The sequence below is a fragment of the Nonomuraea salmonea genome (assembly GCF_042428605.1).
Classification (GTDB): Bacteria; Actinomycetota; Actinomycetes; order Streptosporangiales; family Streptosporangiaceae; genus Nonomuraea; species Nonomuraea salmonea.
Window position 1 is genome coordinate 1 of sequence record NZ_JBHMCF010000058.1, and the last position, 55,680, is coordinate 55,680.

General features: G+C 70.5%; 55 protein-coding genes and 1 tRNA gene (1 of these 56 only partly in view). 15 read left to right on the plus strand and 41 right to left on the minus strand.

Translation table 11 applies throughout. The features are described from left to right. Positions 1-1,126 (plus strand): tyrosine-type recombinase/integrase (locus tag ACFFR3_RS46480; protein ID WP_379485260.1); only part of this gene is annotated, 1,126 nt, incomplete at its 5' end. Positions 1,127-1,375: 249 nt separating this feature from the next. Here the strand turns inward: ACFFR3_RS46480 and ACFFR3_RS46485 are convergent. Further along, positions 1,376-1,457 (minus strand) — tRNA-Tyr (locus ACFFR3_RS46485). 281 nt (positions 1,458-1,738) lie between these two features. Here ACFFR3_RS46485 and ACFFR3_RS46490 point away from each other — a divergent pair. Both ACFFR3_RS46490 and ACFFR3_RS46495 read left to right on the plus strand, forming a co-directional pair. Continuing rightward, positions 1,739-2,239, plus strand: a complete 501-nt coding sequence (locus ACFFR3_RS46490) for a YajQ family cyclic di-GMP-binding protein (RefSeq protein ID WP_364375838.1) — start codon at positions 1,739-1,741, stop codon at positions 2,237-2,239. 253 nt (positions 2,240-2,492) lie between these two features. Continuing rightward, on the plus strand, positions 2,493-2,957 hold the full coding sequence (locus ACFFR3_RS46495) for an NUDIX hydrolase (protein ID WP_379485261.1): 465 nt from the start codon (positions 2,493-2,495) through the stop codon (positions 2,955-2,957). Between the two features lie 3 nt (positions 2,958-2,960). On the opposite strand, the gene htpX is transcribed toward ACFFR3_RS46495, so the two are convergent. The 7 genes from htpX to ACFFR3_RS46530 all read right to left on the minus strand — a co-directional run bounded on the left by htpX (position 2,961) and on the right by ACFFR3_RS46530 (position 11,455). Further along, entirely contained in the window at positions 2,961-3,812 is an 852-nt protein-coding gene (gene htpX / locus ACFFR3_RS46500; RefSeq protein ID WP_345394587.1) for a zinc metalloprotease HtpX, read from the minus strand. A gap of 102 nt (positions 3,813-3,914) precedes the next feature. Continuing rightward, positions 3,915-5,390, minus strand: a complete 1,476-nt coding sequence (locus ACFFR3_RS46505) for an NADH-quinone oxidoreductase subunit N (RefSeq protein WP_379485262.1) — start codon at positions 5,388-5,390, stop codon at positions 3,915-3,917. Beyond that, complete coding sequence (locus ACFFR3_RS46510) at positions 5,387-7,033, minus strand: complex I subunit 4 family protein (RefSeq protein ID WP_379485263.1); 1,647 nt, start codon at positions 7,031-7,033, stop codon at positions 5,387-5,389. The genes ACFFR3_RS46505 and ACFFR3_RS46510 overlap by 4 nt, the downstream gene beginning before the upstream one ends. Before the next feature lie 84 nt (positions 7,034-7,117). Beyond that, positions 7,118-9,013, minus strand: a complete 1,896-nt coding sequence (locus tag ACFFR3_RS46515; RefSeq protein ID WP_364375664.1) for an NADH-quinone oxidoreductase subunit 5 family protein — start codon at positions 9,011-9,013, stop codon at positions 7,118-7,120. Further along, positions 9,010-9,564 (minus strand): NADH-quinone oxidoreductase subunit NuoK, encoded by a 555-nt coding sequence (gene nuoK, locus ACFFR3_RS50300; RefSeq protein WP_446686069.1) that lies wholly within the window; start codon positions 9,562-9,564, stop codon positions 9,010-9,012. The genes ACFFR3_RS46515 and nuoK overlap by 4 nt, the downstream gene beginning before the upstream one ends. Further along, positions 9,564-10,307: an NADH-quinone oxidoreductase subunit J family protein gene (locus ACFFR3_RS46525; protein ID WP_345394581.1), complete on the minus strand. Its 744-nt coding sequence runs from the start codon at positions 10,305-10,307 to the stop codon at positions 9,564-9,566. Before ACFFR3_RS46525 ends, nuoK begins: the two co-directional genes overlap by 1 nt. Continuing rightward, a complete protein-coding gene (locus ACFFR3_RS46530; protein WP_345394578.1) occupies positions 10,304-11,455 on the minus strand; it encodes a 4Fe-4S binding protein in 1,152 nt (383 codons plus the stop codon). The genes ACFFR3_RS46525 and ACFFR3_RS46530 overlap by 4 nt, the downstream gene beginning before the upstream one ends. Positions 11,456-11,666: 211 nt before the next feature. Between ACFFR3_RS46530 and ACFFR3_RS46535 the strand changes: the two genes are divergently transcribed. Further along, positions 11,667-12,869 carry a serine/threonine-protein kinase gene (locus ACFFR3_RS46535; protein ID WP_379485264.1) on the plus strand — a complete coding sequence of 401 codons (1,203 nt, stop codon included), beginning with the start codon at positions 11,667-11,669 and terminating at the stop codon, positions 12,867-12,869. A 32-nt stretch (positions 12,870-12,901) separates the two neighbouring features. Here the strand turns inward: ACFFR3_RS46535 and ACFFR3_RS46540 are convergent, their stop codons facing one another. From ACFFR3_RS46540 to ACFFR3_RS46560, 5 genes are all read right to left on the minus strand, one after another. Further along, positions 12,902-13,048, minus strand: coding sequence for a hypothetical protein (locus ACFFR3_RS46540; RefSeq protein WP_379485265.1), 147 nt, complete (start codon positions 13,046-13,048; stop codon positions 12,902-12,904). Positions 13,049-13,112: 64 nt separating this feature from the next. Further along, a complete protein-coding gene (locus tag ACFFR3_RS46545) occupies positions 13,113-13,244 on the minus strand; it encodes a hypothetical protein (RefSeq protein WP_355419728.1) in 132 nt (43 codons plus the stop codon). A gap of 116 nt (positions 13,245-13,360) precedes the next feature. Continuing rightward, a complete protein-coding gene (gene nuoH / locus ACFFR3_RS46550) occupies positions 13,361-14,302 on the minus strand; it encodes an NADH-quinone oxidoreductase subunit NuoH (RefSeq protein ID WP_364375677.1) in 942 nt (313 codons plus the stop codon). Next, positions 14,295-14,849: an NADH-quinone oxidoreductase subunit C gene (locus ACFFR3_RS46555; protein ID WP_364375679.1), complete on the minus strand. Its 555-nt coding sequence runs from the start codon at positions 14,847-14,849 to the stop codon at positions 14,295-14,297. Before ACFFR3_RS46555 ends, nuoH begins: the two co-directional genes overlap by 8 nt. Further along, on the minus strand, positions 14,846-15,370 hold the full coding sequence (locus tag ACFFR3_RS46560; RefSeq protein ID WP_379485266.1) for an NADH-quinone oxidoreductase subunit B: 525 nt from the start codon (positions 15,368-15,370) through the stop codon (positions 14,846-14,848). The genes ACFFR3_RS46555 and ACFFR3_RS46560 overlap by 4 nt, the downstream gene beginning before the upstream one ends. A gap of 292 nt (positions 15,371-15,662) precedes the next feature. On the opposite strand from ACFFR3_RS46560, the gene ACFFR3_RS46565 reads away from it, so the two are divergent. The 6 genes from ACFFR3_RS46565 to ACFFR3_RS46590 all read left to right on the plus strand — a co-directional run bounded on the left by ACFFR3_RS46565 (position 15,663) and on the right by ACFFR3_RS46590 (position 22,456). Then, complete coding sequence (locus ACFFR3_RS46565) at positions 15,663-16,034, plus strand: NADH-quinone oxidoreductase subunit A (RefSeq protein WP_345394563.1); 372 nt, start codon at positions 15,663-15,665, stop codon at positions 16,032-16,034. An 84-nt stretch (positions 16,035-16,118) separates the two neighbouring features. Then, the gene (locus tag ACFFR3_RS46570; protein WP_364375681.1) at positions 16,119-17,600 is read left to right on the plus strand and encodes a polysaccharide deacetylase family protein; all 1,482 of its coding nucleotides are present in this window, start codon (positions 16,119-16,121) and stop codon (positions 17,598-17,600) included. 249 nt (positions 17,601-17,849) lie between these two features. After that, positions 17,850-19,694: a 2-oxoacid:acceptor oxidoreductase subunit alpha gene (locus tag ACFFR3_RS46575; RefSeq protein ID WP_345394554.1), complete on the plus strand. Its 1,845-nt coding sequence runs from the start codon at positions 17,850-17,852 to the stop codon at positions 19,692-19,694. Beyond that, complete coding sequence (locus ACFFR3_RS46580; RefSeq protein ID WP_345394551.1) at positions 19,687-20,733, plus strand: 2-oxoacid:ferredoxin oxidoreductase subunit beta; 1,047 nt, start codon at positions 19,687-19,689, stop codon at positions 20,731-20,733. Before ACFFR3_RS46575 ends, ACFFR3_RS46580 begins: the two co-directional genes overlap by 8 nt. A 140-nt stretch (positions 20,734-20,873) precedes the next feature. Further along, positions 20,874-21,800, plus strand: coding sequence for an NAD-dependent epimerase/dehydratase family protein (locus tag ACFFR3_RS46585; RefSeq protein WP_379485267.1), 927 nt, complete (start codon positions 20,874-20,876; stop codon positions 21,798-21,800). Continuing rightward, the gene (locus tag ACFFR3_RS46590; protein ID WP_364375686.1) at positions 21,797-22,456 is read left to right on the plus strand and encodes a class I SAM-dependent methyltransferase; all 660 of its coding nucleotides are present in this window, start codon (positions 21,797-21,799) and stop codon (positions 22,454-22,456) included. Before ACFFR3_RS46585 ends, ACFFR3_RS46590 begins: the two co-directional genes overlap by 4 nt. On the opposite strand, the gene ACFFR3_RS46595 is transcribed toward ACFFR3_RS46590, so the two are convergent. The 3 genes from ACFFR3_RS46595 to ACFFR3_RS46605 all read right to left on the minus strand — a co-directional run bounded on the left by ACFFR3_RS46595 (position 22,453) and on the right by ACFFR3_RS46605 (position 25,756). Then, positions 22,453-23,847: a right-handed parallel beta-helix repeat-containing protein gene (locus tag ACFFR3_RS46595; protein WP_379485268.1), complete on the minus strand. Its 1,395-nt coding sequence runs from the start codon at positions 23,845-23,847 to the stop codon at positions 22,453-22,455. The two genes, ACFFR3_RS46590 and ACFFR3_RS46595, sit on opposite strands and share 4 nt — an antisense overlap. 164 nt (positions 23,848-24,011) lie before the next feature. Beyond that, positions 24,012-24,944 carry a right-handed parallel beta-helix repeat-containing protein gene (locus tag ACFFR3_RS46600; protein ID WP_379485269.1) on the minus strand — a complete coding sequence of 311 codons (933 nt, stop codon included), beginning with the start codon at positions 24,942-24,944 and terminating at the stop codon, positions 24,012-24,014. Further along, entirely contained in the window at positions 24,941-25,756 is an 816-nt protein-coding gene (locus ACFFR3_RS46605; RefSeq protein WP_345394530.1) for a 2OG-Fe(II) oxygenase, read from the minus strand. The genes ACFFR3_RS46600 and ACFFR3_RS46605 overlap by 4 nt, the downstream gene beginning before the upstream one ends. A 106-nt stretch (positions 25,757-25,862) precedes the next feature. Here ACFFR3_RS46605 and ACFFR3_RS46610 point away from each other — a divergent pair, with 106 nt between their 5' ends. Together ACFFR3_RS46610 and ACFFR3_RS46615 are read left to right on the plus strand one after the other, a co-directional pair. After that, positions 25,863-26,777: a glycosyltransferase family 2 protein gene (locus ACFFR3_RS46610; RefSeq protein WP_364375695.1), complete on the plus strand. Its 915-nt coding sequence runs from the start codon at positions 25,863-25,865 to the stop codon at positions 26,775-26,777. Between the two features lie 13 nt (positions 26,778-26,790). Beyond that, positions 26,791-27,339, plus strand: coding sequence for a dTDP-4-dehydrorhamnose 3,5-epimerase family protein (locus ACFFR3_RS46615; RefSeq protein WP_364375698.1), 549 nt, complete (start codon positions 26,791-26,793; stop codon positions 27,337-27,339). On the opposite strand, the gene ACFFR3_RS46620 is transcribed toward ACFFR3_RS46615, so the two are convergent. From ACFFR3_RS46620 to ACFFR3_RS46675, 12 genes are all read right to left on the minus strand, one after another. Further along, a complete protein-coding gene (locus tag ACFFR3_RS46620; protein ID WP_379485270.1) occupies positions 27,228-28,652 on the minus strand; it encodes an O-antigen ligase family protein in 1,425 nt (474 codons plus the stop codon). The genes ACFFR3_RS46615 and ACFFR3_RS46620 overlap by 112 nt on opposite strands. Next, a complete protein-coding gene (locus ACFFR3_RS46625; RefSeq protein WP_379485271.1) occupies positions 28,649-29,380 on the minus strand; it encodes a hypothetical protein in 732 nt (243 codons plus the stop codon). Before ACFFR3_RS46625 ends, ACFFR3_RS46620 begins: the two co-directional genes overlap by 4 nt. 9 nt (positions 29,381-29,389) lie before the next feature. Next, positions 29,390-30,283, minus strand: a complete 894-nt coding sequence (locus ACFFR3_RS46630; protein ID WP_379485272.1) for a hypothetical protein — start codon at positions 30,281-30,283, stop codon at positions 29,390-29,392. An 89-nt stretch (positions 30,284-30,372) separates the two neighbouring features. After that, positions 30,373-31,197 (minus strand): hypothetical protein, encoded by an 825-nt coding sequence (locus ACFFR3_RS46635; protein WP_345394514.1) that lies wholly within the window; start codon positions 31,195-31,197, stop codon positions 30,373-30,375. Positions 31,198-31,204: 7 nt separating this feature from the next. Further along, on the minus strand, positions 31,205-32,083 hold the full coding sequence (locus ACFFR3_RS46640; protein ID WP_364375710.1) for a glycosyltransferase family 2 protein: 879 nt from the start codon (positions 32,081-32,083) through the stop codon (positions 31,205-31,207). A 17-nt stretch (positions 32,084-32,100) separates the two neighbouring features. Beyond that, a complete protein-coding gene (locus ACFFR3_RS46645) occupies positions 32,101-33,576 on the minus strand; it encodes an oligosaccharide flippase family protein (RefSeq protein ID WP_364375713.1) in 1,476 nt (491 codons plus the stop codon). Between the two features lie 12 nt (positions 33,577-33,588). After that, complete coding sequence (locus ACFFR3_RS46650) at positions 33,589-34,572, minus strand: hypothetical protein (protein WP_364375716.1); 984 nt, start codon at positions 34,570-34,572, stop codon at positions 33,589-33,591. Then, entirely contained in the window at positions 34,569-35,843 is a 1,275-nt protein-coding gene (locus tag ACFFR3_RS46655; RefSeq protein WP_379485273.1) for a DUF4910 domain-containing protein, read from the minus strand. Before ACFFR3_RS46655 ends, ACFFR3_RS46650 begins: the two co-directional genes overlap by 4 nt. Continuing rightward, entirely contained in the window at positions 35,840-36,856 is a 1,017-nt protein-coding gene (locus ACFFR3_RS46660; RefSeq protein WP_345394494.1) for an NAD-dependent epimerase/dehydratase family protein, read from the minus strand. Before ACFFR3_RS46660 ends, ACFFR3_RS46655 begins: the two co-directional genes overlap by 4 nt. After that, entirely contained in the window at positions 36,856-37,503 is a 648-nt protein-coding gene (locus tag ACFFR3_RS46665; protein ID WP_345394491.1) for a PIG-L deacetylase family protein, read from the minus strand. The genes ACFFR3_RS46660 and ACFFR3_RS46665 overlap by 1 nt, the downstream gene beginning before the upstream one ends. After that, positions 37,500-38,279 (minus strand): sugar phosphate nucleotidyltransferase, encoded by a 780-nt coding sequence (locus ACFFR3_RS46670; RefSeq protein ID WP_345394488.1) that lies wholly within the window; start codon positions 38,277-38,279, stop codon positions 37,500-37,502. Before ACFFR3_RS46670 ends, ACFFR3_RS46665 begins: the two co-directional genes overlap by 4 nt. After that, on the minus strand, positions 38,276-39,484 hold the full coding sequence (locus ACFFR3_RS46675; protein ID WP_364375724.1) for a methyltransferase domain-containing protein: 1,209 nt from the start codon (positions 39,482-39,484) through the stop codon (positions 38,276-38,278). The genes ACFFR3_RS46670 and ACFFR3_RS46675 overlap by 4 nt, the downstream gene beginning before the upstream one ends. Positions 39,485-39,577: 93 nt before the next feature. On the opposite strand from ACFFR3_RS46675, the gene rfbC reads away from it, so the two are divergent. Beyond that, a complete protein-coding gene (gene rfbC / locus ACFFR3_RS46680) occupies positions 39,578-40,135 on the plus strand; it encodes a dTDP-4-dehydrorhamnose 3,5-epimerase (protein WP_364375727.1) in 558 nt (185 codons plus the stop codon). Further along, complete coding sequence (locus ACFFR3_RS46685) at positions 40,129-40,959, plus strand: glycosyltransferase family 2 protein (RefSeq protein ID WP_345394485.1); 831 nt, start codon at positions 40,129-40,131, stop codon at positions 40,957-40,959. Before rfbC ends, ACFFR3_RS46685 begins: the two co-directional genes overlap by 7 nt. A gap of 5 nt (positions 40,960-40,964) precedes the next feature. On the opposite strand, the gene ACFFR3_RS46690 is transcribed toward ACFFR3_RS46685, so the two are convergent. The 13 genes from ACFFR3_RS46690 to ACFFR3_RS46750 all read right to left on the minus strand — a co-directional run bounded on the left by ACFFR3_RS46690 (position 40,965) and on the right by ACFFR3_RS46750 (position 54,965). Beyond that, entirely contained in the window at positions 40,965-44,744 is a 3,780-nt protein-coding gene (locus tag ACFFR3_RS46690; protein ID WP_379485274.1) for a LamG-like jellyroll fold domain-containing protein, read from the minus strand. Positions 44,745-44,862: 118 nt separating this feature from the next. Then, a complete protein-coding gene (locus ACFFR3_RS46695; RefSeq protein ID WP_345394479.1) occupies positions 44,863-45,978 on the minus strand; it encodes a hypothetical protein in 1,116 nt (371 codons plus the stop codon). Next, positions 45,975-46,754: a WecB/TagA/CpsF family glycosyltransferase gene (locus tag ACFFR3_RS46700; protein WP_379485275.1), complete on the minus strand. Its 780-nt coding sequence runs from the start codon at positions 46,752-46,754 to the stop codon at positions 45,975-45,977. The genes ACFFR3_RS46695 and ACFFR3_RS46700 overlap by 4 nt, the downstream gene beginning before the upstream one ends. 92 nt (positions 46,755-46,846) lie before the next feature. After that, positions 46,847-47,698, minus strand: a complete 852-nt coding sequence (gene rfbD / locus ACFFR3_RS46705) for a dTDP-4-dehydrorhamnose reductase (protein WP_364375739.1) — start codon at positions 47,696-47,698, stop codon at positions 46,847-46,849. Positions 47,699-47,723: 25 nt separating this feature from the next. Beyond that, positions 47,724-48,650 carry a dTDP-glucose 4,6-dehydratase gene (gene rfbB, locus ACFFR3_RS46710; RefSeq protein WP_364375742.1) on the minus strand — a complete coding sequence of 309 codons (927 nt, stop codon included), beginning with the start codon at positions 48,648-48,650 and terminating at the stop codon, positions 47,724-47,726. Further along, a complete protein-coding gene (locus ACFFR3_RS46715) occupies positions 48,647-49,714 on the minus strand; it encodes a glucose-1-phosphate thymidylyltransferase (RefSeq protein ID WP_345394467.1) in 1,068 nt (355 codons plus the stop codon). The genes rfbB and ACFFR3_RS46715 overlap by 4 nt, the downstream gene beginning before the upstream one ends. A gap of 2 nt (positions 49,715-49,716) precedes the next feature. Beyond that, positions 49,717-51,171 carry a sugar transferase gene (locus ACFFR3_RS46720; RefSeq protein ID WP_364375748.1) on the minus strand — a complete coding sequence of 485 codons (1,455 nt, stop codon included), beginning with the start codon at positions 51,169-51,171 and terminating at the stop codon, positions 49,717-49,719. A gap of 385 nt (positions 51,172-51,556) precedes the next feature. Continuing rightward, entirely contained in the window at positions 51,557-51,907 is a 351-nt protein-coding gene (locus ACFFR3_RS46725; RefSeq protein WP_345394465.1) for a hypothetical protein, read from the minus strand. 80 nt (positions 51,908-51,987) lie between these two features. Then, positions 51,988-52,611, minus strand: coding sequence for a GntR family transcriptional regulator (locus ACFFR3_RS46730; protein WP_364375751.1), 624 nt, complete (start codon positions 52,609-52,611; stop codon positions 51,988-51,990). Next, entirely contained in the window at positions 52,608-53,480 is an 873-nt protein-coding gene (locus ACFFR3_RS46735; protein WP_379485276.1) for a DMT family transporter, read from the minus strand. Before ACFFR3_RS46735 ends, ACFFR3_RS46730 begins: the two co-directional genes overlap by 4 nt. Before the next feature lie 41 nt (positions 53,481-53,521). Then, positions 53,522-53,899 (minus strand): hypothetical protein, encoded by a 378-nt coding sequence (locus ACFFR3_RS46740; RefSeq protein ID WP_345394456.1) that lies wholly within the window; start codon positions 53,897-53,899, stop codon positions 53,522-53,524. 164 nt (positions 53,900-54,063) lie between these two features. Beyond that, positions 54,064-54,582 (minus strand): GNAT family N-acetyltransferase, encoded by a 519-nt coding sequence (locus ACFFR3_RS46745; RefSeq protein ID WP_379485277.1) that lies wholly within the window; start codon positions 54,580-54,582, stop codon positions 54,064-54,066. Positions 54,583-54,593: 11 nt separating this feature from the next. Then, a complete protein-coding gene (locus ACFFR3_RS46750) occupies positions 54,594-54,965 on the minus strand; it encodes an MmcQ/YjbR family DNA-binding protein (protein WP_345394450.1) in 372 nt (123 codons plus the stop codon). Positions 54,966-55,073: 108 nt separating this feature from the next. Between ACFFR3_RS46750 and ACFFR3_RS46755 the strand changes: the two genes are divergently transcribed. Next, positions 55,074-55,680: the 5' portion of a hypothetical protein gene (locus ACFFR3_RS46755; RefSeq protein WP_379485278.1), read on the plus strand. 134 nt of this gene lie beyond the right edge of the window; the window shows 607 of its 741 coding nt (coding positions 1-607); its start codon is at positions 55,074-55,076; the stop codon falls past the right edge of the window.

Below are 55,680 nucleotides of genomic sequence, written 5' to 3' on the forward strand. Positions count from 1 at the left end.
CCTGCCATCTCATGCAGCGCAAGCGATCAAAGGGACATCAACTCGCGAACCGCCCTCTGACAGCATCTCTGACGCTCTCGCCACGGTCCTGCCCGCTCTCACGAAGGACCGCCCCGGCCGTCCGGACGCCGAGATCTTGCGTACGGCCCTGCGCAAGTACGCCCTCCTGCCTGAGGCCAGACGTCGCCCTGATATGCCGTTGGAGAGCAAGCAGGCGCTTCGGTGGCTGGAAGGTGCCTCGCTCGACCTGACCGACCTGAACGAGACCAAGACAGTACGTCTGGCGCTCGACACCCTCGCTCTCCGCCTCGACGGCAAGCCCGCGAGCGCCAACACGGTCCGCCGCAAGCGCGCGGTCCTTCACGCCGTTCTGGAGTACGCAGTGGAACTGGAGGAACTGCCCTCCAACCCCGTGCACAAGGTCAAGTGGAAGCCGCCCAAAACCACGGAGACCGTAGACCCTCGGGTGGTGGTGAATCCTCGTCAGGCTGAGGCATTGCTGGCAGCAGTTGCCTCCGTGGGCGGACGAGGCCGCGGACGTCGGCTCCAGGCCATGTTCGCCTGCATGTACTACGCCGCCCTCCGCCCCGGCGAGACGGTGGCGCTCCGCCAGCAGGACTGTCATCTTCCGGCAACTGGCTGGGGCCGCATCCTCGTGGATGTCTCCCGGCCGGAGGTCAACGTCCAGTGGACCGACACCGGCGACGCCCACGAGGAACGCGGGCTCAAACACCGGGGCCGCGACGATGTCCGGCCGGTGCCCATCCCGCCCAAGCTGGTTCGGATTCTTCGGCAACACATCGAGGAGTTCGGCGTCGCCGAGGATGGCCGGCTGTTCCGCAGCGAGCGCGGTGGAGTCGTCGCCTCAACGGCCTACACGGAGGTCTGGCAAGAGGCCCGGAAGCTGGCCCTGACGCCCGCCCAGTTCGCCTCACCGCTCGCTCGCCGCCCGTACGACCTGAGGCACGCGGCGGTGTCCCTCTGGTTGAACGTGGGTGTGCCCGCTCCTGACGTAGCCGAGCGCGCCGGGCACGGCGTGGACGTGCTCCTCAGGGTCTACGCCAAGTGCCTCGACGGCCAACAGGAGATCGCCAACATGCGGATTGAGGACGCTCTCCCCGCATGATCAACCAGCACCGCCCCGAAGGGTCCCGGAACGCCACCGGGACCCTTCGCCGTTCCCGATGCGTTCCTACGCCCGCGCGTTCCGCGAATCCTCCGGATCATGGCCTCCGACCAGGGGATACGCTCCATGATCCATTCCGGACATATTCCGGGACCTGCGACAACGGGCCGCTCACGGCGGCATCTGGCTGCATGACCCCTGAAATGCAGAAGAGGCCCCGTAGGGCCTCTGAGCTGCGCTAACTGCGTGTGGCAGGTGCAAGGTTCGAACTTGCGTAGGCTGAGCCGACGGTTTTACAGACCGCTCCCTTTGGCCACTCGGGCAACCTGCCGTGCCATCCGCTCTCGCGGCGACAGAAAGAAGAATAGCGGACTTCGGAGGTGTACGTGACACCGGTTTGTCCCGAGCCGGATCTCTTTCGATCTCCGCCAGGGCCACCTCCCCCGTGCGAGGAGCGGTGGATGGGGTGAAAACGGATGGATCGGGCGTACGGGAGGGTCGGGGTACGGGGTGAGCAAGGGGGCGGGGTCCTGCACGGCGGGCCGATGCTGGCTAGGCTCGTGCGCTGGGTCCGTGCGTTCGCAGCCGGGCCGGTTCACCGCAGCTGAGAGGATGGGTGCTTTGGCCGATTCATCTTTCGACATCGTTAGCAAGATCGACCGCCAGGAGGTCGACAACGCCCTCAATCAGACGGTCAAGGAGCTCGGGCACCGCTTCGACTTCAAGGGTACGGGGGCGAGCATCAGTTGGTCCGGGCAGAACAACATCGAGATCAAGGCGAACAGTGAAGAGCGGGCGAACGCGGCGCTCGACGTCTTCAAGGAGAAGATCGTCAAGCGCGGGCTGTCGCTGAAGGTCCTCGACGCCGATGAGCCGAAGCTGTCCGGCAAGGAGTATCGGCTGATGGTGGCCCTCAAGGAGGGCATCGATCAGGAGCATGCCAAGAAGATCTCCAAGCTGATCCGCGATGAGGGCCCGAAGGGAGTCAAGGCGCAGATTCAGGGCGAGGAGCTTCGGGTCAGCTCCAAGAAGAAGGACGACCTCCAGGACGTCATCACCATGCTCAAGGGCAAGGATCTGGACATCGCCCTGCAGTTCGTGAACTACCGCTAGTCAGCCAGAGCATGCTGGGCCGGCTCGTGTTCCGGGGCACAACGGCGGCAGGACGCGCCGTCAGCGACGCGCCGTCAGCGACGCGCCTTGTGCCTCGGGCCGCTGGCTCCGTTTCGGTCTAGTGCGTTTCACCGCGCGGCCATGACCGTCACCGCCCCGGTCCGGTACGTCCCGCCACACGACCACGGCGACGGCCGCTTCGTTTCGGTCCGGTACGTCTCGTCGTACGGCCGCGACCGTATGCTCCTTAGACGTGACGAAAATCCCCCTGCGTCGATTCACGGCGCGCGTGCTGCCCATCGATGAGCATGACCGCGTTCTCCTGCTGCACGGTCTCGATCCGGCTCAGCCGGAGCGGCGGTTCTGGTTCACGATCGGCGGGGCCAGGGAGGACGGCGAGACTCTGCAGGAGGCGGCGGCGCGCGAGCTGTACGAGGAGGTCGGCGTCCAGGCGCGGGCCGAAAAGTTCACGGGGCCGCATGCCGAGGCGCTGGTCGAGTTCGAGTGGGGCGACTACGCCTTCACTCAGGACCAGGCATTCTTCGCGATCCGGCTCGGCGGGCAGGCGGCGGTGTCGTTCGAGCACATGGAGCAGATCGAGAAGGACACGACGCTCGGGCACCGCTGGTGGAGCGCCGAGGAGCTCGAGGCCACCGACGAGACCGTCTTTCCCGAGGACCTCGCGGTGATCCTGCGGAAGATCACCGCGGTCGAGTAGGCGTCAGCGGCGGTAGCCCGCCATGCGCTCCAGGCGGGCGACCCGCTCCGAGGTGGGCGGGTGGGTGGAGAACAGGCGGCCGAAGCCGGAGCCGCTGAACGGGTTCGCGATCATCATGTGCGAGGCCGAGGTCAGGCGGCTGTTCTCGGGAAGCGGAAGCCGGCGGGCGCCCATCTCGATCTTGCGGAGGGCCGAGGCGAGCGCGAGCGGGTCGCCGGTCAGCCGGGCGCCCGATTCGTCCGCCTGGAACTCCCGCGTACGGGAGATCGCCATCTGCACCATCATGGCCGCCACCGGGCCGAGCACCATCATCAGCAGCGCGCCGAGGAAGCCCGGCCCCTCGTCGTCGTCGGAGCCGCCGAAGAACACGGTCACGTAGCTGAGCCAGGTGATCATCGTGGCGAGCGCGCCCGCCACCGAGGAGATCAGGATGTCGCGGTTGTACACGTGGGACAGCTCGTGCCCGATCACGCCGCGCAGCTCGGACTCGTCGAGCAGCCGGGTCAGCCCGTACGTGACGCACACGGCCGCCCTGCGCGGGCTTCTGCCGGTCGCGAACGCGTTCGGCTGCGCCGTCGGCGAGATGTACAGGCGCGGCATCGGCTGGCGGGCCTCGGTGGACAGCTCGCGGACGATTCGGTAGAGGGTGGGCTGCTCGACCTCGCTGACCGGTCTGGCGCGCATCGCCGACAGGGCGATGCGGTCGGAGAAGAAGTACGCGACGCCGTTGCTCGCCAGCGCGAGCATGAGCGCGACCTGCACACCGGTACCGCCGCCCAACCACGCGCCCACCGCGAGAATCAGCGCCGACAGCCCGCCGAGCAATACGGCGGTGCGCAGACCGTTGTGGTGCAAGGTCCCCCCCTTCGTGGTCCGGGTTCCACCACGTCCAACGATGATGACCCGGCTCTTCGTTCCCCAATGTGCTCACGCGGGGGCGGAGCGCGACACGTGGGGTCAGGACAGGGACGACACGTCGAGCACGAGCTGCGGCGCGAACGAGAACAGCACGGCCGCCACCACGGCGACGCCCATGGCGTACCAGGCGGTGGCGGGCGCCCTGAGCGGTGCTCTTTCTCCCGGAGCGAAGAGGCGGGCGGTCCATACGGCGTAGTAGTAGAGGCCGATCACGGTGTTGACGGCCATGACGAGCGCCAGCCAGCCGGCGCCGCCCGCGACGATCTCGCGGAAGACGAACACCTTCGCGAACAGCCCGGCCAGGCCGGGCGGCAGGCCGGCCAGGCAGATCAGGCAGAACGCGAGCGCCAGCCCGGCCGCCGGGCGCCGGAACACCAGGCCGCGGTAGTCGTCGAGCTCGGTGCGGGAGACGAGCATGACGACGGTGAACGCGCCGAGGTTCATGGCGGCGTAGATGACGAGGTACGCGATGGACGACCGCACCGCGGACTCGCCCGTCACCGCGAGCGGCGCGAGGATGTAGCCGGACTGCGCGACCGAGGACCAGGCCAGCAGGCGTACGGCGGAACGCTGGCGCATCGCGAGCAGGTTGCCCACGGTCATGGTGAGCGCGGCCAGGATGCCGACGATCGGCGCCCAGGTGTCGGCCTGCCCCCCGAGCGCGGCGACCAGGACGAGGATCAACCCGGCGAATCCGGACGCCTTGGAGATGACCGAGAGGAGCGCGGCGACCGGGATGGGCGCGCCCTGGTAGACGTCGGCCGCCCACGCGTGGAACGGCACCGCGGCGATCTTGAACGCGAACCCGGCGACCACGAGCACCACGCCGACCGTCACGACCGCGGGCAGGCCCTCGGACATGGCCTCAGGAGCCCCTGGAGCCGCCACCTGGCCGCCGAATACTCCGGACAAGCGGGACAGATAGACCGTGCCCGCGATGCCGTACAGGAGCGACACGCCGAAGAGCATGATCGCGGTAGAGACCACCGACACCACGAACAGCTTCACCGCCGCCTCCGACGAGCGGCCGTCGTAGCGTTTGAGCGCGGTGAGGGCGAAGACGGGGAGCGAGACCAGCTCGAGCGCCACGACGAGCATGATCAGGTCGCGGGACGCGGGCAGGCTGACCGCGCCGACGAGGGTGCAGAGGAGGAGGAAGTACCACTCGCCGACGGGGATGCCGCCGCGGGCCAGCTCGGTCATCGACATCAGGACGACCACCACCGCGGCCACCAGCACCAGCCCGGCGAACACCAGCGTGAAACCGTCGGCCACGAACGAGCACGTCATCGCCGTTCCGCCCAGGTTCCGCGGGACGCAGAACGTCGACCGCGAGCCCGTGCCGAGCGCCTGCGCGACCACGAACCCGGCCGCGATCACGACCCCCGCCAGCGTCAGCAGGCCGCTCAGGAGCGGGCGGGACGGCAGGAACGCGTCGAGCAGCAGCACCAGGGCCGCCGTCAGGGCCAGCACCAGCGGGGGTGCGATCACGAAGTAGTCGATCTGCTGGATCATGAGAGGGCTCCCAGCAGGGCTTGCACGGGGGGTGTGGTCAGGGAGAGCAGCAGGCCGGGCCAGAGGCCGAACAGCAGGGTCAGCACCACCAGCGGGGTCCAGGCCAGCCACTCGTTGGGCTCGACGTCGGGCGTGTCGGGCGCAGGAGCCGCTCGTTCCGCGGTCGCGGTCACAGCGGTGGTGGCCGCCGCATCGGGCTCCCGGCCGATCAGTGTGACCGGGCGTTCGTCTGGGACGCTGCTGGGCATCAGGCGGTCGTCGACCGCCGGCCGTTCCGTCCCGGCGGCCGTGCGCGGCCGTCCGTGGGTGACGCGTGACAGCATGACCAGGAAGTACGCCGCCGTCAGGACCGCGCCCAGCCCGCCGATCACCATGTACGTACGGAAGAGCCCGAGCGGCAGCCCGGCGCCCGGCTGGAACGCCCCGAGCAGCGCCAGCATCTCCCCCCAGAACCCGGCCAGCCCCGGCAGCCCCAGGGAGGCGATCGCCGCGAACGTCAGCAGCGAGCCCAGCCTGGGCAGCCGCGCCAGCAGGCCGCCGCCCAGGGTGGGCATGTCGGCGGTGTGGTGGCGCTCTTTGATGGCGCCGGCCAAGAAGAACAGCAGGCCGGTGATGAGGCCGTGGGCGACGTTCGCGAAGAGTGCGCCGTTGATGCCGACCGGCGTGAGCGTGGCGAAGCCGAGCAGGACGAAGCCCATGTGGCCCACCGACGAGTACGCGATCATGCGCTTCAGGTCACGCTGGGCCAGGCAGGCCAGGGCGCCGTACACGATGCCGACCACCGCGAACGCCCCCAGCCACGGCGCCACCGCCGCCGCCCCCTCGGGCAGGACGGGGATGGCGATGCGGGCGAAACCGTACGTGCCCATCTTCAGCAGCACGCCCGCGAGCAGCACCGAGCCGACGGTGGGAGCCTCGGTGTGGGCGTCGGGCAGCCACGTGTGCAGCGGCCACATCGGCGTCTTCACCGCCAGACCCACGCCGATCGCCACGAACGCCAGGATCTGCACGGACCTCGACATCCCGGCCCCGTGGGACTCGCTGAGCTCCACGATGTCCAGCGTGCCAGTCTGCGCCCACACCAGCAGCAGGCCGAGCAGCATGACGACCGAGCCCAGCAGCGTGTACAGGATGAACTTCACCGATGCCGCCCTGCGCCCCTCGCCGCCCCAGATGCCGATCAGGAAATACATCGGGATGAGGACGATCTCGAAGAAGACGAAGAACAGCAGCAGGTCGAGGGCCAGGAATGTGCCGATCATGCCCACTTCGAGCACCAGCAGCGTGAACACGAGCGCCCTCGGCCGTGCCCCCACGGATCCGCGTCCCCGGCTGAGGTAGACGAAGCACAAGAACGTCAGCAGCGCCGTCAGCGTGACCAGCGGCAGCGAGATGCCGTCGACGCCGAGGTGGAAGCGCAGCCCCAGGTCGGGGATCCACGGCAGGTCCAGCTCGAACTGCATCGCGGCCGGGCGGGCGTAGTCGAAGGCCGCCACGAGCACGAGGCTCGCGACCAGCGTGACGGCCGAGAGGATCAGTCCGTACGTCCTGAGCACGGGACGCAGGGCGTCTGGGGCGAGGAGGAGCAGGAGGGCGCCCAGCAGCGGCACGGCCAGGAGGACGACCGGGATCCAGGCCATCATCTGCACACCACCGCCCGGAACCGCCCCATGATCGGCGTCGAGGGCCAGGCCATCATGCGCACATCACCGCCCGGGTCCGCCGCGTCATGTGAACACCACCGCCCCCACCGCGATCAGCAGGACGCCGGCCAGGAGGCCGCTCACGTAGAGCTGGACGTTGCCGTTCTGGGCCAGGCGCAGGACTGCCGACAGGCCGCGGGCCGACCTGCCCGATCCGCGTACGGCACCGTCCACGACCGTGTCGTCCGTCCGCACCACCGCCGTGGCCAGGGCCAAGATCGGGCGGACGAACAGGGCCGCGTACAGGGTGTCGGCGTAGAACGCCCGCTCGCACGGCGCCCGCAGCGGCCCCAGGAGGCGGGCCGGGTCGGCGAGGGGGTCGCTGCGCCAGAACGCGTAGACGACGCCCGCGCCGAGCAGCGCGAGCACGACGCTGACGGCGGCCACGCCGAACGCGACGTGGAGCTCACCCGCGAAGCCGAGCAGCAGGGCGGGGACGGCCAGGACGACGACGGGGACGAGCATCGTGCGCGGAGCCTCCCTGACGTCCACGACGTGGGCGGTGCCGGGCGGCGGCTCCGGGAGCGCCACGGCTCTGGGCTCGCCGAAGAAGGTGCGCAGCCAGGCCCTGGTGGCGTACGCGCCGGTGACGGCGACGGTCGCGAGCGCGCATCCGTACAGGAGGAGGGCCGCCGCGTCGGTCAGGCCGGGGCCGGCCAGGGCGCGGTCCATCGCGAGGAGCAGGCCGTCCTTGCTGAAGAAACCGCTGGCCGGCGGGAGACCCATCAGGGCGGCGAACCCGATCGTCATCGTCACGAACGTCACCGGCAGCTCCCTGCGCAGGCCGCCCATCCGCGTCATCAGGTTGGAGCCGACGTGGTGGATCACCAGGCCCGCGCACAGGAACAGCAGCGCCTTGAACGCGCCGTGCGTGAGCAGGTGGAAGACGGCCGCGGTGTCGGAGCCGGCCGCGAGCCCGCCGGCCATGTAGGCGAGCTGGCTGACCGTGGAGTAGGCGAGCACGCGTTTCAGGTCGTCCTGGGCGAGCGCGGCCAGCGCGGCGCCCAGCATGCCCAGCGCCGCGATGACGGCCAGCACGTCGAGCGTGGGACGTGCGGCGAGGAACGCGGGGAACAGCCTGGCCACGATGAAGATGCCGGCCGCGACCATCGTGGCGGCGTGGATCAGCGCGCTGATCGGGGTCGGGCCCGCCATGGCGTCGGGCAGCCACGTGTGCAGCGGCACCTGGGCGCTCTTGCCCGCGACGCCGGCCAGCAGCAGCATCGTGGCCGTCACGACCGTCGCCGTGGACATCTCGGGCACCTTCGCCAGGACGTCGGCGATGCGGAAACTGCCCGCCCCCATGCCGAGCACGAAGATGCCGAACAGGAAGCCGACGTCGCCCAGCCGCGTCACCAGGAACGCCTTGATCGCGGCGCGTGAATTGCCGCGGTCTTCCCACCAGTGGCCGATGAGGAGGTAGGAGCAGAGGCCCATGATCTCCCAGCCCACGTAGAGGACCAGGAGGTCGCCCGCGTAGACGACCAGGAGCATCGCGCTGGTGAACAGGCTGATGAAGGCGCTGTAGGAGGGGTAGCGCGGGTCGTCTTCGAGGTAGCCGACCGAATAGATCTGTACGGCCAGCGCCACCAGGGTCACGAGGACGCCCAGGACGGCGGAGAGCGCGTCGGCCTGGAGCGTCAGGGAGATCGGGACGCCGCCGGTGATGATCGTGCCGTAGGTCTGGCCGGTGGGTGCGGCTGGTGTGGTGGTGTGCGTGAAGTAGCTGAAACCCGGCGTCCAGGCCAGCCAGGCCGCCAGGACGGCTGCGGCCGCGGTGGGGAGGATGGCGATCCAGGCCGCCCGCTTGGTGCCCGTGGTGGTCGTCGGCGGTCTGCCTGGGCGCCAGCGGGACACCAGCAGACCGGCCGCCGCCGCTGCGAACGGGAGCAGCACGACCAGGAGGGGGAAGGTCGTCATCGCTTACCACCGCCTCGGTTGACGGGGCGCTCGGAGTCGTCCTGGGTGTGGTCGGCAGGTCTCGCGGGCTCGGAGTCGTCCTGGGTGTGGTCGGCAGGTCTCGCGGGCTCGGCGGTCGTGCTGGGGTGACCGTCGGGTGGACTCGCACGACCGTCCCCCACCTTGCTGGGCGTGCCGGCGTGACCGGCCGCGGCACGGGTGTGGTCGTCGGTGGGGCTTGTGATGGGGTCTGGGCTGTCGTCGGCGGGTTCGGTGAGGGCGCGGAGATGGTCCAGGTCGATGGTCTGGCGGTTGCGGTAGAGGGCGAGCACGATGGCCAGGCCCAGGCCCACCTCGGCGGCGGCGATGACGATGACGAAGAGGGTGAGCACCTGGCCGCTGTGCAGGCGGTCGCCCAGCCATACATCGAACGCGACCAGGTTGAGGTTGACGGCGTTGAGCATCAGCTCGACCGACATCAGGACGAGGATCGTGTTGCGTCGTGCGAGCACGCCGTAGACGCCGATGGAGAACAGGAGCGCGGAGACGACCGCCGGGTAGACGATGTGCACTACTGACCCCCGGTCTCGTCGGGTGGTGCGCCGTCCGCGGCCTCGTTGGATGGCGGGCCGTTCACGCGCTCGTCGGATGACAGGTCACGCACGGTCTGATCCGAGGGTGTGCTGCGCTCGGGTCCGTCAGATGGTGAGGGGCTCTGCCGGCCGCCGGGTGTGAGGGCGGGGCCGTTGTTCCCTTGCTGCTGCGCGGAGGTGCGGGTGGGGGCGCCTGGGATGTCGGTGCGGGACAGGACTATGGCGCCGATCAGGGCCGCCAGCAGGAGGACGGACAGTGCCTCGAAGGGGAGGACCCACGTCGCGAAGATGCTGGCGCCCAGCTCCTTGGCGGCGCCGGGGCCTGGAGTCAGGGGTGTGTAGGCCGTACGGAAGCCGTCGATCACGACCGTGACGAGGATCGTCGCCGTCGCCACCGCCACTACGGCCGCCACCACTTTGTTGCCGCTGTCGAGGTCGGCGGAGCGGCCTATGGGCGCGCGGGTGAGCATGATGCCGAACAGGAGCAGCACGATGATCGCGCCCACGTAGATGAGCACCTGGACCCAGGCCACGAACTCCGCTGTGAGCACGAGGTAGCCCCCGGCGAGCGCGCCGAAGCAGACCACGAGCCAGAGGGCCGCGTGGACGATTTGCTTGGTCATGACGACGAGCAGCGCCGATCCAACCGCTACCGCTCCCAGCAGCAAGAAGACGATCTCTTGCCCGGTGGGTGACAGGTAGGAGGGCACCGCCTCGGTCACGACTCCTCCTCGGACTCCTCCGACTCGTCAGGACCGAGCCGCCCTGGGGGCCTGATGGACCGTGGATCGGCCATCCTGCGCCGGCGGCGGCTCGCGGCAGAAGTCTGCCCTTGCTGATCGGGCTTCGGTGGCGACTCGCCCTCGGCTGTGGACAACTCGCCGGGAGGCGACTCGCCTGTGGATGAAGGCCCTTCTCGGTCTTTCTGTGCGGGGTTCTCTTGAGGTGCGGTCTGCTCGTCTTGAGGTGCGGTCTGCTCGTCTTGAGGTGCGGTCTGCTCGTCTTGTGGTGCGGTCTGCTCGTCTTGTGGTGCGGGTTGCTGGTCTTGTGGTGCGGGTTGCTGGTTCGCGGCTGGGGTGCCCTTCGCCTCTTGGGGCTGTGGCGCTGGGCCTGCGGAGGGTTCGTCCTTCGAGGGGAGGGCGCCCGGAGGGCGGATTCCCCGAACGTTCGTCATGGCGCGGCGAGGACGGCCTCCCGGGCGGGACGGCCCGGCGGTGGGGCCCTGTTCGGCGGGCGTGGCGCCCTGAGTGAGCCCCGCACCGGATGCCGGCGGAGTGCCCTGGTCTGGGCCGGAGGCCGCCGTTGTGCCCTGGTCTGGGCCGGAAGTCGCCGTGGTTTCCTCATCCCTGCTGGGAGTTGGGGCCTTCTCCGAAGTTGGTGTGCGCTTGGCCGCGGGTGGCTGGTCTCTCTTGGGAGCAGCGGGACGGGGTGGGCGGCGGGCTGCGGTCAGTTCCTTGGGGAGCTCGGCGCCTGGGTCATGAGCGGGCGGCGGGGGGACGGTCTGGACCCAGGTGGACAGTTTGTCCTTCTCGTGGAGGAGGTTGCGGATGTCGCCTTCCGCGTACTCGAACTCCGGGGACCAGAAGAGCGCGTCGAACGGGCAGACCTCGATGCAGATGCCGCAGTACATGCACAGCGAGAAGTCGATCGCGAAGCGGTCGAGGACGTTGCGCTGCCTGGCGCGGCCGCCCTCAGGCGCCGGGATCGTCTCCTTGTGCGAGTCGATGTAGATGCACCAGTCGGGGCATTCGCGGGCGCAGAGCATGCACGAGGTGCAGTTCTCCTCGACCAGCGCGATGACGCCGCGGCTGCGGGGCGGCAGGTCGGGCTTGACCTCGGGGTATTGCTGCGTGACGGATTTGCGCAGCATGTGGCGAAGGGTGATGGACAGCCCTTTCGCCAGTCCCACTCCCGGTATCCGCCCCATGGTTCAACATCATGACGCACTTGGGGCTGGACGTGAATGAGGGAGTGGGGTTGTCCCCAGGTTTTCCACAGCTATCCACAGGCTGACGGGTAGTTATCCACAAGCTGTGTGCATGTCCGATATGAACGGGTGGCAGGGCGATAGTCTCTCCGCCATGCAGCACAGCCATCCGATCCGGCCGAGCGGCCTGCGGTGGACGGCCGCCGTGGTGTGGGCCTGTCTGCCGCTGCTCACCTGCGGCTTCGCGACCCCGTTCACGGTGGGGTTCGCGGCGTTCTGGCTGCGCAACGTCTGGCACGCGGTGGCGGCGTGTGTCTATCTGGTCGGCATGGGGTCGTTCACCCTCGCCGTGCTGGCCTATCCCAATGACGACGCTCCCGCCGAGCTGACCGTGCCCGTCACGCTGGGGCTCCTGCTCAGCTGGGTCGGCGGGGTCATCCATTCGGGGATTCTGGTGCCGTTCATGGCGAAAGCTCGCATGACGGCGGTTTTCACTCCGGCTGTCACTCCCACTCCGACTCCGACTCCTCGTCCCCCAGCAGACGTGCGGCAGCGCACCACCGCTCCGTCCGTGCATCGGCCGCTGGGGCAGCCGCAGTGGATCGGGCACTACCGCGTGGAGCGGCAGCTCGGGCGCGGCGGGCAGGGCGCGGTCTACCTCGCCATGGCGCCCAACGGGGTGCGGGTGGCGGTGAAGGTGCTGCACGATCTGGTCGATGACGTGGCCAGGACGAGGTTCGCGCGCGAGGTGGAGGCGGCGCGGCGGGTGGCGACGTTTTCCACAGCCCGGGTGCTCGACGTGAACATCGGCGGGCAGCACGCGTACATCGTCAGCGAGTACGTGGACGGGCCGTCGCTGGAGCAGCTCGTCAGGAAGCACGGGCCGCGGGATGAGGACGGTCTGACGCGGCTGGCGTTGTCCACAGCCGGGGCGCTGGCGGCCATCCACAAAGCGGGGGTCGTTCACCGGGATTTCAAGCCGAGCAACGTGCTGATCGGGCACGACGGGCCGCGGGTGATCGACTTCGGCATCGCCAGGGCGCTCGATCAGATGACGATGACGTCCGGGAAAATGGTGGGCACTCCGCCTTACATGTCGCCTGAGCAGCTCAAGGGCGAGACCGTGGGGCCGCCGTCCGACGTGTTCAGCTGGGCGGTGACGATGGTGTTCGCGGCCACCGGGCGGCCGGCGTTCGGGGAGGACACGGTGCCGGCGGTGTTCAATCGGGTGCTCAATCATGCTCCCGATCTGTCGCGGTTGCCGGCCGGCTTACGCGACGTCGTGGGCGCCTGCCTGAGCAAGCAGCCCACGGATCGTCCGTCAGCCTCCGACGTGATGCTGGCCATCGTCCGCTGACCTGCTCGGCGCGATGCCCGCCGGCCGCGCTCTCAGTTGGACCAGGTGAAGCCGTTGGTGCCGACCTGGCCGCCGCTGGGCGGATCGGTGACGGCATTGGCGGGGTTCGCGGCCAGGATGCCGGCGACGGTGATCGCTATGGCTGCGACGACCTGTGCTGCTGCTTTCTTCGAAATCATGTGACACCTTCGGGGGCGTGGGTTGGAGGCTCTCGGGGAGCCTTGTGGTCTGCGCGGGGTGCGGTCAGTTGGACCAGATGTACCCGTCGGTGCTGGGCGGGTCCGTTACGGCGTTGGCGGGGGCGGCGGCCAGGATGCCGGTGGTGATGATGGCGGCGGCTACCACCAATTTCGCGAGCAGGCGCTTTGAGAGCACGTGAACACCTCCGTACGGGACGTTCCTTCTCGGACGGTGATCGTACGTAGGCAATTGAAGGGGTATCAAGGACCAATAATTCGGTCTAAAGAGATTGGATTATTGGTCGTACCGGGTCAGATCACGACTTTGAGCAGGCCGGTCAGGGCCAATTGGACGAGCGCCAGGGGGACGAGCACCGCCCAGGCGAGTTTCTGCAGCTGGTCCTCGCGGAGCCGCGGGTACGTCACGCGCAGCCAGATCACGACGAACGACAGGAAGAAGACCTTCACCAGCGTCCAGAGCCAGCCGGGCAGGAACGGGCCGTGCCAGCCCCCGAGGAACAGCACGGTGGTCAGGAAGGACAGGACGACGATGCCGACGTACTCGGAGAGCATGAAGAGGGCGAAACGCATGCCGGTGTACTCGGTCATCGGGCCCATGATGATCTCGGACTCGGCGATCGGCATGTCGAACGGCGGGCGGCGCAGCTCGGCGAGGCCGGCCACGAAGAAGACGATGCCGCCGATCGCCTGCCACGGCAGCCACCACCACTGCCAGGCCTCGACGATCCCCGACAGCGACAGGGTGCCGGCCGCCATCGCGACCGAGGAGGCGGCGAGGACGAGAGGCAGCTCGTACGACATGAGCTGAGCCGCGGAGCGCATCCCGCCGAGCACGGAGTATTTGTTGGCCGACGCCCAGCCCGCCATGATCGAGCCGAGCACGCCGACACCCATGACGGCGAGGACGAAGAACAGGCCGAGGTCGAGGTCGACGGCGGCGCGGCCGCGGTCGATGGGGATGACGATCAGAACGAGGAGGTACGGGACCAGCGCCACCCCGGGAGCGATCATGAAGATGCGGCGGTCGGCCGCGGCCGGGATGATGTCCTCCTTCTGGGCGAACTTCACGCCGTCGGCGATGAGCTGCGCCCAGCCGTGGAAGCGGCCCGCGTACATGGGGCCGAGCCTCGACTGCATGTGGGCCATGACCTTGTGCTCCGTCTGACCGACGATCAGCGGCAGCACCAGGAACACGACGAGGATGACGACGAAGCTCAGCACCACTTCAAGCATCGGGCGGCCCCCAGTCGGCTGGAACTCCGGGCGGAAGGGTCTTGCGGCGGCTCGGGGCGCCGTGTCCTGATTCGCCGGGCTCCTTGGCGCCGGGCCAGGGCTTGGCCACGCGGGCGGCCAGGATGAAGTCCTTGCGGAGCGGGTGGCCTTCGAAGCCGTCGGGGAGCAGGAGCGGGACGAGGTTGGGGTGGCCGTCGAAGATCACGCCGAACATCTCGTACGTCTCGCGCTCGTGCCAGTTCGCGCCCCGGTAGATGAGGACGGCGGTGGGGAGGTGGGGGTTGTCGCGGGGAACGCGGGTGCGGAGCAGCAGCCTGCGCCGCGTGTCCGGGTTGTAGACGTGGGCCACGATCGCGAACGTGTCGGGAGGCTCGTCGACGCCCGTCAGCCAGTCGAAGAAGGCGTGGCCGAGGGTGTCGCGGGCGTATTCGAGGAGGTTCGTCCAGTCTGTCGGGGGCACGTCGATGGTGGTGTCGCCGTAGGACTCCGTGACTTCGGCGCGGTCGCCGAAGCGGGCCTCGAGGCCGGCCGCGAGGTCGGCGCTCATGCCTGGCCGCCGGACGGGTCCTCCGCGTGGGAGCGGGACCAGATGTAGCGGTCTGTCAGCTTTTCACCGGCGATCTTCTCCTGGAGCTTGGTGATGCCGTACAGGAGGGCCTCGGGGCGCGGCGGGCAGCCCGGGACGTAGACGTCCACGGGGATGATCTGGTCGACGCCGTTCGTGACGCAGTAGGAGTCCCAGTACGGGCCGCCGGAGTTGGAGCAGGCGCCGAACGAGATCACGTATTTCGGGTCGGGCATCTGCTCGTACAGGCGCTTGACCGCGGGGGCCATCTTGTCGGTGACCGTGCCTGAGACGATCATGAGGTCGGCCTGCCTGGGGCCGTTCGCGAACGGGATCACGCCGAAGCGGATGAAGTCGTGACGGCTGGTCGAGGCCGCGATGAACTCGATGGCGCAGCAGGCCAGCCCGAAGTTGAACACCCACAGCGAGTAGCGGCGGCCCCAGTTGAGGATGAAGCGCATCGGCTTGGGCGCCAATCGCGAAACCGGGCCCACTGTGGGCATCGGAAGGTCCGTTGCTGCCATACGGCCATTCTTGCGCGGATCACAGGACAGGCAAAGGAAGGGTGGTGCATAGGGGGTTGGTGGGGGTGGTGTGAGGGCTGAGGTGATGGAGGCGCTACGGGAACACGCTTCAGGACTTGGGGTGGCGGGTGGCACGGACAGGTGGCGCCGGCGGGTGGCGCCGGCGGGTGGCGCCGGCGGGTGGCGCCGGCGGGTGTCGCGGGTGGGTGGTCTCCGATGCGGGGTGGTTTCAGGGGTGGGTTCGTCGGCCGGGGCGGGTTACGATCCGGGCATGGACGGCTACTTTGGCTCCTATGTGCTGGTGGCCGCGTTGCTTGCCATCGGTGTCGCGATCGTCGCCGGCGCGCTCTTCGCCAATCGGTTGCTGCGGCCGTCGCGGCCCACTCCCGAGAAGCTGACCACCTACGAGTGCGGGGTCGACCCTGTGGGTGAGGGGTGGGCGCAGTCACAGGTGCGGTACTACGTGTTCACGTATCTGTACGTGGTGTTCGCGGTGGATGCCGTGTTCCTGTTCCCGTGGGCGACGGTGTTCGATGCGCCCGGGTACGGGCTGACCACGCTGGTGGAGATGTTCGTCTTCCTGGGGTTCATCGCGCTGGGGATCCTGTACGCGTGGCGGAAGCGGGTCCTCAGCTGGACGTGACGCGTACCCAGCGCAGTCAAAGTGTCCGGGCTGATCACACAAAATCCGGGTAAACCGTAAGATCGCACACATAACCTGACAAGCATGCACAAATCGCGGTTCTGTACGGGAATCGCTCTGCTGGCCCTCTCGGCCTCCGGTTGCGGCCTCGCCGCCGCCTCCAACGGGAGGGACATCATGGTCCCGGCAGAGCCGACGCTGATCGACTTCGTCGATCCCGCCACCGTCGTCGGCCTGTCCACCGCGACCGTCACGGAAGGCGACCCGACGGCCGGCAGATACGTGCACATCAAGTACCCGGTGCTGACCGACGCCCCAGCACTCAACCGGATGCTCAAGGCCGGCGCCGAGCGGCAGCTCAAGGACTTCAGGCGCACGACCCGCGGCGACGCCCCCATCCTCCCCAAGCCGGAGCTGAACGTGGAGTGGCAGTTCGCCGCCGCCTCCCCCGAGGCGGTCGGGGTGCGCCTGCGAACCGGCGAGTTCCTGGGCACGAACTGGGGCAACTCCACGCGTACGTACTGGTTCGACCCGCGCAGCGGCAAGGCCGCGAGATCGACGGGACTGCTGGCGGGCAGGCCGGCGCTCGACAGGCTGGCGGCCCTGGTCAAGGAGGCGCTCGCGGAGCGCGGCGGACAGGTGGAGCGCAGCCGGGTGACGGCGGACGCGGACACGTTCGACTCCATGGCGTTCAACAGGAACGGCGACCTGGTCGTGGAGTTCGACGACTGCGAGGTCGGCAGGTGCTCGCTGGGCCGGGTGGCGGTGGCCGTGCCGGCGCAGCAGGTCGCGCCGCTGCTGTCGGACCTGGGACGGCGGGCGCAGCAGGCGGTGCGGGAGGCGGCCAGGCGGTCGGCGCACCCGGTGAACCCCGGATTCGCGGCCACGAGCAGCCCCGACGCGGTCAGCAACCGGGCGGGCAACGTGGACTGCGCGAAGCGCAAGTGCGTGGCGCTGACGTTCGACGACGGCCCAGGCCCGTACACCGGACGGCTGCTCGACCTGCTGGCGGAGCAGCGGGCGCGGGCGACGTTCTTCACGGTCGGCGGCGGCGTGGCGTCGGAGCCCGCGCTGGTCCGCCGGATGAGCATGGAGGGCCACCTGGTCGGCAACCACAGCTGGGCCCACAGGGACCTGTCGAAGCAGCCGAGCAGCAAGGTCGCCGACTCACTCGGGAAGACCTCGGACGCGGTGTCGGAGGTCATCGGGCAGACGCCCACGCTGGTGCGGCCGCCGTACGGGGCGGTGAGCCAGGAGGTACGCGACGTCGCGCGTGAGATGGGCTGCTCGGTGGTCACCTGGGACGTGGACCCGGAGGACCAGACGGCCACCAAGGCGTCGGACATCGCGGACCGGGTCGTGCGCGAAGCGCATCCAGGTGCGATCATTCTCATGCACGACATTCATCGGGAAACCGTGGATGCGGTTCCGGACATCCTCAAAAGGTTGCGCGGGAAGGGTTACAGCCTGGTGACCGTTCCTGAGTTGTACGGCTCTGCGGGGATGCAGGCCGGCCGCATGTACAGGTCAGGGAACGAGCTGCCGGGTAAGCAGCCCCTGACGTAGCGCACGTGTTGGGGGGACGTATAGTTGGCGCTCGTGACCCGAACCGTCCTGTTCGCCCGCCTGCATGTAGACCTCTGCAGGCTGGCCGCCGGGCTGTGTCGTCGCTCTCCCACCTCACCCTGACCTGACTCCGACCGCGTTTACCCGCTTTGGGTGGCATGCAAACGCGTGACCTTCCGAGGATCTAGCATGGAAACAGAGAACGCGCCTAAGGCAACCGCGCAGTGGCGCGTCGAGGAGGACTGAGCTGTGACGAAGCAGGTCCAGCAACTCGACCGCGTGATCATCAGGTTCGCCGGTGACTCCGGCGACGGAATGCAGCTCACCGGCGACCGCTTCACCGCCGGCACGGCGGAGTTCGGCAACGACTTGTCGACGCTCCCCAACTTTCCCGCCGAGATCCGCGCCCCCGCAGGCACCCTGCCGGGCGTGTCGAGCTTCCAGCTCCATTTCGCCGACCACGACATCCTCACGCCGGGCGACGCGCCCAACGTGCTGGTGGCCATGAACCCGGCCGCGCTCAAGGCCAACCTGGGCGACCTGCCCAAGGGCGCGGACATCATCGCCAACACCGACGAGTTCACCAAGCGCAACCTGCAGAAGGTCGGCTACGCGGCCAACCCGCTGGAGGACGACTCGCTCAGCGAGTGGCGCGTGCACGCGGTCCCGCTGACCTCGCTCACCGTGAAGGCCCTCGAGGGTTTCGACCTGTCCAAAAAGGACGCCGAACGGTCGAAGAACATGTTCGCTCTCGGCCTGCTGTCGTGGCTTTACCACCGGCCGACCGAGCACACGATCAAGTTCCTTGAGCAGAAGTTCGCGCGTAAGCCCGACATCGCCAAGGCCAACATCGCGGCCTTCCAGGCGGGCTGGAACTACGGGGAGACGACCGAGTCGTTCTCGGTCTCGTACGAGGTCAGGCCGGCCAGGCTGGCGCCGGGCGTCTATCGCAACATCTCCGGCAACCAGGCGCTGGCCTACGGATTGATCGCCGCGAGCGTGCAGTCGAAGCTGCCGCTGTTCCTCGGGTCCTACCCGATCACCCCGGCCAGCGACATCCTGCACGAGCTGTCCAAGCACAAGCGGTTCGGCATTCGCACGTTCCAGGCGGAGGACGAGATCGCGGGCGTCGGCGCGGCGCTCGGGGCCGCGTTCGGCGGCGCGCTCGGCGTGACCACCACGAGCGGTCCCGGTGTGGCGCTGAAGGCGGAGACGGTCGGCCTCGCGGTCACCACCGAGCTGCCGCTGATCGTCGTGGACGTGCAGCGCGCGGGCCCCAGCACCGGCATGCCGACCAAGACCGAGCAGACCGACCTGCTGATGGCGCTGTTCGGCCGCAACGGCGAGTCGCCGGTGCCGGTCGTGGCGCCGATGTCGCCGAGCGACTGCTTCGACGCGGCGGTCGAGGCGGCCAGGATCGCGGTGAAGTACCGCACCCCGGTCATGCTGCTCTCCGACGGCTACCTCGCCAACGGCTCCGAGCCGTGGCGCCTGCCCGAGGTGTCGGAGCTGCCGGACATCTCGCAGCCGTTCACCACCGAGCCCAACGGCGACGACGGCGCGTTCCTGCCGTTCAAGCGCGACACCGAGACGCTCGCCCGCCCGTGGGCCATCCCCGGCACCGCCGGGCTCGAGCACCGCATCGGCGGCATCGAGAAGGCCGACGGCACCGGCAACATCTCCTACGACCCCGACAACCACGACCTGATGGTGCGCACCCGCGCCGCCAAGATCGCCGGCATCGACGTGCCCGACCTGGCCGTCGACGACCCGGACGGCGAGGCGAAGGTGCTGGTCATCGGGTGGGGCTCGACGTACGGGCCGATCGCCGCGGCCGTGCGCCGCATCAGGAAGGCCGGCGGCAAGGTCGCGCAGGCCCACCTGCGCCACCTCAACCCGCTGCCCGCCAACACCGGCGAGGTGCTCAAGCGCTACGACAAGGTGCTGCTGCCCGAGATCAACCTGGGCCAGCTCGCGCTGCTGCTGCGGGCCAGGTTCCTCGTCGACGTGATCAGCTACAACCGTGTGCGCGGGCTCCCGTTCAAGGCCGAGGAGCTGGCCGGAGTCATCCAGGACGTGATCGACAGTGACTGAGCTGGTGAACGGGAGGGGCCTGTCGCTCGTCCCCAAGACCGACGTGAAGCAGAGCCTGAAGGACTTCAAGTCCGACCAGGAGGTGCGCTGGTGCCCGGGCTGCGGTGACTACGCGATCCTGGCCGCGGTGCAGAGCTTCCTGCCCGAGCTGGGGCTGAAGCGCGAGAACATCGTGTTCGTCTCCGGCATCGGCTGCTCGTCGCGCTTCCCCTACTACCTCAACACCTACGGCTTCCACTCCATCCACGGGCGGGCGCCGGCGATCGCGACCGGGCTCGCGGCCAGCAGGCCCGACCTGAGCGTGTGGGTGATCACGGGTGACGGTGACGCGCTGTCGATCGGCGGCAACCACCTGATCCACGCGCTGCGGCGCAACGTCAACCTCAACATCCTGCTGTTCAACAACCGGATCTACGGTCTGACGAAGGGCCAGTACTCCCCCACCTCCGAGGTCGGCAAGATCACCAAGTCGACCCCGATGGGCTCGCTGGACAAGCCGTTCAACCCGATCTCGCTGGCCATCGGCGCCGAGGCGTCGTTCGTGGCCCGCACCATCGACTCCGACCGCAAGCACCTGCAGTCGGTGCTGCGCGAGGCGACCGCCCACCGCGGCACGTCGCTGGTCGAGATCTACCAGAACTGCAACATCTTCAACGACAACGCGTTCGAGCAGCTCAAGGACCCCGAGGTCCGCGACGACATCACGCTGCGGCTCGAGCACGGCCAGCCGATCGTGAGCGCGAGCAAGGCCGTCGTACGCGGCCCGGCCGGCGGCATCGAGGTCGTGGCCCGCGACAGCGTGAGCGAGGACCAGATCCTCGTGCACGATGCCCACAGCCCCGACCCGTCGGTGGCGTTCGCGCTCAGCAGGCTCGACGAGCCGGCGTTCGAGCACGTGCCGATCGGCATCTTCCGCAGCGTCGACCGGCCGTCCTACGAGTCGCTGATGGCCGAGCAGCTGGAGGAGTCCGTGGCGCAGAAGGGTCCCGGCGACCTGAGCGACCTGCTCATGGGTGGAGACACCTGGCGCATCAGCTGACACCGCCTTTTTGGGACGCCGCCGCCCTGGCAGGGGCGGCGGCGTTCTGCGTTCCAGGGACGTTTCCGGCGTAACGGCGCGGAGGCAGGCCGGGATACACCTGTGACCGGGCCGTGGGGGGCCGGGGGGAGGGTGCGCTGATGACGTGGACGGGCAGGCGGGCCCTGGTGACGGGGGCGTCGGGGTTCATCGGTGGGCACCTCGCCGCACGCCTGGCCGCGCTGGGCGCCGAGGTCCACACCGTGGGCCGGCGCGCCGGGACGGACGGAGACGACGCCGCGAGCACCCCAGCGGACGGGGTCCAGCGGCACCAGGTGGACCTGCGCGATCCCGAGGCGACGGCCGAGCTGGCGCGCACGGTGCGCCCCGACGTCCTGTACCACCTGGCGAGCGAGGTCAACGGGGCCAGGGACCCTGAGATGGTGCGGGTCACGCTGGCGGGCAACCTCGTCGCCGCGGTCAACGTGCTGGACGCGGCCCGCGCGCACGCCGTCAGGACCGTGATGACCGGCTCGATCGAGGAGCCGCGGCCGGGCAACGGGCACGCGCCCCCGTCGTCGCCGTACGCGATGGCGAAGTGGGCCGCCACCGGCTACGCGCAGCTCTACCACCGCTTGTGGGAGCTGCCGGTCACGGTGCTGCGGCCCAGCATGGTGTACGGCCCCGCCCAGCCCGACACGACGAAGCTCATCCCGTACGTGACGCTGTGCCTGTTACGCGGCGAGCGCCCCCGGCTGACGAAGGGGACGAAGCTCGCGGACTGGATCTACGTGGACGACGTCGTGGACGCGTACGTGCGAGCCGGGGAGTCGGACAAGGCGATCGGCTACACGATGGACATCGCGACCGGGGTGCAGACGTCCGCCCACGAGATCGTCATGAGGCTCTTCGCGATCGCCGCCCCTGAGCAGACGCCGGAGTTCGGCGCGGCGCCCGACCGTCCGTACGATATCACGCAGGTCGGCGACCTCGCCCCCGCGGCGGAGCTGCTCGGCTGGCGGCCGGTCACGGACCTGGACGACGGGTTACGGAGAACAGTCGACTGGTACGGGAAGGTGCCCGCGTGAAGAGCCGATTGAACGCCCTGCGCAGCCGTTTCGTGGACGCCCCCGACTCGCTCGGGGCCAAGGCGCGGGCCCGGCGCTGGCGGTGGTTCGCGAGCCGCTTCCCCGACCTCGACCGCATGCGCGTCCTCGACCTCGGCGGCACGGCCGGCGCCTGGCTGCGCGCCCCCGTCAGGCCGGCCCACGTGCACATCGTCAACCTTGAGGAGCCGCCCGCCGACCTGCCCTCCTGGCTGCGCGCGGACGTGGCCGACGCCTGCGACCTGCCGCCCGCGATCCGCGGCACCCGCTACGACCTGGTCTTCTCCAACGCGGTCATCGAGCACGTGGGCGGGCACCAGCGGCGGCAGCGCTTCGCCGACACCGTGCACGAGATGGCCGACCGGCACTGGGTGCAGACGCCCTACCGCTATTTCCCGGTCGAGCCGCATTTCCTGTTCCCCGGGTTCCAGTTCCTGCCGCTGGCGGCGCGCACGACGATCCTGCGGCGCTGGCCGCTCGTGCACACGCCGACCTCCGACCGGGACGCGGCACGCATGATCGCCATGGAGGTCGAGCTGCTGAGCGTGACCGAGATGCGGCACTACTTCCCCAAGTCGCGGCTGCACTTCGAGCGGCTGGCCGGGCTGGTGAAGTCGGTGATCGCCATACGGGGTTAGCCCGCGGTCACGCTCGCGGCGCCGTCCTCCCAGGTGTTGCCGCGCCAGACGTTGCCGGGGCCGTTCGCGTCCCAGTAGGACACCGGGCCCGCGTAGCCGCCCTTCGGCCACACCCGGCGGCTGAAGACGTTGTCGACGACCTTGATGTTGGACGACATGCCCTTCTTGCCGGCGCCCGCATAGAGGGTCCAGCCGCCGCCCGCCAGCAGGTTGCCCTGGACGGTGACGTTGCGGGTCACCCCGAAGTCCTGGAACAGGGCGATCGCGCCGGTCTGGTTGAGGGTGTTGACGACCGTGTTGCGGCGGATGATCAGCTCGGTGCCGGGGGCCGCGGTGCCGGTGGACATGATCATGTCGGTGTGGTCGCCGGAGTAGTACTTCGGGTCGTGCACGTACGAGTCCTCGATCAGGCCCTGGTCGGTGAGGATGCCGTTGGAGATCGTGTGGATGTCGACCCGGCGGATCGTGATCATTTTGCCCTGGTTGAGAATCCCGAACTGGGTGCGGCGCTTGCCGTTGCCGAAGATCTCGCTGTCCTCGACCTTGAGGCCGGTGTGGCCGGCGCGCTGGAGGATGCCCCAATAGTCCTTCTGGCCGCGGACGCGGGTGTTGCGGATGGTCACGTTGTCCGCCTCGACCGTGATGTCGCCCGTGACGTCCCAGCCGTCGATGACCATGCCGTCCTGCTTGATGATGATCGAGCCGGTCTTCTCCACCATCCTGGTGCCCGCGGGGACGCCGGTGTTGCCCGGCCCCGGCCAGTCGCCCGAGGGCGGCACGGAGGTCCTGGTCGGCTCCGGGGTCGGCGTGGGAGTCGGCGTGGGGGTCGGCGTGGGAGTCGGCGTGGGGGTCGGGGTGCGCGTCCTGGTCGGCTCCGGGGTCTGGGTGACGGGCGGGGTCGGTGGCGGGGTGGACGTCCGCGTCGGGACGGGCGTGGGGCTCGGCGGGAGCGGCAGGGTCCGCGTCACCGTCGGGCTGGGGAGGGGCAGCGTGCGCGTCCGCGTCGGCGTGGGCACGGGTGTACGGGTGCGGGTGGGCCTGGGAGCCGGGGTCGCCGTGCGCGTCGTGGTCGGCGCGGCGGTCGGGCGGCGGGTCGGGCGGGGCGCCTGCTTCGTGGGACGCCGGGGCCACCACCGCCAGAAGTCCCGCTCGCGCCGGTACCAGGGCGGCGTCGTGGCGGGGCCGCGCAGCTGACGGCCCGCGGCGGCGCCGGGAGCGACCTCCCGTGACTCGGCGCCGCTCAGGCGGGGCTCCGACGCGTCGGTCAGGACGGTACGGGGCTCCGGCTCGCCGACGACGACCACGTACGTGCCGGCCAGCGCGGCCACCACGGAGACCCCGGCAAGGGACAACCAGCCGGCGTGCCTGCTCTTCCTGCGCTGCCTGGACACAGGCGGCTCCTTCCGATCACGGCCACGTCGAGTCCCCCAGGGGGAGAGATTAGCCATGCCGAAGGACAAAAAGAGGATATTCCGCGAAAAAGGACTCGCATCCTCCCCATTCTCAGGAAACTCACGTTTCCCGAATATCGCGAAAAATGATCTCTAAACGGCGACTATCCAGGCGTTACCGTTTCCCCGTTTTCCCACACGTTCCCCTCCCACCGATTTCCGGGCCCGTCATTATCCCAATACGCAACCGGCCCGGCCGCACCTCCCTTGGGCCACACCTTCCGGCTGAAGACGTTCCCGATCACCTTGACGTTCGACGACGTGCCCTTGGCCCCCGCGCCCGCGTACAACGTCCAGCCGCCGCCCGCCAGCAGGTTGCCCTCGACCGTGACGTTCTTCACCACCCCGAAGTCCTGAAAGAGGGCGATCGCGCCGGTCTGGTCGAGCGTGTTGATCACGGTGTTGTTCCTGATGATCAGTTCGGTGCCGGGGGCGGCGCTTCCGGTGGACATGATCATGTCGGTGTGATCGTCCTTGAAGTATTTCGGGTCGTGCACGTACGAGTCCTCGATCAACCCCTGGTCGGTGGAGATGCCGTTGGAGATCGTGTGGATGTCCACCCGGCGGATCGTGATCATTTTGCCCTGGTTGAGAATCCCGAACTGGGTGCGCTGCTTGCCGTTGCCGAACACCTCGGTGTCCTCGACGGTCAGCCCCGTGCGCCCCTCCCGCTGCAGGATCCCCCACCAGTTCTTGGTCCCGCGCACGCGGGTGTTGCGGATGGTCACGTCGTCGGCCTCGACCGTGATGTACCCGGTGACCTCGACGCCGTCGATCACCGCGCCGTTCTCCTTGACCACCATCGGGCCCGACTCGCGCAGCCGTACGCCGTCGGGCACGCCGGTGGTGCCCGGGCCGGGCCAGGCTCGCTGGGAGGGCGTGGCCGAAGGTGTGGCGGGCGCGGCGGCCGGGCTCGAAGGAGCCGGGGTGACGTCCAGCCGGTCCCGCCCCCCGGAAGCCTGGCAGGCGGTGCCGAACAGCACGAGCAGCGCGGCCAGGCTCGCCCCGAAGCTCCTGGCCGCGGTGCGCGACCTCACTCGCCCTTGGTCTTCCGTCCGCCGACGAGGTCCGCCAGCGCGGGCGGCGTCCAGCGTTTGGCGACCTGGCGCAGGTTGCTCTTCCACGCCTCGCCGGGCCGCTGCCGGAACAGCGTGGTGTGCTCCTCGGTGACCTCGTCCGCGGGCCGGCCGTTGGAGTAGTAGTAGAGGGCCATCGAGCGCCGTGCCCGGTCCTCGGGGCAGGTGAGCGGGTCGGGGTGGCCGTGGTTGGCGTCGTCGGTGGTGGCGAACAGGACGAACCGGTTGAAGATCGGCAGGACCTTGCCCTCGCACGCCGTCATGTCCTTGTTCCAGAGCTGGAGGTGCCCGCCGTAGTCCTCCTGCCAGTCCTTGTTGAGGTAGAGCAGACCGTTGAGCCGCCGGTCGAGGTTGAGGCGGCGGCTGCGGTTGAAGTCGGCGTGCACCTTCAGGAAGCCGCCCGGGCGGATCTGGTGCAGGCCGCCGCCCTCGAAGTGCGGGTCGGAGACGAGATTGGTGATGCCGGTCAGCCGCTCCAGGAAGTCGATGAACACCCCGCCGTTGAACTCCGCCAGCAGGTGCCGGGTGGCCGGGCCCATGCGCTCGGGGTCGGCCAGCGCGAGCTTGACCTCGCGGGCGGTGTCGAAGCGCTGCCAGGTGGCGTCCCGCGGCTCGGGGAACTCCGCCAGCACGGGCTCCAGCACCTCGGGCGGCAGGAAGTCGTCGATGACGACGTGACGGAACGGCGACGCCGTACGGAACTGCTCGGAGTACTTGTCCGCGAGTGCGAAGAGTTCGTCGCGACGAAACGTGAAAGCCTGCAGATCCTGCATGGATTGTGTCTCCGTCTCTACGACACCGGCCCCTGATCCACATATCGCCCCACATGTGCCTTCTGTTACCTGTAACGATCCATTCCTGGGGCGCGATGGCCGATTTGTGACGCCCGCCCGAGTAGCGATCGTGATCGTGACCTACAACAGCGCGCCGGTGCTCGGCGGCTGCCTGGACTCGCTGGCCGCGGGCGCGGCGGGCACCCGGCTCGCGGCCGTCGTGGTGGCGGACAACGCCTCCAAGGACGACTCCCTCTCTCTCGCCGAGAAGGCCGAGCTGCCGGTACGACCCGTCCAGGTCGGCAGGAACGCCGGGTACGCGGCCGCCATCAACGCCGGCATCGCCGCACTCGACCTCGCCGAGCTGGACGCCGTCCTCGTGCTGAACCCCGACTGCCGGCTCCGCCCAGGAGCGCTGGCCGCCCTCCGCGCGGCGCTCGACCGTCCCGGCACCGGCATCGCCGTCCCCCGCCTGGTCGGCACCGACGGCGTGCTGCACCACTCGCTGCGCCGCACCCCCGCCGTGCGCAGGGCGCTGGCCGAGGCGCTGATCGGCGGCCGGCTGGCGGCCAGGATCGGCACGCTGGGCGAGATGGTCACCGACCCGGAGCGGTACGAGCGCCCCGGCCCCGCCGACTGGGCCACCGGCGCCGCCATGCTCCTGTCGGTGGAGGCGATCCGGCGAATCGGCCCCTGGGACGAGTCGTTCCTGCTCTACAGCGAGGAGACCGACTACGCGCTGCGCGCCGGGGACGCCGGCTGGTCGCTCTGGTACGACCCGAGCGCCGTGGTGGAGCACATCGGTGGCGAGGCGAAGACCAGCCCCATGCTGGCCGCGCTGCTCACGGTCAACCGGGTGCGGCTGTTCAGGCGGCGGCGCGGCCGGGTGGCGAGCGCGGGCTTCTACCTCGCGGTGCTGCTGGGCGAGGCGATGCGGGCGGCGGCCGGCCGGCGTACGGCGCGGGCCTCGGTCGTGGCGCTGCTCAGGCCGTCCCGCCGGCTGCGGGCCCTACCCGGATGACGAGAGGAACGCGATGAGAGTCGAACGCCTGGAGCTCGAAGGCGTGCTGCTGTTCGTGCCCACGCCGCACCACGACGACCGGGGCTTGTTCACCCGCACGTTCGACACCGCGCTCGCGGCCGAGCACGGGCTGGACCCGCACGCGTTCGTGCAGGACAGCCAGTCGCGCTCGCGCCGCGGCACGATCAGGGGCATGCATGGGCGCTCGGGGCGCGGCGAGGCCAAGCTGGTGCGGGCGGCGCACGGCGCCGTGCTGGACGTCCTGGTGGACGCCAGGCCCGGCTCACCGACGTTCGGCGCGCACAGAGCCGTCCGGCTCGACGACGTGACGTTCGCCCACCTGTACGTCCCCCCGGGCTTCCTGCACGGCTACCAGGCGCTCACGGAGCACGCCGACGTCTGCTACCGCATCGACAGGGAGCACGACCCGGCCGAGGACCTGGCGGTCCGCTACGACGACCCGGACCTCGCGCTGCCGTGGCCGTTGCCGGTCGGCGCGGTCAGCGAGCGGGACCGGTCGGCGGGGTCGTGGAAGGACCTCAGGGCCAGGCTGGGGGTCTGAGCGACGCGCCGTTCCATCCGCAGCAGCGCCCCGGCCGTGCCGACGAACAGGAACATCACGCTGGTGATGCCGGGGAAGGACAGCAGGTCGAACGTGGCCGCGCCGAGCAGCGGGATCAGCAGGCAGGCGGCGACGGTCAGCGCCAGGTTGCGCACGTCCGGGTCGCTGCTCATGCGGCGTACGCTCAGCGCCACGACGATCCCGGTGACGATCACCCCGACGAACCCGAGCATGCCGAGCAGCCCGGTCTCGACCAGGGAGAGCAGGTACTGGTTGTCGAACACCTGGTGCTTGTACGGGTACCAGGTGCCGGGCCCGCGGCCGAAGATCGGGCTCCGCTCGAACTCGCGGATCGCCCAGGGGTAGTCGTGGGTGCGGTAGATGATGCTGCTGTCCTCACCGGCCCCGGCGAACAGGTTGTAGAAGGTGCCGAGCAGGCCGGGCGCCAGCACCTTCATGACGCCGAGGAACACCCCGAACGCGACGAGGGCGGCCAGGCGCCGCCGGTTGTTCCAGCCGACCAGCAGGATCAGCCCGGCTCCCGCCAGGCCGAGCACGGCGGTCCTGGAGACGGAGAACATCAGGCCGGCCGCGATGACGGCGGCGCAGAGCCACCAGCGCACCGCGCCCTGGCCGCGCCGGTGCGCCTGGAAGCCGAGGTGCGCGGCCAGCGGCAGCAGCATCGCCGACAGCGCGCCGAACTCGATCGGGTGCCCCAGCGTGCCGGACACCCGGCGCAGGGCCGACCGGGAGATGACGGTCGGCACCTCCTCGGTCGACGAGGGGCGCAGGCCGGGGAGCTGCAGGTACTGGGTGAGGTCGAGGTCCAGCCTGAACTGCAGCAGGGCGACGGCCGCGGCGAACGTCCCGCCGGCCACCAGCGCCTTGAGCACGAAGTCGAGGCGCTCACGGGTGCCGACGCCGTCGCACATGATCAGGACGAGGCTCACGTACCCGAAGTAGAGGACGAGCGTGTGGTCGGCCAGGTTGAGCTCGTCGGAGGGCAGGTAGAGGGAGGTCGTGTAGCCGTAGACGGCCAGGATGACCAGCGCGTACGCGAAGACCGCGGTACGCACGGGGTTCGGCCCCTTGGCCACGCCGGTGGTGCTGACCATCTGCGCGCACGCCCACACCACGCCCAGCGACAGCGCCACGATCTCGGCCGGGGTGAGCGAGAGCGGCAGCCCGGCGACCGCCAGCCGGGCCGGGACGAACAGCAGCACCAGGGCGAACAGGCCGGCCAGCGTGGCGGCGTCCGCGCGGCGTGGCGCGACGACGGGAGCGGCGGTCAGACCGGGGACCCGAGCCGTCATCCCTCGTGCCCCGCCAGCGAGCGGGCCCCGTTGGCGGCGGCCGTCTCCAGGGGCGCGGACGCGTCCCGCGCGCGGCGGCGGGTCCGGCGGTGGCGGGCGAAGCTCTCGGCCGCGAACGCCGCGAACAGGCTCACGAAGGACGCCAGCGCGCCGGCGACGACCGCGCTGCGCAGCCGGCTGCCCTTCTTCTCGTCGGGCTCGGTCGGCGGCACGACGACGGTGGCGCTCACGTACGTGGCGGGCGGCGCCTTGACCTGCCGCTGGCGGGCGCGCAGCTCCTTGGCGGCCAGCGCGGTGACCTTGATGACGATGGAGTGGGCCTGCTCGGCGGTCGGGGCCTCGCAGGTGACGACGATGAACGGGGTCGCGGGCATCAGCTCGGGGTTGGTGCCGCCGCTGGTGACCCTGAGCGTGACGTCACCGCCCGGCGGCACCCCCACCTCGGCGGCGGCCTTCGGGGTGTTCAGCGCCTGGATGAGGATCGCGGAGGTCATGTTGAGCCCCTGGTCGAAGGTGACCAGCGGGTTGGTGCTCGGGTTGGGGAACTTGGGGTCGCTCGGCAGGCTGCCGCCGGTGACCGGCAGCGTGAGAACGATGGCCGAGGTGGAGACGAAGGTCTTGGGCGCCACGGCGTAGACGCCGAGTGCCGCCGCGATGGTCAGCAGGAACGCGGGCACCGTCACGTACCAGCGCCTGAAGAGCACCGTCACCGTCGCCCAGAAGTCCATGGCGGGCCCTCACCCCTCGCCGTCGTCCTGGCCGGCCTTCCTGGGCCCGGGGACGGGTGAGAGGTCCTCGCCCCGGTAGGCGGGGAACTCCACGGTCGCGGAGCTGTCCTCGTCGGCGGCCGGCTGCTCGGGCTCCTCCACCTCGGCCTCGGCGGGCTTCACGGGCTCGTCGGGCTTGCCGGGCTCTGAGGGCTCGGGTCGCACGGCGGACTGCGCGGCGGACTGCGCGGCGGACTGCGCGGCGGGTTGCGCGGCAGGTTGCGCGGCGGGGCGCCGCACGACCAGCGCGTACGCGATGCCCAGCCCGGCGACCAGCACGAGCAGCCCGGCGCCGATGCCCGCCTGCCACCTCAGGCTCTCGTCGGCCTCGGGCACCGAGGGCGGGACGATGTCGGTCGAGGTGATGAACGTGTTCGGCGGCGCGCCGAGCGCCCGCTGCCACTCCGCCAGCTCGTCGGCCACCCGCTGCCGCGCCGCCATGAGCACGGAGGTGGCCCGCTGGGGCGTGTCGCTGGTCACCTGGATGTAGATGTAGGGGCCGTTGATGTCGAGGACATGGGGGTTGCTGCGGCCGTCGTCGATGACGATGTCGGTCGGGCCGTCCTTGGGCGCCCCCAGCTCCGTCCACACGTCCTGGGTGTTCATGGACAGGATGACGATGCTGGCCCCGGTCTTGAGCGCGTCGTTGAACGACAGGAACGGGTTCGTCAGGCCCTGCTTGGTCTTGTCGTTCGGGATCGTGCCGCCGTTGACCGGCATGGCAAGGACAAGCGAGACGTCGGTGGTGTGGCGGGCGGGTACGAAAGCGTGCACGGCGACGCCCGCCAGGATCGCCAGCAGGATCAGCGGCGGGCCGACGCGCACCCTCCTGAGCAGTCCGAGCAGCGCCGTCCAGAACTCCATTTGGTACGTTCCCCCGCCTCGCGACGCTCCCTCTATAGGGAGCCATCGCCGATAAGCCGTTCAACGTTACATTTCACCGAATTCGCTGCTCAGCTGAGCGGCAGCTGCGTCTCGGTGTCCGGCCGCGCCACGTACGTCGAGTAGTCAGGGTGGTCGAAGCGGTGCAGCGCCTGGATGTTGTCGTTCCAGGGCGCGGGCACCGGGCGCTTGTGCCGCAGGCCGTTGATCGGGGCCAGCTTCATCAGCTCGTTGGCCCCGTTGAACTCCCTGATCGCGCTCAGCTCGCCGACGTACTCGTTGTGGATGACCTGGTCGTCGTCGCCCACCGTGTCGTCGAGGTAGCAGAAGACGCGCGGCAGGAAGTATTTGTGGTCGCCCTCGAACAGCCGCAGCGCCGCCGCCGTCGAGCTGTAGAAGTCGACGTCGATCGAGACGAACCCGATCGGCGCCGGCCGCTCCGCGTCGAGGAAGTCGACCACGGTGTCGCTGATGTCGCCCAGGACCAGCTTGGCGTCGCCCAGGCGGGCCCGCAGCGCGTCCACGTCCATGACGAAGTCGCCCTCGCGCCAGATGTAGGGCAGGTCGCGGTAGTCGGTGGGCTTGGGCAGGCCGGCGCCGGTGTCGAAGCCGTACACGTCGATGCGCACGCCGGTCGCGGCCGTGGCCAGCGCCGCCATGCGGTTGAGCTCCACGATGCCGGCGCCGCCCGCGACGCCGAACTCGACCACGCTGATCCGGCCCACGCCGAGCCGCCTGGCCAGCTCGGCGGCCTGCCGCACGCCGTAGGCGTAGTGCGGGCGCGGGTAGAGGTCGAGTGCGCAGCGCAGCTCGTACGAGCCGAACGGCAGGCGGCGCATGACGGCCAGCAGGATCCGGCCCGGCTGCATGAGCAGCCGCACGAGACGTATCAACACCGGCGATTCACCCTTTCGAGGAGACGGCCCGGGCGGCCAGCCCGGCGAGTTTGCGGCCACGGTGCGTCAGCATCTGCCGCTGCCGCCGCCAGTACGTGCGGGCCAGCACGGCCCGCGCCCTGCCGCGCTGCTGCGCGGACAGCTCGACGATGCCCAGGGCCCGGTACATCGCCCGGAACTGCAGGGTGGTGGCGAAGCGCGCGGTCCAGGCCGGCACGCCGAGCGCGGCGGCGATCCCCGGCAGCCGCCGCTCGCGCAGGCTGCGGTGGGCCAGCGGCTCGGGCACGTGCCCCCAGGGCGCGGTCAGGGCCAGCATGGTGGCGTAGACCTCGTCCTCGCGGATCATCAGCGGCCTGGGCACGGCGGCCACCCGCTCGCGCCGCATCAGGCCGTAGAGCGGGTCGAGCCCGTGGTGCTGGGTGGTGACGACGTCCCACAGCTCGTCGAGCCGGTCCACGGGGTCGTCGGAGAGCATCCGGGTGCCGCGGTAACGCGGCCGGTGCACCGAGCCGTCGGCCCGCGTGTACGTCATGTCGGTGGTGACCAGGATGAGCCGCTCGTCGGCCAGGAACGGCCGCAGGGCCTTGGAGACGTACGAGGGTTCGAGCAGGTCGTCGTCGCCCATCCAGCGGAAGTACGCGCCGCGTGCCCGCCGCAGCACCTCCACGAAGTTGCCCACGACGTGCAGGTCGCGCGGCTGGCGGTGGTAGGAGATCCGCTCGTCCTGGCGGGCCAGCTCGCGGCAGAGCTCCTCGGTGCCGTCGGTCGAGGCGTTGTCGGAGATCACCACCTCGATGTCGGCGTGGTCCTGGGCCAGCGCCGACCGCACGGCCGTCTCCAGGCGGTCCGCGCCGTTGCGGACCGGGATTCCGATGGACACCAGCACGCTCTTCTCCTCGGGGGTCATCGCGCTCGGGCGGGAAGCAGCCGCACGAGACGATCGCTCAGCAGGGTGATCTGGTCGCGGGTCACGACGACCAGCGCGTACGCCAGCAGCCCGCCGCCGCCGGCCACGACGAGCTGGACGAACGGCAGGCCGTCGGTCACGGTGGCCAGGCCCAGCATGACGGCGGCGCACACGAGGGCGCCGATGGCCGGGCGGAGCAGGCCGGGCAGGACGGGCGCCAGCCGCACCCCGGCCCGGTGCACGGCGAGCATGGCGAGCGGCAGCGCCACCAGCACCGCGGCGGCGGCCTGCCCGACGGCGGCGCCGCGGATGCCGTCGAGGTGGGTGCCGACGATGACGGCGGGGATCATCGCGGCGGCGTGGCCGAGGTTCATCCACACGGTCGAGCGGGTGGCGCCCTGGCCGTTGAGTATGTCGAGGGCGAAGGAGGTGAGCATGCGCACCACCATCAGCACCGCGAGGAAGCGCAGCACGCCGGCCGACAGCTCCCACCGCTCGCCGTAGATGAAGATGATCAGCGGGTGGGCCAGCACCGCCATGAACGCGGCGAGCGGCAGCACCATGGTGACGAGCAGCGGCACGCTCTTCTGCACGCCGAGCGAGAGGGAGGCGCCGTCCCGCTCGGCGAGACGGGAGAAGCCGGCGATCGACACCATGCGGATGGCGCTGCCGATCACGCCGGGCACCCAGCTGGAGACGTTGAACGCCATCAGGTAGAAGCCCAGCCAGTCCTTCCCCATGATGTTGCCGACGATGATGTAGCCCACGTTGAGCAGCATGATCTCCAGCGCGATCCCGGCCGCCGACGGGATGCCGAAGCGCAGCAGCCGCCCCGCGATCCGCCGGTCGAACCCCAGCCGGTACGGCAGCCGCGCGTAGTACAGCATGAAGAACCCGGTCACCACGGCCCCGACGAGCTGCCCCCAGGCGAAGCTGTACGGCCCGGCCCCGCCCGCCGCCAGCACGATCGCCACCGGCGCGTTGACCAGGAAGCCCGCCAGCACGGCCTTGGTGTTGCTGCCCGTGCGGAACCAGCGCAGCAGGGCGGCGCTGCGCACCGCGGTGATCGCCTCGACGAGGATGACCGCGGTGAGGATGCGCACCACCGGGGTGGCCTCCTCGCTGCCGGCCAGCGCGGAGAAGTAGGGGGCGCCGGCCCAGAAGAGCCCGTACAGGCCGAGCGCGGAGCACATGGTCAGCGTCGTCGCCGTGGGGGCGATCTCCTCCAGCCGGCCGCGCCACTGCACGACGGCCGACATGACGCCGACGTCCTTGACGACCATGACGAGCTGGGTCGCGGCCAGGGCGACCGCGTAGATGCCGAAGTCGGCGGGTGCGAGCAACCGGGCCAGCACGAGCCCGAGGACGAACGAGCCCGCCCTGGTGACCAGGGTGCCGAGCAGGCTCCACACGGCCCCTCGGCCGGCCTTGCGTCCGATGTCGCTGATGTCCGGGCCCGGTTGCTCTTCCATGCCCGCCTTTCCCTAGCTCGGCTCGTCGATCCGCTCCAGCCAGATCTCCCGCCAGAACGGGATGAACGCGCGGGGGCAGTTGGACTTGTAGACGCCGTCACAGATGACGCCGTCGAGCGCGATGCAGGGGTTCTTCATGGTCAGCATCACGCCGGTCTTCTCGTCGATGCAGCGTTCCACCCGGGCGGCGACCCGGGCGGTGCGTCCGCAGGAGCGCGCCATGTCCTCCTCGAAGCCGAGCCCCCTGTTGTAGCCCTTGGTGGTCAGGGTGGCGACGATCTCGTCCTTGGACTTGATCCTGACCAGCTCGCCCGGCTGCAGGCCGGTCGTGCCCGTCGGGGCGGGTCCGGTGTGCGGGCCTGGCTGGACGAACCCCCAGGCCAGACCGTCCTTGATGCGCAGCCGTCGAGGGAACTTCCGCGACAGCCGCTGGTAGCGGTTGAACAGCCCGAAGAAGATCGTCCGTAGCGTCGGCCCGATCCCGGCGTTGCCCACCCGGATATCCGTCACGTACTGCCCGACGTTACGGAAGGGCAGTAACTCGGGCGCCGCCCGCAGCAGCTCGGTCGCCTGGCAGCGGAAGCGCTCCTCGCCGCCGGGGCCGGGCTCCTTGCGGGTGTTGACCTCCAGGATCGGCAGCAGCGGCCGCTCGGGGCTCACCCGGTCGGGCTCCGGCGTGGGCGGGCCGTCCACCTTGCGCACCCAGGCGGTCTTCCAGTACAGCAGGCAGGCCGTCTGGCAGCCGCCGTGCGCCGAGCCGTCGCAGCGGGTGCCCGCGAGGTGCACGGCGTCCCGCATGCGGCGCATGCCGGTGCTGCTGATCGTGTCGCAGAGCTTGTTGGCCACCTTGTGCACGGTGAGCCTGCGTCCGCAGTAGCGCAGCATCTCGGGCATGAAGGGGAGGTTGTCCAGCTCCCCGTTCTCATCCAGCGTGGCGAGGATCTCCTCGGCGCTCAGGACCTCGACCACGTCTCCGACTTTCAGCGTCGGACTCAACTAATCCACTCCTTCAGCAAACCGGCGTTCTGCAATGACCGTGCGGCGTCCGCCAGCGCGGCGAACGGCATCGTGGAACGACGTGCTATGTCGAGGAGGCTGTGTTCGGTGTCGGAGAGGTTCAGCACCCACAGCATGGCCAGCTGGGCCTCTTTGGTGTCGCTGCGGCCGCCGAGCGAGCCGTACAGGCCGCGGGCGCCGAGCTGTGGCTCACCGTACGGGCTGAGGTTCTGGTAGCGGCGGTTGCCCTCCAGCACCTGTACGGCGGCCCACAGGGTCTCCAGGGTGTCCTCCATGGCCTCGGGGCGGACGAGATCCGGGTCGTCCCCCGAGGTGTGATATTCCGGGTAACTCCCGTAAGTGGACCGGGTCAGCGATCCGACGGGCAGGTTGAACCCGGGTGAGCCGTACTGGCGTTCGTCGTAGCCGTACGGGGCGAAGTCGAGCAGCGTGTGCGGGCGGTCCTTGAGCACGTACGCCAAGACCTGGTCGATCTCGGCGTCCCCCCGCCTGCTGCGCTTGTACGTGAGCCGGCCGGGGTCTCCGGCGCAGGCCAGCGTGAGACCGTGGCTGATGAGCCCGGTCCGCTCCCTGTTGCGGGCCAGCCAGGTGATGGCCCCGATGGTCCCCGGCGCGAAGACGAACCGGTAGGTGTAGCGGCGCTCCGGCAGCTCGGCGAGCCGGCGGGCCAGCGCGACGGCCACCGCCACCCCGGCCAGGTTGTCGTTGGCCAGCGACGGGTGGCAGACGTGGCAGGAGATCAGCACCTCCTGCGCGCTCTCGCCGGGCACGACGTGCTCGCCGTAGGTCAGGTGGCCGTCGGCGAGCGTGGCGTCGATGCGCACCTCGTAGGGACCCTCGCCCATCGTGTCCAGGGTGTCCTGGCTCAGGCAGAAGCCCCACGTCTCGGCGTAGTAGCTGGTCCGGTACGGCACCAGATGCGGCTGGTCGGGCAGCGTGTGCAGGTGTCCGCGGAGCTCGTCCAGGCTGAGCGTGGCGTGGACGGGCACGCTGTAGCCCACCACGTGCAGGTTCGACTCCTGGAAGTCGACCACCCTGGCCCCCGAGGGGTCCTTGATGGAGGCGTCGCGGATGTTCCACTCCCTGGGGATCGTCCAGTCGAGCACCTTCGTGCCCGTCGGCACCTCGGTGAGCCGCAGGGGCGCCGACTCGCCGATGATCTCCAGGGTGCGGCGCAGCCCGTCGCCGGTGATGCTGCGGCACAGCGGGTAGAGGCGGCGTACGAGGGCGTGCATCTCCTCACCGGTCATGGCCGCAGCGTGGCGTCGACGGTGCCGGCCGCGCGCCGGTCGCCGAGCCTGGCCAGGCGGGTGTAGCGGCGTTCGAAGTCGTGCCTGGTCAGGCCGTAGTCGCGGTAGGCGTCGATCAGCTCGACCGCGCCCGCCTTGACCGTCCAGCGCGCCTCGACGCCCAGCGCGGCCCTGATGCGGGAGAAGTCCACCCGGTACGAGCGCGGATCGGCGCCCGCCTCCCCCGTGATCGTCAGCGTCGAACCCGGCACCGCCTCGATCACCTCGTCCGCGATCTCGGCCACGGTCACGTTGTTGACCTCGGTGCCCACGTTGAAGGCCCTGGCGTGCACGGCCTCGCGGGGTGCTTCGAGCGCCGCGAGGAACGCCTGCCCGATGTCCTTGGCGTGCACCAGGGGCCGCCACGGCGTGCCGTCCGACAGCACCCGCACCTCGCCCGTCAGGTACGCGTGCCCGACCAGGTTGTTGAGCACGATGTCGGCCCGCAGCCGCGGCGAGAAGCCGAAGGCGGTGGCGTTGCGCAGGAACACCGGCGTGAAGTCGGCGTCGGCCAGCGCCACCAGGTCGTCCTCGACCCGCACCTTCGACTCGGCGTAGGGGGTGACGGGCCGCAGCGGCGCGTCCTCGTCCAGCAGGTCCGCACCGCCGGACGCGCCGTAGACCGAGCATGTGGAGGCGTAGAGGAACCTGCGCACGCCCGCGTCCTTCGCCAGCCTGGCCAGCCGGACGGAGGCGTGGTGGTTGATGTCATAGGTGAGATCGGGCGCGAGCGCGCCGAGCGGGTCGTTGGACAAGGCGGCCAGATGGATCACGGCGTCGCAGCCGGCCACGTGCTCGGGCCCCGCGTCCCGTAGGTCCACGGCGTGCGCGCGCACCGGCTCCGGGGACGGGCCGAGCACGCAGTCGGCGAACAGCCCCGAGTCGAGGCCGATCACCTGGTGCCCGGCGGCGACGAGCATGGGAGCCAGCACGGTGCCCAGGTAGCCCTGGTGGCCGGTGAGAAGTACCCGCATCAGTTCTCCAGATCGACGGTCAGCTTGGAAACGTGGAACGCCTCTGCGTAGCGCGCGTGGCACTCGATGCCGCGGATGCGGGCGAGGCCCAGGAACGCCTCGCGGTCGTACCAGGGGCGGTGCCGTTGCGAGGCGTAGTGCCGCTGGAGCAGGTCCGCCTTCAGCGCGGCCACCTCGTCGGCGAGCGGCTGGTAGACGGAGGGGGCGGCGAGGTCGCCGTCCCATTTGACGATCTCGTAGCCGAGCGTCAGGTGATCGCGGAAGGCCGTGGGCACCAGCTTCGCCAGCCCCCTGTGGTCCTGGTGGGCGTCGCCCCGCCAGGGCGCGAAGATCAGGCCGGGGTCCGTACGCGAACGCAGGTCCTCCACCGCCGCCTTGGCCTCCTCCCACCGGGCGGGCAGGTAGCCGTCGGGCAGCTTGAGCACGGTGACCCGCAGGTCCGCGCCGGGGCAGAAGTCGGCGAGCGCCGCCCGCTCCTCGTCCTCTCTGGCGGTGCCGCCGCCGGTCAGCACCAGCGCGTCCACCCGCAGCCCAGGACGGGCGGCGCAGACGGTCAGCAGGCTGCCGCCGGCCCCGATCGCCAGGTCGTCGCAGTGGGCGGCGAGCGCCACGATGCCGGTCAGCCGACCGGCGCCGAGCCCGATCACCGGGACCGTTCCCAAAGAGCCCAGGGGCGCTGGCCCCGCGAGTACGCCTCGTCCAGCTCCATCCGCTGGTTCACGGTGTCGGTGGGCCGCCAGTAGCCGCGGTGCCGGTAGGCCAGCAGCCGGCCGCGCTTGGCCAGCTCGGCGCAGCCGTCGGCGACCAGGTCGCCGTTCTCCGGGATGTGCTCGAAGACCTCCTGGGTGAGCACGAAATAGCCGCCGTTGACCCACACCGGCATCTCGCTGACCGGGGAGATGCCGCCGATCAGGCCGTTCTCGGCCACGTCCACGCAGTGGAAGGTCTGCGACGGCGGCACCACCATCATGGAGGCGGCGGCGCCCGAGGCGACGAACCGGTCGATGATGTCCGGCAGCGGCGCGTCGGTGAGCACGTCGGCGTAGTTGGCCAGGAACATCTCCTCGCCACCGAGGTGGTCGCGGACGCGGCGTAAGCGCTCGCCGATCGGCGAGTTGACGCCCGTCTGCACGAACGAGATCGACCAGTCGGAGATGTCGCTGGACAGCAGCTCGACCTCGCCGCCGCGCAGCACGAAGTCGTTGGAGGTGGCCTCCTGGTAGCCGAGGAAGAAGTCCTTGATGTGGTGGGCGCCGTACCCCAGGCAGAGGATGAACTCCTTGTGCCCGAAGTGCGCGTAGTAGCGCATGACGTGCCAGAGCAGCGGGCGCGGGCCGACGAGCGCCATCGGCTTCGGCACTTCGCCCGGCACGCCCGTCCGCATGCGCGTGCCGTAACCTCCGCAGAACAGGACGACCTTCACACGACCTCCAGGTGGGGAATCGGGAAGACCAGCCGGCCTCCCCATTCGTGCACATAGGAGAGCTGGGCGGTGAGCTCGTCGCGCAGGTTCCAGGGCAGCACCAGCACGTAGTCGGGGCGATCCCGGGCGATGCGCTCGGGCTCGGCGATCGGGATCCTGGTGCCCGGAGTGAACTTGCCGTGCTTGTACGGGTTGCGGTCCACCGTGTACGCCAGCAGGTCGGGCCTGATCCCGCAGTGGTTGAGCAGGGTGTTGCCCTTGCCTGGCGCGCCGTACCCGACGACGGTCCTGCCCGCGTCGGCGGCGTCGATGAGGAAGCTCAGCAGGTCACGCCTGACCTTGGCGACCCGGTCGGCGAAGCCGGCGTACCCGGACAGGTCGTGCAGCCCGGCGGCCTTCTCACGGGCGAGCACGTCGTGCACCCGCTGCGACGGGCTGCCCGCCGGCCGGGCCCACAGCCGGATGGAGCCGCCGTGGGTGGGCAGCAGCTCGACGTCCACCAGCGTCAGCCCGCCGGCGGCCAGCGCCCGCTGCGCGGAGGCGACCGTGTAGTACTGGAAGTGCTCGTGGTAGATCGTGTCGTACTGGTTGAGCTCGACCAGCGTCAGCAGGTGCTGCACCTCGATCGAGATCCAGCCGTCGTCGGCCACGAGCGCGCGCAGGCCCTCGGTGAAGCCGATGACGTCGGGGATGTGCGCGTACACGTTGTTGGCCACCACAAGATCTGCGGGACCGTTCCCGGCCCGCACCTCGGCGCCGGTCTCCGGGGTCAGGAACGCGGTCAGCGTCGGCACGCCCTTGTCCCTGGCAGCCTGCCCCACGTTGGCCGACGGCTCGATGCCGAGGCACCGGATGCCGCGCTCGACGACGTGCTGCAGCAGATAGCCGTCGTTGCTGGCCACCTCGACCACGAAGGACGGCTTCAACCGTTCCACGGCCGCGGCGACATAGCGTCCGGCGTGCTCGACCCAGGACGAAGAATAGGAGGCGAAGTATGCGTATTCCGTGAAAGTTTCTTCCGGCGTGATGAGCGGCGGTATCTGCGCGAGCCAGCACTGCGTGCACACACGGAGGTGCAACGGATACGTGGTCTCGGGTTCGTCAAGGCGTTCGGCGGTGAGAAAAAGCTCACAGGGCGGAGTCGCCCCCAGATCCACCACGCTGACCAGGTCTTTCGCCCCGCACAAGCGGCACGGTGTCGTCATCGATGGATCCCACCCGTTAATGGCACGATTTCCCCCTATATCCACCCACAGACGTACTTCGGATAGGCGGCAAAGAGTGTTACAAGTGTCTGCATGAAACGCCTGAGCATCGATGGGGCATTGCTGCACACCCCCCGCATCCACAGCGACCACCGCGGCGATTTCCTGGAGAGTTTCCGCGCCGCCGACCTCCGCGAGGCCCTGGGGCACTCGATGGACCTGGCCCAGGTGAACTGCTCCGTCTCCAGGCGCGGCGTCCTGCGCGGCGTGCACTTCGCCGACGTGCCGCCCGGCCAGGCGAAATACGTGACCTGCGCGGCGGGCGCGGTGCTCGACGTGGTCGTGGACGTGCGCGCCGGCTCGCCCACCTTCGGCCGCTGGGAGTCCGTACGGCTGGACGACGAGTCCCGGCACGGCCTCTACATCGGCGAGGGCCTCGGCCACGCGTTCCTGGCGCTGAGCGAGTCCGCCACGGTCGTCTACCTCTGCTCCACGCCCTACGACCCGGCCCGCGAGCACGGCGTCCACCCCCTCGACCCCGATCTCGGCATCGAGTGGCCCTTGGACGGCGAGCCCCTGCTGTCGGCCAAGGACGCCGCCGCGCCCACGCTCAAGCAGGCGCTCGACGCGGGGAGCCTCCCGTCATGGTGAGCGTCGTCGTCCCGGCGCACAACGAGGCCGCGGTGCTCGGCCGGCTGCTCGGCGGCCTGCTCGCGCAGGCGGCGCCGGGCGAGTTCGACGTCGTGGTGGTCGCCAACGGGTGCACCGACGACACCGAGGGCGTGGCACGTTCCCACGGCGTGCGCGTCCTGACGACGCCGGTGCCGTCCAAGCGCGAGGCACTGCGGCTCGGCGACGCCGCCGCCCGAGGCTACCCCCGCCTGTACGTGGACGCCGACATCGAGCTGAGCACCGCCGCCGCCCGCGCGCTCGCGGCGGCCCTGTCCGCGCCGGGCGGCCCGCTCGCCGCCGCCCCTGAACGCGACCTGCCCATGACCGGCCGCCCCTGGACGGTCCGCGCCTACTACGCGATCTGGACGCGGCTGCCGCACGTGCGCGCCGGGCTGTTCGGCCGCGGCGTCATCGCGGTCGGCGAGGAGGGCAACGCGCGCATCAGGGCGCTGCCGCCCGCGATGGCCGACGACCTCGCCGCCTCGCTCGCGTTCGAGCCAGGCGAGCGGGTGATCGTGCCCGGGGCCCGCGCCGTGATCAGGCCGCCGCGCACGTTCGCCGACCTGATGCGCCGCCGGGTGCGGGCCGTCACCAGCGTGAGCGAGCTGGAGCAGGCCGCCGCCACGGCCGGCGAGCGCACGGGGGCGCGCGACCTGCTCGCCATCGTGGCGAGGCGGCCGTGGCTGGCCCCGGCGGCGGCGCTGTTCGCCCTGGTCGCCGTGCTCGCCAGGCGGCGGGCCGCCCGCGCGATCCGCGCGGGCGACTACACCACCTGGCTGCGCGACGAGAGCAGCAGGAGCTGATCCGGTCATGTGACAGGCGTGTTCATGTCGGTGACGATCTCGGCCGGGGTGAGCGCCCTGGCGTAGATCCGCACCTCGTCGATCTGGCCGCCGAAGTGCTCGCCCGAGCCGCCGTTGCCGCCGATGCGCAGCGGGCCCGTGCCGGTCCGCAGGTCGCCGCCGATGACGTTGGTGGCGACCTCCGTGCCGTTGACGTACATCCGCAGCGTCGTCCCGTCGTAGGTGGCCGCCAGGTGGCTCCAGGTGTTCAGCGGCAGGTTGGCCGGGGCCTGGGCGTTGGCTCCCGACGCGGTGTGGACGAACGCGCCGGGGCCGCTGCCGCCGCTGCCCATCAGCGCGTACGCCAGATCGGCCCCGAACTCCTTCATCACCACCGTCCGCCAGCCCGTGACGGTCGTCGGCCGCACCCACGCCTCCACGGTCATGCCGTCGGTGAGCCGCAGCGCGGGCGCGTCGGCCACCGTGACCCAGCTGGACGAGCCGTCGAACGTCAGCGCCTGCCCGTACCTGCCGGCCGTCCAGGTCGTGGCCGTCGCCGTGCCGTCATGGCCACCCGAGGTGTCCGCCACGGTGGTGCCCGACCCGGCGTCCATCCCGTAGGCGGCCACCGGCCCGTCCCCGCCCGGCGGCTCCGTCACCACCGCCGACGCCTCACCCGACGACGGGCCTATGTTGCCGGCCCCGTCGAAGGCCACCACGCGGTAGTGGTACGTGCCCGCCGCGACCCCGGAGTCGGTGAACGACGTGCCCGCCGTCGAGCCCACCTGGTTGGCCCCCGAGGGGGTGAACCCGGCCGTCTCCGAGCGGTGCACGGTGTAGCCGGTCACGCCGTTGTCGTCGGTGGCGGCCGTCCAGGAGAGCTGGACGCTGCCGGGGCCGCCCGCCGCCGTCAGCGAGCCGGGCGCGGTGGGCGGCTGCGTGTCGGGCGAGCCCTGCTGGCCGACCGGGGTGTTCATGTCGATCGCGATCTCGGCCGGGCTGAGCGGCTTGTCGTAGACGCGTACCTCGTCGATCTGGCCGCCGAAGTGCTCGCCGGAGCCGCTGTTGCCGCCGATGCGCAGCGGGCCCGTGCCGACGCGCAGGTTGCCTGCCGTCAGGTTGGTGGCCACCTGCGTGCCGTTGACGTACATCCGCAGCGTCGTCCCGTCGTAGGTCGCGGCCAGGTGGCTCCACGTGTTCAGCGGCAGGTTCCCCGGAGCCTGGGCGTTGGCTCCCGACGCGGTGTGGACGAACGCGCCGGGGCCGCTGCCGCCGCTGCCCATCAGCGCGTACGACAGGTCGGCGCCGAACTCCTTCATCAGCACCGTCCGCCAGCCCGCGACCGTGGTCGGCCGCACCCATGCCTCCAGCGTCATGCCGTCCGTCAGGTCGAGCGAGCCGTCGTCGGGCACGGTGACCCAGCTGGAGGTGCCGTTGAAGGTCAGCGCCTGGCCGTACTTGCCGGTCACGGCCCACGAGGTGTTCGCGGCGGTCCCGTCGTTGCCCGCGCCGGAGGCGTCGGTGACGGCCGTCCCGGTGCCGGCGTTCATCCCGTACGCGGCCACCAGGCCCTCGGGGGCCTCAGCCTCCTCGTAGGTCGCCGTGTACGTCGCCGCCGTGGCGGGCGCGGTCACGTTGTGCGTCGCCGCGCCGCCGTCCGACCAGGACTCCAGCGTGTACGACCGGCCGTCGGCGCTCTGCGGCGACGGCGCGGAGATCGAGTTGTGCGAGCCTGCGATCACCGTCCTGGTGAAGGGCGCGATCGTCTGCTCGCCGTTGAAGCCCAGCTGCAGCCCGGCCGGCTCGGTCTGGAAGGTCAACTCGACCGTCTTCGGCTGCAGCAGCACGCTCGCGGTGTCGGTGAGCCCGTGCGCGTCCGTGACGGTCAGCCTGAGCTCCAGGTGCGACGGGTACTCGTGGTCGGGAGCGGCGAACGAGCCGCTCGCGCCGGTGTAGGTGGTGATCTCGTGCTCGTGGCAGGTGCTCGGGCAGTGGTGCAGGATCAGCCGCCACGACATCCGGGAGCCGGGGATCGAGCCGTCCTGGGCGTCGGTGCCGGTGCCGGAGAACGTCACCGTGTCGCCGACCGCCCACTTGTCGCCGGCCGACGGGGTCGTGATGGCGGCGACCGGCGCCGTGTTGTTCACGTTGATCGTCACCGTCGCGTCGCCCTGGCCGCCGCGGCCGTCGTCCACCCGCAGCTTGACCACGTACGAGCCGGGCTGGGTGTAGGTGTGCGACGGGCTCGCCGCGGTGGAGTCGTCGAAGTCGCCGTCGCCGTCGAGGTCCCAGCGGAACGTGACCGGGTCGCCGTCGGCGTCGCCCGAGCCCGTCGAGGTGAAGTTCACCGTGAGCGGGGCGCTGCCCGAGGTGGCGCTGGCGCCGATGACCGCGGTCGGGGGCGTGTTGTCGTACAGGTAGCGCACGATGCGCCCGTTGGTGTAGTCGACCGCGAACAGGTCGCCGCCCGGCCCCGTCTCCAGCTCCACCGCCGGGATGCCGGAGTCGAACGTGGCGATGGTGGCCGGGTCGGGCAGGCCGTTCGCGCCCTTGGTCATCACCCACACGCACGAGCGGCTGTAGTCGGAGAAGAACAGCGCCCCGTCATAGCCCGGCGGGTAGTTCCCGCCCTCGTAGAAGGCCACGCCGCTGGAGGACGAGCCGCCGGACGGGCACGGGTCGTTCGGCGCCGGCCTGGAGTTGTGGCTCCACGCGAAGTACGGCGGCGTGTGGGCCGACGACCCCGCCGCGTACAGGTTCTCGCAGAGGGTCAGGTTGAGGTTGTCGTAGCCGCCCTGGCGGCTAGCGCCCTCGTAGCAGGGCCAGCCGAAGTTGCGCACCGGGCCCGTCGGGTCGGGGATGCGGTTGATCTCCTCATAGATGTTCCAGCCGACCTCACCGGCCCAGACCTCGCCGGTGCCCGGCCTGATCGTGATCCTGAACGGGTTGCGCTGGCCGTAGGCGACGATCCTGGCGAGGTTGGGGTCGCTGCTGCCGGCGTTCGGGTTGCCGGAGGCGGCGGCGCCGGTGTCCGGGTCGATCCTGATCGTGGTGCCGTTCAGCGCCGTCGGGTCGCCGGTCGTGCGCGGGTCCTGCGAGCGCAGCGCGCCGCCCTCGGCGGCCGGCGGGGTGAGCGCGGTGCCCACCGGCGAGGGCGGGTCGCCGCACGGGTTGTCCGGCGTGATGTCGGAGCCGGTCAGGTTGTCCTGGCCGTAGTCGGCGAAGTTGAAGCTGGCGCCGTCGCCGCCGCTGGCGTACAGCATGCCGTCGGGGCCGAACACGAGGTCGCCGACCGAGTGGCTGGGGTGCTGCTGGCACCAGTCGGTGATCAGCGGCGTCTCGACGATGCCGCCGCCCGTGCCCGACGGCGTCAGCGTGGACAGCCGGCCGGTGATCAGGCAGCCGTCGCCGGTCGGGCCGGGCGGGGTCGGGCAGGGGTCGGCGGTCGCGTCGGGCGAGCCCCAGCGCGGCGCGGTGCCGCCTGGCACGGCGTCGTAGGAGTACAGGACGTAGATGCGCGGGTCGGCGGGGAAGTCGGGGTGCAGGGCCAGGCCGAGCAGGCCGCGGTCCCAGAAGTTGTGCACCTGCGTGCGCAGGTCGGCGTAGACGCTCGGCGTGGTGTCGCTCAGCGAGTCGAAGACCTTGATCAGGCCGCTCTTCTCGGCCACGAACACCCGGCCGTCGGAGGCGAACTCGATGTTCGACGGATTGGTCAGCCCGCTGAAGACGACCTGCCGCTGAAAGCTGGCGGGCAGCGCCTGCGCGGCGGGCGAGGCGACGAACACCAGACCGGTAGTGATCAGCACTGTGGCTGACAGGGTGGATAAGAGCGCACGGCAAAGCCGTCTCACCACGAGGACCCCCTCCAAGAGCGAAACTCCCCCGAGCCCGGAATTCGATCTATCGCATGCAATTAGCCGGAAGTCACGATGTTTGTCCGCTTCTGGTCAGCCATGCGTAGAGCAGCCAGCCCAGCTCGTACGGCCGGCACTCCCGGTCCACGGCCACCGGCGGGTAGAGCCGGTCGAGCACCCCGAGCCGCAGCCCCCGGTGCACGCCCGTCGCCGCCGCGCGCAGGCCGCGTACGAGCTTGCGCGGGTCGTTCCTGGCCTCCTTGCGCCAGGTCAGCGCGAGGTCGTCGCGCACGAACCCGGGCCGCGCCATCATCCAGCCGAGCCCCTTCTCGATCTCGGCCACGTACGCGGTGCCGCCCGCGTCGGCCAGGTCGAGCAGCGCCATCGGCCCCATGGAGAGCTGGTGCACGGAGTAGACCGGGAAGCCCTCGACCACCGACCCCGTCCGCGCGTCGTAGTGCCACCACCATTCGCCGTCCGGCCCCTGGGCGGCGCAGATGCCCCGCGCCACCTGCTCGGCGGCGTTCAGCGCCGCATCGTCGCCGGTGGCCGCGTGCAGCCTGGCCAGTGCCTGCAGCGGATAGACCTGGTCGGCGAAGCAGCCGACGTGGGCGCGGTAACGCGGCACCAGCGACCCTTCGCCGAGCGCGTGCGGATAGAGGCGGTTGCCGGTCAGGCCGCCGAGCAGGCGTGCGCGGGCACGTTCCAGGCGCGCGTCCCCCACCCTGGCCGCGACCAGGGCGGCCAGCGCCCACGCGGCCTCGACGGTGTGCAGATGAGGTGCGGTGTCCAGCTCGTCCAGCCGGTCGAGCGCCCTGCCGAGGTCCGCGTGGCCCGTCTCGGCCGCCGCCCAGCAGATCAGCGCCGCGTCCCCGACGCCGCTCACCTCGGGCAGCCGCTTGACCAGGGTGCCCACCAGGTCGTGCACGTCGTCGCCGGCCAGGGCGGCGCGCTGCCGGTGCTCGTCGAGAGCGGCCACGCCGAGCGCGACGATCGCCGCGTAACGGATGCTGCGTCCCTCCGGCACCGCCGTCCACGTGCCGCCTGGCTCTCGCCTGGCGCGGCGGGTGAACACGAACTCGCCGTCCTCGTACGCGGGGGGCAGCCCGCGTACGGCGAGGTCCACCATGCCGGTCACGAAGTCCTGATGTCCGGAGCTCAGCAGAGCGATCCGGTGATCCGTCACGTCGTCTCCTCGATCCTGCGTCTGACACCGGCCCACTCCCGGAGCACCAGGAGCAGGAATCTGCCGTTGGTCCGCACGTACCGGGGGCCGAGCCTGGCCGGCTCCTGCACCATGCGGTAGAGCCATTCCAGACCGAGCCGCTGCCAGCGCACCGGCGCCCGCCTGGTACGCCCGGCCAGCACGTCGAACGAGCCGCCCACCCCGTGGATCACCCACGCGCCCGTGCTCGGGCCCCACTCGCGGATGAAGATCTCCTTCTTCGGCGAGGTGATGCCGAGGAACAGCAGGTCGGCCCCGGACGCGGCGATCTCGGCCGCCACCCGTCCCGACTCCTCGTCAGGGAAGTAGCCGTTGCGCGAGCCGGCCACGGCCAGCCCCGGGTAGCGGCGGCGCACCTCGGCCAGCATGTCGGCGAGCACCTCGTCGGTCGCCCCGAGGAAATACGCCCTGAAGCCGCGCCGGCCGCCCTCGGCCATCAGCTCCGTGAACAGGTCGATGCCCGCGACCCGCTCGGGGACCCGGTGGCCGAGCGCCCGTGCCGCCCACACCACGGACTGCCCGTCGGCCAGGACGAGGTCGCTGTCCAGCACCGACCGCCGCAGGCCCGCGTCGGTGCGCATGTTGACGACCTTGGCGGCGTTCACCACGCCGATGGTCAGCGCACGCCGCTCCGCCACGGCCGCCACGCAGCGCTCGATCACCTGGCGCATGGTCAGGGCGTCCAGCACGGTGCCGAATAACGCTTTTCTGCCGGTCCGGTCCGGAAATTTCGTCATCCGTCCCCCTGGGTGTCCCTGGAATATCGCTCCCAGCCCCGGAAACGTGACACCCCACAGCCCCGCTGACGTGGCCGGATGCGGCCACGCCGCTACACGGTGCTGCACCGGCGGCCGCGGGTCAGGACCGGCCAGGCGGCGTGCAAGGCGTCGCGCCAGTGGCGGAGCGGGTCCGCGCGGGTGTGGGCGAGGACGCTGTTGGCCGGGCGGCGGGCCGCGCGGGGGAACGCCTCCGACGGCACGGGACGCACCCTCTCCGGGTCGCGGCCGAGCAGCGTGAAGATCTCCCTGGCCAGGCCGTACCAGGTCGTCTCGCCCGCGCTGGTGCCGTGGTAGACGCCGGGCGGCAGGTCGGACTGCGCCAGGCGCACCAGGTAGTCGGCCAGGTCGGCCGTCCACGTCGGCTGGCCGCGCTGGTCGTCCACGACGTCCACGGTGTCCCGCTCAGCGGGCAGCCCGATCATGGTCCGGACGAAGTTCGGCCCGGCGGCGCCGTAGAGCCAGGCCGTGCGCACCACGTAGTGCCCGTGCTCAAGGGCCGCCAGCTCCCCCGCCCGCTTGCTCCGCCCGTACGCGTTGACCGGCGCCGCAGGCGCGTCCTCCCGATAGGGCAGCGGTGAGGTGCCGTCGAAGACGTAGTCGGTGGAGACGTGCACCAGCCGCGCCCCGGCCCGCGAGCACGCCTCGGCCAGCCAGCCCACCGCCCGCCCGTTGACGCGCAGGGCCGCGTCGGGGTGGGCCTCGGCGTCGTCCACCGCCGTCCACGCGGCGCAGTTGACCACCACGCGCGGCCGGTAGGCGCACACGAAGTCGCGGACGGCCCGCCGGTCGGACACGTCGAGCTCCGAGCGGCCGAGCGCGAGCACCGGCTCCCCGGTCAGCGCCGCCCGGTCGAGCACGTCGGTGGCCAGCATGCCGCCGCCCCCGGTGATGAGCCACCTCATGCCGCCTCCCGGCGTAAGCGGGCGATCACGCGCTCCACCGGTCCCGATGCTCGGCGTACCAGCGGACGGTCTCGCGCAGCCCTTTGTCGAACGGGATCTCCGGCCGGTAGCCGAGCGCCCGCAGCTTCCTGTCGTCCAGCGAGTACCTGCGGTCGTGGCCCTTACGGTCGGCGACGTACTCGACCCGGTCCCAGCCGCACCCGCACGCCTCCAGCAGCCGCGCGGTCAGCTCCTTGTTGGTCAGCTCAGCGGTGCCGGCGATGTGGTAGACCTCGCCGGGCTCGCCCTTCTCGGCGACCAGCCGGATGCCGGCGCAGTGGTCCTCGACGTGCACCCAGTCCCTGACGTTGCCGCCGTCGCCGTAGAGCGGCACGGTGCCGCCGCTGAGCAGCCGGGTGACGAACAACGGGATGATCTTCTCCGGATACTGCCCGGGGCCGTAGTTGTTGCCGCACCGGGTGATCGACACGTTCAGGCCGTGGGTGATGGCATACGCCTGCGCGATCAGGTCGCCGCTCGCCTTCGACGCCGCGTACGGCGAGCGCGGCCGCAGCGGCGCGCTCTCGTCCCACGAGCCGACGTCGATCGACCCGTAGACCTCGTCGGTGGACACCTGCACCACCTTCGGCACCCCGGCGTCCAGGCAGGCTTGGAGCAGCGTCTGCGTGCCGAGCGCGTTGGTACGCATGAACGCGGCGGCGCCCTCGATCGAGCGGTCCACGTGCGACTCGGCGGCGAAGTTCACCACCAGGTCGTGGCCGGGCACGACGCGGGCGAGCAGCTCGGGGTCGCAGATGTCGCCGTGCACGAACTCGTGGCGCACCCCGTCGAGGTTGGCCCGGTCGCCGGCGTAGGTGAGCAGGTCGAGCACGGTCACGTACGCGTCGTGAAGGGTGCGGACGAAGTGCGAGCCGATGAACCCCGCGCCCCCCGTCACCAGGACTCTTGTCATGAAATGATCTGTACCTTGCTGTGATCGCCCAGCACGAGGCGGTGGGCTCTTGGCGTGTTGGGCGCCGGGGTGACCTCGACGTCGTGGCCGATCAGCGACGCCTCGATGCGGCCGACCCCGGCGATCGACGCTCGCGGCAGCACGATCGAGTACTCGATCTCGCTGCCGGTGACCGTGCAGGCGGCGCCGATGGAGGTGAACGGCCCGACGTAGCTGTCGCGGACGAGCGCGCCCGCGCCGATGATGGCGGGGCCGACCACCCGCGAGCGCTCGACCACCGCGCCCGGTTCGACGACCACCCGCCCGATCAGCTCGCTGCCGGCGTCCACCCGCCCTCCGACGCTGCGCTCGACCGATTCCAGCACGAGCCGGTTGACCTCCAGCATGTCGGTGACGTTGCCGGTGTCCTTCCAGTATCCGGAGATGAGCGAGGACTCCACCCGCAGCCCCGCCTCGATGAGCCACTGGATGGCGTCGGTGATCTCCAGCTCGCCCCGCCACGACGGCTTCAGCTCCGCGACCGCGTCGTGCACGGCCGGGCTGAACAGGTAGACGCCGACCAGGGCCAGGTCGCTCTTGGGCCGCTCCGGCTTCTCCTCCAGCCCGATCACCCGGCCTTCGGCGTCCAGCTCGGCCACCCCGAACTGGCGCGGGTCGGCGACCTTGGTGAGCATGATCCGCGCGGCCGGACGCTCCCGCGCGAAGCGGCCCACCAGCTCGCTGATGCCGCCGACGATGAAGTTGTCGCCGAGGTACATGACGAAGTCCTCGTCGCCCAGGAACTCCCTGGCGATCAGCACGCCGTGCGCCAGCCCGAGCGGCGCCTCCTGCCGCAGGTACGTCGCCCGCAGCCCGAACGCCGACCCGTCGCCGACCGCCGCCTCGATCTCCGCGTGCGTGTCGCCGACGACCAGCCCCAGCTCGGTGATGCCCGCCTCGGCGATCGCCTCCAGGCCGTAGAAGAGCACCGGCTTGTTGGCGACGGGGACCAGTTGCTTGGCCGAGGTGTGCGTGATGGGTCTCAGCCGGGTGCCCGACCCTCCGGCGAGCACGAGTGCTTTCACCGCTAGTAAGCCCCTTCTCCGCGGGTGACGACCGACCAGGTCTTCCACAGGATCTGCAGGTCGAGGATGAGCGACCAGTTCTCCACGTAACGCAGATCGAGGCGTACGGACTCCTCCCAGGTCAGGTCGGAGCGGCCGCTGACCTGCCACAGGCCGGTCATGCCGGGCTTGACCGCGAGGCGGCGGTGCACGTCGGTGCCGTACTTGCCGACCTCCTCCGGCAACGGCGGGCGCGGGCCGACCAGGGACATCTCGCCGCGCAGGACATTCAGCAGCTGCGGCAGCTCATCGAGGGAGTATTTCCGCAGGAAAGCGCCTACTCGCGTGATCCTTGGATCGTTCCTTATCTTGAACAGCACGCCGTCGAACTCGTTCGCCGCCAGCAGCGCGCCCTTGAGCTTCTCCGCGTCCACGACCATCGTCCTGAACTTGACCAGCCGGAACTCCCCGCCGCCCCGGCCGACCCTGGTCTGGTGGAACAGCGCGGGGCCGTCGCTGGTCAGGCGGATCAGCAGCGCGACCCCCAGCAGCGGCAGCGCGAGCAGCAGCAGGGCGAGCCCGGCGACCACGCGGTCGAAGACGCTCTTCACGAACTGCCGCGTGCCGTCGAACTCGGGATGTTCCACGTGAAGCAGTGGCATTCCGGCGACCGGCCTGATGCTGATGCGCGGCCCTGCCACGTCGAGGAGGGCCGGCGCGACGAACAGGTCCGTACGCGCGCTCTCCAGGCTCCACGCCAGCCGGCGCAGCGCCGCCCCGTCCAGTTCGGGACAGGCCAGCACGGCCACGGCGTCGGCCCCCTCCCGCTCGACCACGCGCGCCACGTCGGCGAACGTGCCCAGCACCGGGATGCCGTCGAGGTCCAGGTCGGGCGCGTGATCGGGCAGGCAGGCACCCACCACCCGCATCCCGTGGTACGGCTGCCGCCTGAACTGCATGACCAGGTCGAGTATCGACTCCCGGTGCCCGACCGCGATCACCTGGCGCAGGTACTCGCCCGCCGCTCGCTTGCGGTGCAGGCGCTTGCGCATCCGGTAGCGGTAGAACAGCGTGGCCAGCAGCGCCAGCGGCAGCATCGCCATCACGAAGCTGCGGGCGATGGCGGTCTGCGTGGCGTACGCCATGATCGCTACGGCGGCCATGAGCCCGGCTCCGCCGTTGAAGACCGCTTTGAACTCCTCCGTGCCCTCCCCGTTGGCGCGCTGGCGGTAGGCGCCACCCAGCGTCAGCGCCATCGGCCAGGCGATGACGAGGCCGGCTCCCAGCAGGAACTCGGCCACCGGAACGTACGACCCGGCGAGCAACCTGATGCCCAGCACGCACACGCATGCCAGGAGTACGCAGGTCGTGTCGCCGTACAGCAGGAGCCGTAAGTACGCACGCGTCCAGATGCTCGACGCGCGGCGCGGTACGGCCTCGAGGAGCACGACAGCGGACTCCCCAGTCCCCACCCTCATAGCACCACCCTGTCAACTCCGTTCACCGCGATAACTTGACGTTCCTTGCACCACATGGGTTGACAAGTCCCACGTGAACAAAGGGCGGCGGCCCCCACTAAAGAGTAAAGATCCATTCCGAGCTGGGGAATAACGACATATGTCCACAATCGGACGATTGATAGATCGTCTTAGGGGTTGACGGAACGGTCCATAAGTGGCAAGAGTCGGCAGGAGTTTTGCCAGGGAATTTCGGTTGATTTCCGTTATGGGATGCGGCTACGCGGACGCGAGCGGCAGCGCCGCGTGAAAGGCCGTACCGGCCCGGTCGTGGGTGCGTGCGTGCGCGCGTCGAATGACGTACCGGCTGGTCGCACAGGCAGTCCGCGGCGCGCGAAACGGCGTCCTAGTCGTATTCGAGGTCGGGCAGCGCCGACGGCGGATCCGGGCTGCGCCAGACCACCACCACCCCGTCGTGCGCCGAGTCGGCGGCCAGCGTCAGCCGGTCGACGTCGAAATCCGGCAGATAACGCAGGCGGGCGAGAAACGTGGCGTCCGTGGCCGAGCGCGGCACGACGCAGCCCTCCCCCTGGCGGTCGAGCAGGATGTAGAGGACGTCTTCGCCGGCTTCGGTGACGACACGGACCTCCACCACGTCCTCCCAGGCGAGGGCCTCGACGCTACCGTCCGCATAGTGACGAGTGACGCCCTCTTCCGTGACATACACGTAGGAGTCCGGCATCGGATTGCCGTGCATGGCCGCGATTCTTGCGAGTTACGGGCCACTCCCGCAAGGGTTCGCACTCAAAGGTGCCGATGCGAGCACCACACGGAAGATCAGTCACCGCCCCAGGAGTGGCTGAGATGCGCCGCCACGGCCGCCCGCGCCGCCTCCGCGGGGCCGTTCGCGATCGCGTCGAGCAGCTCGCGGTGCTCGGCCACGAGCACGTCACGGTCCTTGTAGACGGCGCGCAGTCGGACCAGCCCGAGCCGGGTCTCGGCCGCGAGCGCGCCGTAGAGCCGCTCCAGCCGCGGGCTGCCGACCGCCTCGATGAGCGCCTCGTGCAGGGCCATGTGCTCGGCCACCGCCTCCGACCACGGCGCGGCGGCGGGCAGGGCGGCCATCCTGTCGAGCGCGGCCTGCGCGCCGGGGACCGTCCGGCCGGCCAGCGCGCCGGCCATGAGGTCCTCCAGGGGGCGGCGGACGTACATGAGGTCTTCCAGGTCCGAAAGCGTCACTTCCGGGACATAGGCGCTGCGGTTGCGTTCGCGGCGCAGCAGCCCCTCGTGCACCAGCCTTGCCAGCGCCTCGCGCACGGTCGGCCTGGCGACGCCGTAGGAGGCGGCGATCTCCTGCTCGGGCAGCGTGGTGCCGGGCGGGATCTCACCCGACAACACCCTGCTGCGCAGGGCGTCGGCGAGCGCGCCGACGGTGGAGACGGGTCTGAGCGGCAACGTCACGGCAGCGACTCTAGCTCCCTTTCCGGTACGGCCACCGCCACGAGACTCAGCCCCAGCAGCACCAGCCCGGCGATCGACACCGGGGCCAGCCGCTCGCCCAGCACGACCAGGCCGAGCAGCGCGGCCACGGCGGGCTCGGCCAGGGCCAGGGTGGCGGCCGTGGTGACCGGCGTGGTGCGCAGGCCGCGGCCGTACAGGAAGTAGGACAACGCCGTGGTGCCGAGGCCGAGATAGAGGACGGCGAGCAGGGCGCGCGGCTCGGCCAGCCAGCCGACGCCGCCCAGCGCGAGCACCGGCAGCATGAGCACTGCGGCGCCGCCGAACATCAGCCCCATCACGGCGTTCGACTCGTGGCCCTCGTCGATCGCGCGGGCCGCGGTGACCGCGTAGAAGGCGTACAGCAGGCCGCCCAGCAGCGCGAACAGGACGCCGGAGACCACCTGCGCCCCCGCCTGAGCCCCACCATCAGCCTGGCCGCCGACGATCAGTGCGGCGCAGCCGCAGATGGCCGCCGTGGTCGCGACCGTCCACCGGCCGCTCGGGCGGCGCCCGTGCAGGATCCACGACAGCAGCCCGGTGAAGACGGGGCCGCTGCCGATCGCGACGACCGTGCCGATGGCGACGCCGGTGCGGCCCACGGCCGCGAAGAAGCACAGCTGGTACGCGGCCACCGCCACGGCCCCCAGCAGCAGTCCCGGCCTGAGCACGCGCCGCAGGCCGGCTCCCGCCGCGAGCGCGAGCGCGGCGCCGCCGATGACCAGGCGGGCGGCGGCCAGGGCGACGGAGTCGGCGGAGACGAGCAGTCCTGCGGTGCCCGCGGTGCCCCAGAGTACGGCGGCGCCGACCACGGCGAGTGGTCCGGTTCTCATGGCGACCATTGTCAGACAATAAGACAGTCATCGTCTAGCTGTCAGACAATTTCTTCCAACAGCTGCTCGATGAACCGCGACGCCGGTGCCGCCACCTCCCCCGCGTAGTCCTCGAAGACGGCGAGGCCGTCGTGGATGCCCGGCACGCTCTTGCGCGGCAGCGTCAGCAGCCCCTCGTCCTCGGCCGCGACCCCGCCCTCGACGTGGAAGGCGCCGCCCGCCGCCAGGATCGACACCTCGAAGCGCAGCTCGCGCCCGTCGGGCAGGGTGAGCGCGGTGCCGACGCGGGCGCCCGCGGGCGGGAAGAAGTAGGAGAAGGGGGCGCTGCGCACGAACGGGTGGCGTAACTCGGCGAGAATCTCCGACGCCCGACCAAGGGCCGCCAGCAGCCCGGCTGCGGCCAGACTCTCGCTGTCCACCCGAAAAGGTTAGTTCAGGACACCCCTGCGTGACCAGGCGAGGGGCCAGTGGGGACATGACGGAGTGGGTCAGTGACCAAGCGAGCGTGCCCGAGCAGGGTCAGCAGCCAGGCAGGCGCGACCGCAGCAGGGTCAGCGGCCAGGCGGACGCGACCGCAGCGGGGTCAGTGGTCAGGCGAGTGTGATGGAGCGGGGTCGGTGGCAAGGCGGGCGTGGCGTTCGACGTCGTAGCGCACCCCCTCGTAAGAGAGCCGCCCCCGCTCGACCCCCTCGGCCACGAACCCGGCCTTGGTGGCGACCCGGCACGACGCCGCGTTGTCGGTCCGGTGTCCCAGCTCCAGCCGGAACAGCCCGCGCTCCTCGAACGCCCACTGCGCCAGCAACTCGGCGCCCGCCACCGCGACCCCGCGACCCCGCGCCTCAGGTGCGACCCAGTAGGACACCCAGCCGTTGCGGTGATCGTCGATCCTGGTCACCGCGACGTTGCCGACAACCCGATCTCCCTCCACGATCGCGAAGGCGTGGCCGGCCCCCTCCCAGGAGGCGATCCACCCGCGGGCGTCGGTGAGCGTGACGACCGGGAAGGAAGCCTGCCGGCGCAGGTCGGGGACCTGGAAGGCGCGCAGCACGGCGGGGGCGTCGTCGTCGCGCCACGCGCGCAGGCGGACGTTCACGAAGGTCACGCTGCCCGAGATTACCCGGATTGCACCCGTTGCCCGATCGGGTGGTTCGCCTCGAAGTCGGCCACGAGCTGCTTGGGCGCGGTCAGGCACCACGCCTCGGCCACCAGCTCAAGCAGCTCGTCGGCGTCGATCTTGTCGAGGTGCACCACGACCCAGCCGAACCGCCCGGCGGTGAACTGCACCTCGAACACCTCGGGCCGCTCGTTGACCAGCGCGATCTGCTCCTCGATGGTCGCCTTGAGCCCGACGGTCTCGGTGGCCTCCCACAGGTAGCCGAAGCCCTTGCCACGCACCTTGAGGCCGATCCACTCGCCCGCATGGTTGGTGCGCACCTCGGGCAACTCGTCCAGCAGCTCAAGGAACTCATCCACGGTCACACCCATGCCGCCTGTGTACCAGACGAGTCCGACACTTCCGAAGGACTTGAGCGATCGCTCAAATCGTCGTACGGTCGCCTTAAGCAGTCGCTCAAAAACACCGGGACGTGCGCCATGCGCCTCTACGTCGAGACCCTGATCAGCGCCGACATCGACCGGATCTGGCAGGCCACCCAGAACCTGGACCAGCACCAGCGCTGGGACCTGCGCTTCGGCCGCATCACCGCGCTCGGCTCCGGCCGCCTGCGCTATTCGACGCTGGGGATCAGCGGCACGGCCATCGCCTCGGGCGACCGGCACGCCGCCGACGGCACCCGTACGTCGGCGCTGCGCTTCGGCTCCACCCACCCGCTGTCGCCGATCCGCTCAGGCGCGGGCTACTGGCGCTACCTGCCCACCCCGGCCGGCACGCGCTTCCTCACCTCCTACGACTACCGCCCCCGCCTGCTGCCCCGCCGCCTCATGTGGTGGGCCACCGCCTGGTCCTTCGACCGGCTGCGCCTGTGGCTGGAGACCGGCGTCACCCCCGAGCGCCTGCTGCGGCGGGCGCTCGCGGAGGTCGCCGTCCGCGCGTCCGCCGTCATCGCGGCCGGCTGCGCACTCCCCCTCTGGGCGGCCCTGACCGTGCTCATCGCCGGCCTGCTCTGGCCGCCGCTCCCCGGCACCCCCGCCGCCCGCCGCTGCCTACGCCACCACCACCGTCACCACCGTCACCGCCCCG

Bases quoted from the DNA above. Each gene is read 5' to 3' on its own strand.
- ACFFR3_RS46645 (WP_364375713.1), bottom strand. From the start codon at position 33,576: ATGGAAGAGCAACCGGGCCCGGACATCAGCGACATCGGACGCAAGGCC.
- ACFFR3_RS46560 (WP_379485266.1), bottom strand. From the start codon at position 15,370: ATGCCCACAGTGGGCCCGGTTTCGCGATTGGCGCCCAAGCCGATGCGC.
- ACFFR3_RS46505 (WP_379485262.1), bottom strand. From the start codon at position 5,390: ATGATCCAGCAGATCGACTACTTCGTGATCGCACCCCCGCTGGTGCTG.
- ACFFR3_RS46535 (WP_379485264.1), top strand. From the start codon at position 11,667: ATGCAGCACAGCCATCCGATCCGGCCGAGCGGCCTGCGGTGGACGGCC.
- ACFFR3_RS46750 (WP_345394450.1), bottom strand. From the start codon at position 54,965: ATGGGTGTGACCGTGGATGAGTTCCTTGAGCTGCTGGACGAGTTGCCC.
- rfbD (WP_364375739.1), bottom strand. From the start codon at position 47,698: ATGAGGTGGCTCATCACCGGGGGCGGCGGCATGCTGGCCACCGACGTG.
- ACFFR3_RS46540 (WP_379485265.1), bottom strand. From the start codon at position 13,048: ATGATTTCGAAGAAAGCAGCAGCACAGGTCGTCGCAGCCATAGCGATC.
- ACFFR3_RS46660 (WP_345394494.1), bottom strand. From the start codon at position 36,856: ATGCGGGTACTTCTCACCGGCCACCAGGGCTACCTGGGCACCGTGCTG.
- ACFFR3_RS46625 (WP_379485271.1), bottom strand. From the start codon at position 29,380: ATGGACTTCTGGGCGACGGTGACGGTGCTCTTCAGGCGCTGGTACGTG.
- ACFFR3_RS46700 (WP_379485275.1), bottom strand. From the start codon at position 46,754: ATGACGAAATTTCCGGACCGGACCGGCAGAAAAGCGTTATTCGGCACC.
- ACFFR3_RS46720 (WP_364375748.1), bottom strand. From the start codon at position 51,171: ATGAGGGTGGGGACTGGGGAGTCCGCTGTCGTGCTCCTCGAGGCCGTA.
- ACFFR3_RS46585 (WP_379485267.1), top strand. From the start codon at position 20,874: ATGACGTGGACGGGCAGGCGGGCCCTGGTGACGGGGGCGTCGGGGTTC.
- ACFFR3_RS46515 (WP_364375664.1), bottom strand. From the start codon at position 9,013: ATGACGACCTTCCCCCTCCTGGTCGTGCTGCTCCCGTTCGCAGCGGCG.
- ACFFR3_RS46490 (WP_364375838.1), top strand. From the start codon at position 1,739: ATGGGTGCTTTGGCCGATTCATCTTTCGACATCGTTAGCAAGATCGAC.
- ACFFR3_RS46620 (WP_379485270.1), bottom strand. From the start codon at position 28,652: ATGACGGCTCGGGTCCCCGGTCTGACCGCCGCTCCCGTCGTCGCGCCA.
- ACFFR3_RS46510 (WP_379485263.1), bottom strand. From the start codon at position 7,033: ATGATGGCCTGGATCCCGGTCGTCCTCCTGGCCGTGCCGCTGCTGGGC.
- ACFFR3_RS46530 (WP_345394578.1), bottom strand. From the start codon at position 11,455: ATGCTGCGCAAATCCGTCACGCAGCAATACCCCGAGGTCAAGCCCGAC.
- nuoH (WP_364375677.1), bottom strand. From the start codon at position 14,302: ATGCTTGAAGTGGTGCTGAGCTTCGTCGTCATCCTCGTCGTGTTCCTG.
- ACFFR3_RS46630 (WP_379485272.1), bottom strand. From the start codon at position 30,283: ATGGAGTTCTGGACGGCGCTGCTCGGACTGCTCAGGAGGGTGCGCGTC.
- ACFFR3_RS46675 (WP_364375724.1), bottom strand. From the start codon at position 39,484: ATGACGACACCGTGCCGCTTGTGCGGGGCGAAAGACCTGGTCAGCGTG.
- ACFFR3_RS46725 (WP_345394465.1), bottom strand. From the start codon at position 51,907: ATGCACGGCAATCCGATGCCGGACTCCTACGTGTATGTCACGGAAGAG.
- ACFFR3_RS46565 (WP_345394563.1), top strand. From the start codon at position 15,663: ATGGACGGCTACTTTGGCTCCTATGTGCTGGTGGCCGCGTTGCTTGCC.
- ACFFR3_RS46555 (WP_364375679.1), bottom strand. From the start codon at position 14,849: ATGAGCGCCGACCTCGCGGCCGGCCTCGAGGCCCGCTTCGGCGACCGC.
- rfbB (WP_364375742.1), bottom strand. From the start codon at position 48,650: ATGACAAGAGTCCTGGTGACGGGGGGCGCGGGGTTCATCGGCTCGCAC.
- ACFFR3_RS46605 (WP_345394530.1), bottom strand. From the start codon at position 25,756: ATGCAGGATCTGCAGGCTTTCACGTTTCGTCGCGACGAACTCTTCGCA.
- ACFFR3_RS46735 (WP_379485276.1), bottom strand. From the start codon at position 53,480: ATGAGAACCGGACCACTCGCCGTGGTCGGCGCCGCCGTACTCTGGGGC.
- ACFFR3_RS46615 (WP_364375698.1), top strand. From the start codon at position 26,791: ATGAGAGTCGAACGCCTGGAGCTCGAAGGCGTGCTGCTGTTCGTGCCC.
- ACFFR3_RS46685 (WP_345394485.1), top strand. From the start codon at position 40,129: ATGGTGAGCGTCGTCGTCCCGGCGCACAACGAGGCCGCGGTGCTCGGC.
- rfbC (WP_364375727.1), top strand. From the start codon at position 39,578: ATGAAACGCCTGAGCATCGATGGGGCATTGCTGCACACCCCCCGCATC.
- ACFFR3_RS46570 (WP_364375681.1), top strand. From the start codon at position 16,119: ATGCACAAATCGCGGTTCTGTACGGGAATCGCTCTGCTGGCCCTCTCG.
- ACFFR3_RS46655 (WP_379485273.1), bottom strand. From the start codon at position 35,843: ATGACCGGTGAGGAGATGCACGCCCTCGTACGCCGCCTCTACCCGCTG.